At 64.8% G+C, this 56,300-nt stretch carries 53 protein-coding genes and 1 tRNA gene; 37 read left to right on the forward strand and 17 right to left on the reverse strand.

The window, feature by feature from the left end:
• The coding region (locus LPW26_RS18955; protein ID WP_238737125.1) for an IlvD/Edd family dehydratase at window positions 1–1,801 on the reverse strand (1,801 nt) is incomplete at its 3' end.
• Window positions 1,802–2,041: 240 nt separating this feature from the next.
• On the opposite strand from LPW26_RS18955, the gene LPW26_RS18960 reads away from it, so the two are divergent.
• The 12 genes from LPW26_RS18960 to LPW26_RS19015 all read left to right on the forward strand — a co-directional run bounded on the left by LPW26_RS18960 (window position 2,042) and on the right by LPW26_RS19015 (window position 17,594).
• On the forward strand, window positions 2,042–3,106 hold the full coding sequence (locus LPW26_RS18960) for an ABC transporter ATP-binding protein (RefSeq protein ID WP_238737126.1): 1,065 nt from the start codon (window positions 2,042–2,044) through the stop codon (window positions 3,104–3,106).
• Window positions 3,107–3,223: 117 nt separating this feature from the next.
• Window positions 3,224–4,549 carry an ABC transporter substrate-binding protein gene (locus LPW26_RS18965; protein WP_238737127.1) on the forward strand — a complete coding sequence of 442 codons (1,326 nt, stop codon included), beginning with the start codon at window positions 3,224–3,226 and terminating at the stop codon, window positions 4,547–4,549.
• A gap of 264 nt (window positions 4,550–4,813) precedes the next feature.
• Window positions 4,814–5,767 (forward strand): carbohydrate ABC transporter permease, encoded by a 954-nt coding sequence (locus tag LPW26_RS18970; protein WP_238737129.1) that lies wholly within the window; start codon window positions 4,814–4,816, stop codon window positions 5,765–5,767.
• On the forward strand, window positions 5,760–6,683 hold the full coding sequence (locus LPW26_RS18975) for a carbohydrate ABC transporter permease (RefSeq protein WP_238737131.1): 924 nt from the start codon (window positions 5,760–5,762) through the stop codon (window positions 6,681–6,683). Before LPW26_RS18970 ends, LPW26_RS18975 begins: the two co-directional genes overlap by 8 nt.
• Window positions 6,684–6,856: 173 nt before the next feature.
• Complete coding sequence (gene denD / locus LPW26_RS18980) at window positions 6,857–7,843, forward strand: D-erythronate dehydrogenase (protein WP_238737133.1); 987 nt, start codon at window positions 6,857–6,859, stop codon at window positions 7,841–7,843.
• A 212-nt stretch (window positions 7,844–8,055) separates the two neighbouring features.
• Complete coding sequence (locus tag LPW26_RS18985; protein WP_238737134.1) at window positions 8,056–9,225, forward strand: acetyl-CoA acetyltransferase; 1,170 nt, start codon at window positions 8,056–8,058, stop codon at window positions 9,223–9,225.
• Between the two features lie 22 nt (window positions 9,226–9,247).
• Window positions 9,248–10,774 carry an AMP-binding protein gene (locus LPW26_RS18990; RefSeq protein ID WP_238737135.1) on the forward strand — a complete coding sequence of 509 codons (1,527 nt, stop codon included), beginning with the start codon at window positions 9,248–9,250 and terminating at the stop codon, window positions 10,772–10,774.
• Between the two features lie 241 nt (window positions 10,775–11,015).
• On the forward strand, window positions 11,016–12,224 hold the full coding sequence (locus tag LPW26_RS18995) for a CaiB/BaiF CoA transferase family protein (RefSeq protein WP_238737136.1): 1,209 nt from the start codon (window positions 11,016–11,018) through the stop codon (window positions 12,222–12,224).
• Window positions 12,225–12,589: 365 nt separating this feature from the next.
• Window positions 12,590–13,726 carry a thiolase family protein gene (locus LPW26_RS19000; protein WP_238737137.1) on the forward strand — a complete coding sequence of 379 codons (1,137 nt, stop codon included), beginning with the start codon at window positions 12,590–12,592 and terminating at the stop codon, window positions 13,724–13,726.
• Complete coding sequence (locus tag LPW26_RS19005) at window positions 13,723–14,088, forward strand: Zn-ribbon domain-containing OB-fold protein (RefSeq protein ID WP_238737138.1); 366 nt, start codon at window positions 13,723–13,725, stop codon at window positions 14,086–14,088. The genes LPW26_RS19000 and LPW26_RS19005 overlap by 4 nt, the downstream gene beginning before the upstream one ends.
• Window positions 14,085–16,190: an acetate--CoA ligase family protein gene (locus LPW26_RS19010; RefSeq protein WP_238737139.1), complete on the forward strand. Its 2,106-nt coding sequence runs from the start codon at window positions 14,085–14,087 to the stop codon at window positions 16,188–16,190. The genes LPW26_RS19005 and LPW26_RS19010 overlap by 4 nt, the downstream gene beginning before the upstream one ends.
• A gap of 459 nt (window positions 16,191–16,649) precedes the next feature.
• On the forward strand, window positions 16,650–17,594 hold the full coding sequence (locus LPW26_RS19015) for an IclR family transcriptional regulator (RefSeq protein WP_238737140.1): 945 nt from the start codon (window positions 16,650–16,652) through the stop codon (window positions 17,592–17,594).
• A 390-nt stretch (window positions 17,595–17,984) separates the two neighbouring features.
• Here the strand turns inward: LPW26_RS19015 and LPW26_RS19020 are convergent, their stop codons facing one another.
• A complete protein-coding gene (locus LPW26_RS19020) occupies window positions 17,985–19,268 on the reverse strand; it encodes an MFS transporter (protein ID WP_238737142.1) in 1,284 nt (427 codons plus the stop codon).
• A 115-nt stretch (window positions 19,269–19,383) separates the two neighbouring features.
• Complete coding sequence (locus LPW26_RS19025) at window positions 19,384–20,154, reverse strand: enoyl-CoA hydratase (RefSeq protein ID WP_238737143.1); 771 nt, start codon at window positions 20,152–20,154, stop codon at window positions 19,384–19,386.
• 140 nt (window positions 20,155–20,294) lie between these two features.
• On the opposite strand from LPW26_RS19025, the gene LPW26_RS19030 reads away from it, so the two are divergent.
• The 8 genes from LPW26_RS19030 to LPW26_RS19065 all read left to right on the forward strand — a co-directional run bounded on the left by LPW26_RS19030 (window position 20,295) and on the right by LPW26_RS19065 (window position 29,219).
• Window positions 20,295–20,864, forward strand: a complete 570-nt coding sequence (locus tag LPW26_RS19030) for a PaaI family thioesterase (RefSeq protein WP_238737145.1) — start codon at window positions 20,295–20,297, stop codon at window positions 20,862–20,864.
• A 100-nt stretch (window positions 20,865–20,964) separates the two neighbouring features.
• Window positions 20,965–21,648 carry a TetR/AcrR family transcriptional regulator gene (locus LPW26_RS19035; RefSeq protein ID WP_238737147.1) on the forward strand — a complete coding sequence of 228 codons (684 nt, stop codon included), beginning with the start codon at window positions 20,965–20,967 and terminating at the stop codon, window positions 21,646–21,648.
• Window positions 21,649–21,819: 171 nt separating this feature from the next.
• On the forward strand, window positions 21,820–23,316 hold the full coding sequence (locus tag LPW26_RS19040; RefSeq protein ID WP_238737149.1) for a CoA-acylating methylmalonate-semialdehyde dehydrogenase: 1,497 nt from the start codon (window positions 21,820–21,822) through the stop codon (window positions 23,314–23,316).
• Between the two features lie 12 nt (window positions 23,317–23,328).
• Window positions 23,329–24,474 (forward strand): isobutyryl-CoA dehydrogenase, encoded by a 1,146-nt coding sequence (locus LPW26_RS19045; protein WP_238737150.1) that lies wholly within the window; start codon window positions 23,329–23,331, stop codon window positions 24,472–24,474.
• Window positions 24,471–25,544 (forward strand): enoyl-CoA hydratase/isomerase family protein, encoded by a 1,074-nt coding sequence (locus tag LPW26_RS19050; protein ID WP_238737152.1) that lies wholly within the window; start codon window positions 24,471–24,473, stop codon window positions 25,542–25,544. Before LPW26_RS19045 ends, LPW26_RS19050 begins: the two co-directional genes overlap by 4 nt.
• Before the next feature lie 37 nt (window positions 25,545–25,581).
• Window positions 25,582–26,469 (forward strand): 3-hydroxyisobutyrate dehydrogenase, encoded by an 888-nt coding sequence (gene mmsB / locus LPW26_RS19055; RefSeq protein WP_238737153.1) that lies wholly within the window; start codon window positions 25,582–25,584, stop codon window positions 26,467–26,469.
• Between the two features lie 162 nt (window positions 26,470–26,631).
• Complete coding sequence (locus tag LPW26_RS19060) at window positions 26,632–28,353, forward strand: AMP-binding protein (RefSeq protein WP_238737155.1); 1,722 nt, start codon at window positions 26,632–26,634, stop codon at window positions 28,351–28,353.
• An 89-nt stretch (window positions 28,354–28,442) separates the two neighbouring features.
• Window positions 28,443–29,219 carry a cyclase family protein gene (locus LPW26_RS19065; RefSeq protein WP_238737157.1) on the forward strand — a complete coding sequence of 259 codons (777 nt, stop codon included), beginning with the start codon at window positions 28,443–28,445 and terminating at the stop codon, window positions 29,217–29,219.
• A 21-nt stretch (window positions 29,220–29,240) separates the two neighbouring features.
• On the opposite strand, the gene LPW26_RS19070 is transcribed toward LPW26_RS19065, so the two are convergent.
• The 3 genes from LPW26_RS19070 to LPW26_RS19080 form a co-directional block, all read right to left on the reverse strand.
• The gene (locus tag LPW26_RS19070; protein ID WP_238737158.1) at window positions 29,241–30,131 is read right to left on the reverse strand and encodes a crotonase/enoyl-CoA hydratase family protein; all 891 of its coding nucleotides are present in this window, start codon (window positions 30,129–30,131) and stop codon (window positions 29,241–29,243) included.
• Window positions 30,132–30,335: 204 nt separating this feature from the next.
• The gene (locus tag LPW26_RS19075; RefSeq protein WP_238737159.1) at window positions 30,336–31,751 is read right to left on the reverse strand and encodes an amidase; all 1,416 of its coding nucleotides are present in this window, start codon (window positions 31,749–31,751) and stop codon (window positions 30,336–30,338) included.
• Entirely contained in the window at window positions 31,744–32,916 is a 1,173-nt protein-coding gene (locus LPW26_RS19080; protein WP_238737160.1) for a M20 aminoacylase family protein, read from the reverse strand. The genes LPW26_RS19075 and LPW26_RS19080 overlap by 8 nt, the downstream gene beginning before the upstream one ends.
• Window positions 32,917–33,408: 492 nt before the next feature.
• Here LPW26_RS19080 and LPW26_RS19085 point away from each other — a divergent pair, with 492 nt between their 5' ends.
• Window positions 33,409–35,403, forward strand: a complete 1,995-nt coding sequence (locus LPW26_RS19085) for an ATP-binding protein (protein ID WP_238737161.1) — start codon at window positions 33,409–33,411, stop codon at window positions 35,401–35,403.
• Window positions 35,404–35,443: 40 nt separating this feature from the next.
• A tRNA-Leu gene (locus LPW26_RS19090) sits at window positions 35,444–35,530 on the forward strand.
• Between the two features lie 22 nt (window positions 35,531–35,552).
• On the opposite strand, the gene LPW26_RS19095 is transcribed toward LPW26_RS19090, so the two are convergent.
• Window positions 35,553–36,002 (reverse strand): hypothetical protein, encoded by a 450-nt coding sequence (locus LPW26_RS19095; RefSeq protein WP_238737162.1) that lies wholly within the window; start codon window positions 36,000–36,002, stop codon window positions 35,553–35,555.
• Window positions 36,003–36,301: 299 nt separating this feature from the next.
• Between LPW26_RS19095 and LPW26_RS19100 the strand changes: the two genes are divergently transcribed.
• A complete protein-coding gene (locus LPW26_RS19100) occupies window positions 36,302–36,775 on the forward strand; it encodes a hypothetical protein (RefSeq protein ID WP_238737163.1) in 474 nt (157 codons plus the stop codon).
• Here the strand turns inward: LPW26_RS19100 and LPW26_RS19105 are convergent.
• Window positions 36,748–37,557, reverse strand: coding sequence for an RMD1 family protein (locus LPW26_RS19105; RefSeq protein ID WP_238737165.1), 810 nt, complete (start codon window positions 37,555–37,557; stop codon window positions 36,748–36,750). The genes LPW26_RS19100 and LPW26_RS19105 overlap by 28 nt on opposite strands.
• 139 nt (window positions 37,558–37,696) lie before the next feature.
• Between LPW26_RS19105 and LPW26_RS19110 the strand changes: the two genes are divergently transcribed.
• The gene (locus LPW26_RS19110) at window positions 37,697–38,101 is read left to right on the forward strand and encodes a twin-arginine translocation pathway signal (protein ID WP_238737167.1); all 405 of its coding nucleotides are present in this window, start codon (window positions 37,697–37,699) and stop codon (window positions 38,099–38,101) included.
• Between the two features lie 13 nt (window positions 38,102–38,114).
• Here LPW26_RS19110 and LPW26_RS19115 read toward each other — a convergent pair whose 3' ends face one another.
• Window positions 38,115–39,329 (reverse strand): FAD-dependent monooxygenase, encoded by a 1,215-nt coding sequence (locus LPW26_RS19115; protein WP_238737168.1) that lies wholly within the window; start codon window positions 39,327–39,329, stop codon window positions 38,115–38,117.
• Between the two features lie 7 nt (window positions 39,330–39,336).
• Window positions 39,337–39,582, reverse strand: coding sequence for a zinc-finger domain-containing protein (locus LPW26_RS19120; RefSeq protein ID WP_054165255.1), 246 nt, complete (start codon window positions 39,580–39,582; stop codon window positions 39,337–39,339).
• Window positions 39,583–39,790: 208 nt separating this feature from the next.
• Between LPW26_RS19120 and LPW26_RS19125 the strand changes: the two genes are divergently transcribed.
• The 4 genes from LPW26_RS19125 (at window position 39,791) to LPW26_RS19140 (ending at window position 43,371) form a co-directional block, all read left to right on the forward strand.
• Complete coding sequence (locus tag LPW26_RS19125; RefSeq protein ID WP_238737169.1) at window positions 39,791–40,951, forward strand: hypothetical protein; 1,161 nt, start codon at window positions 39,791–39,793, stop codon at window positions 40,949–40,951.
• Between the two features lie 257 nt (window positions 40,952–41,208).
• The gene (locus LPW26_RS19130; protein ID WP_238737170.1) at window positions 41,209–41,964 is read left to right on the forward strand and encodes an alpha/beta fold hydrolase; all 756 of its coding nucleotides are present in this window, start codon (window positions 41,209–41,211) and stop codon (window positions 41,962–41,964) included.
• A 211-nt stretch (window positions 41,965–42,175) separates the two neighbouring features.
• Complete coding sequence (gene cysE / locus LPW26_RS19135) at window positions 42,176–43,003, forward strand: serine O-acetyltransferase (protein ID WP_238737171.1); 828 nt, start codon at window positions 42,176–42,178, stop codon at window positions 43,001–43,003.
• A gap of 152 nt (window positions 43,004–43,155) precedes the next feature.
• Window positions 43,156–43,371 carry a DUF3126 family protein gene (locus tag LPW26_RS19140; protein ID WP_119858697.1) on the forward strand — a complete coding sequence of 72 codons (216 nt, stop codon included), beginning with the start codon at window positions 43,156–43,158 and terminating at the stop codon, window positions 43,369–43,371.
• 231 nt (window positions 43,372–43,602) lie between these two features.
• Here the strand turns inward: LPW26_RS19140 and LPW26_RS19145 are convergent, their stop codons facing one another.
• A complete protein-coding gene (locus LPW26_RS19145) occupies window positions 43,603–44,310 on the reverse strand; it encodes a hypothetical protein (protein ID WP_238737172.1) in 708 nt (235 codons plus the stop codon).
• A 167-nt stretch (window positions 44,311–44,477) separates the two neighbouring features.
• Here LPW26_RS19145 and LPW26_RS19150 point away from each other — a divergent pair, with 167 nt between their 5' ends.
• Together LPW26_RS19150 and LPW26_RS19155 are read left to right on the forward strand one after the other, a co-directional pair.
• Window positions 44,478–44,816: a DUF6949 family protein gene (locus LPW26_RS19150; protein ID WP_238737196.1), complete on the forward strand. Its 339-nt coding sequence runs from the start codon at window positions 44,478–44,480 to the stop codon at window positions 44,814–44,816.
• Window positions 44,817–44,890: 74 nt separating this feature from the next.
• On the forward strand, window positions 44,891–45,421 hold the full coding sequence (locus LPW26_RS19155) for a gamma carbonic anhydrase family protein (RefSeq protein ID WP_238737173.1): 531 nt from the start codon (window positions 44,891–44,893) through the stop codon (window positions 45,419–45,421).
• 47 nt (window positions 45,422–45,468) lie between these two features.
• Here the strand turns inward: LPW26_RS19155 and LPW26_RS19160 are convergent, their stop codons facing one another.
• On the reverse strand, window positions 45,469–45,627 hold the full coding sequence (locus LPW26_RS19160) for a hypothetical protein (protein WP_238737174.1): 159 nt from the start codon (window positions 45,625–45,627) through the stop codon (window positions 45,469–45,471).
• Window positions 45,628–45,638: 11 nt separating this feature from the next.
• Entirely contained in the window at window positions 45,639–45,851 is a 213-nt protein-coding gene (locus LPW26_RS19165) for a hypothetical protein (protein WP_238737175.1), read from the reverse strand.
• A gap of 171 nt (window positions 45,852–46,022) precedes the next feature.
• Between LPW26_RS19165 and LPW26_RS19170 the strand changes: the two genes are divergently transcribed.
• Window positions 46,023–46,475, forward strand: coding sequence for a hypothetical protein (locus LPW26_RS19170; protein WP_238737177.1), 453 nt, complete (start codon window positions 46,023–46,025; stop codon window positions 46,473–46,475).
• 608 nt (window positions 46,476–47,083) lie between these two features.
• Here LPW26_RS19170 and LPW26_RS19175 read toward each other — a convergent pair.
• Window positions 47,084–48,574, reverse strand: a complete 1,491-nt coding sequence (locus LPW26_RS19175; protein ID WP_238737179.1) for a porin — start codon at window positions 48,572–48,574, stop codon at window positions 47,084–47,086.
• 530 nt (window positions 48,575–49,104) lie between these two features.
• Here LPW26_RS19175 and LPW26_RS19180 point away from each other — a divergent pair.
• Window positions 49,105–49,638: a MarR family winged helix-turn-helix transcriptional regulator gene (locus tag LPW26_RS19180; protein WP_238737180.1), complete on the forward strand. Its 534-nt coding sequence runs from the start codon at window positions 49,105–49,107 to the stop codon at window positions 49,636–49,638.
• Window positions 49,639–50,121: 483 nt separating this feature from the next.
• On the opposite strand, the gene LPW26_RS19185 is transcribed toward LPW26_RS19180, so the two are convergent.
• Window positions 50,122–50,745, reverse strand: coding sequence for a transglutaminase-like cysteine peptidase (locus LPW26_RS19185; RefSeq protein ID WP_238737182.1), 624 nt, complete (start codon window positions 50,743–50,745; stop codon window positions 50,122–50,124).
• A gap of 330 nt (window positions 50,746–51,075) precedes the next feature.
• Window positions 51,076–51,681, reverse strand: a complete 606-nt coding sequence (locus LPW26_RS19190; protein ID WP_249785274.1) for a PilZ domain-containing protein — start codon at window positions 51,679–51,681, stop codon at window positions 51,076–51,078.
• A 265-nt stretch (window positions 51,682–51,946) separates the two neighbouring features.
• Here LPW26_RS19190 and LPW26_RS19195 point away from each other — a divergent pair, with 265 nt between their 5' ends.
• From LPW26_RS19195 to LPW26_RS19205, 3 genes are all read left to right on the forward strand, one after another.
• Window positions 51,947–52,255 (forward strand): hypothetical protein, encoded by a 309-nt coding sequence (locus LPW26_RS19195; RefSeq protein ID WP_238737185.1) that lies wholly within the window; start codon window positions 51,947–51,949, stop codon window positions 52,253–52,255.
• Window positions 52,256–52,762: 507 nt separating this feature from the next.
• Window positions 52,763–52,963, forward strand: coding sequence for a hypothetical protein (locus LPW26_RS19200; protein WP_238737187.1), 201 nt, complete (start codon window positions 52,763–52,765; stop codon window positions 52,961–52,963).
• Between the two features lie 162 nt (window positions 52,964–53,125).
• Window positions 53,126–53,884, forward strand: a complete 759-nt coding sequence (locus tag LPW26_RS19205; protein WP_238737189.1) for a Crp/Fnr family transcriptional regulator — start codon at window positions 53,126–53,128, stop codon at window positions 53,882–53,884.
• On the opposite strand, the gene LPW26_RS19210 is transcribed toward LPW26_RS19205, so the two are convergent.
• Window positions 53,866–54,426: a PAS domain-containing protein gene (locus LPW26_RS19210; RefSeq protein WP_238737191.1), complete on the reverse strand. Its 561-nt coding sequence runs from the start codon at window positions 54,424–54,426 to the stop codon at window positions 53,866–53,868. The two genes, LPW26_RS19205 and LPW26_RS19210, sit on opposite strands and share 19 nt — an antisense overlap.
• A 452-nt stretch (window positions 54,427–54,878) precedes the next feature.
• Here LPW26_RS19210 and LPW26_RS19215 point away from each other — a divergent pair, with 452 nt between their 5' ends.
• Window positions 54,879–55,661 (forward strand): rhomboid family intramembrane serine protease, encoded by a 783-nt coding sequence (locus LPW26_RS19215; RefSeq protein ID WP_406677911.1) that lies wholly within the window; start codon window positions 54,879–54,881, stop codon window positions 55,659–55,661.
• A gap of 209 nt (window positions 55,662–55,870) precedes the next feature.
• Window positions 55,871–56,299, forward strand: a complete 429-nt coding sequence (locus tag LPW26_RS19220) for a CBS domain-containing protein (RefSeq protein WP_238737193.1) — start codon at window positions 55,871–55,873, stop codon at window positions 56,297–56,299.
• Window position 56,300: the final 1 nt, after the last annotated feature.

The raw sequence follows: 56,300 nt of genomic DNA on the forward strand, positions 1-56,300 counted from the left end.
TATGCCGCGCCACGCCCACCGTGCCGGCGATATCACGATAGCGGGTCGCGAATTCCATGCACGCGCCGGTGGCCTGCTGGCCGACGGTCGAGCGATACAGCTCCTGCCACGGCGTCTGGTGCTTCGGATAGGCGAAGCCGCCGGCCGCTTCGAGGTCGGCGCGGCGCTGCTTCAACTCCGTGTCCGAGATCAGAATGTCGGCGCTGCCTTTGTTGAGGTCGATGCGGACGCGGTCGCCGGTCTTGAGCAGCGCCAGCCCGCCATTGGCGGCGGCCTCCGGTGTCGCGTTGAGGATCGACGGCGAGCCCGAGGTGCCCGACTGGCGGCCATCGCCGATGCAGGGCAGCGAGTGGATGCCGCGTTTGATCAGCGCAGCCGGCGGCTGCATGTTCACCACCTCGGCGCCGCCCGGATAGCCGATCGGCCCGGTGCCGCGCACGAACAGGATGCAGTGCTCGTCGATGTTCAGGGTCGGATCGTCGATCCGGTGGTGATAATCCTCCGGCCCTTCGAACACGATGGCGCGCCCTTCGAAGGCGTCGAGATCGCCCGGCGTCGAGAGATAGCGCTCGCGAAATTCGAGGCTGATCACGCTGGTCTTCATGATGGCGGAGTCGAACAGGTTGCCGCGCAGCACCAGGAAGCCGGCGTCCTGCACCAGCGGCCCGTCATAGGTCTTGATCACGTCGCCATCCGGCTTGGGCGCGTCGCGGCAATTGTCGCCGATGCTGCGGCCGTTGACGGTGACTGCATCCTCGTGGATCTTGCCGTGCGTCATCAGTTCGCGCACCACCGTCGGTACGCCGCCGGCGCGGTGATACTCCTCGCCGAGATACATCCCCGCCGGCTGCAGATTGACCAGCAGCGGGATGGTGTGGCCGACGCTCTGCCAGTCGTCGATGCTGAGTTCGACGCCGACATGCCGGGCGAGGGCGTTGAGATGGATCGGCGCATTGGTCGAGCCGCCGATCGCCGAGTTCACGACGATGGCGTTCTCGAACGCCTGGCGGGTCAGGATGTCGGACGGCTTGAGATCCTCCCACACCATCTCGACCGCGCGCAGGCCCGTCTCGTAGGCGATCTGGCCGCGCTCGCGATACGGCGCCGGAATCGCGGCGCAGCCCGGCAGCGACATGCCGAGCGCCTCGGCCAGCGAGTTCATCGTCGAGGCGGTGCCCATGGTGTTGCAATGGCCGACCGAGGGTGCCGACGACGCCACGATCTCCATGAATTCCTCGTAGTCGATCTCGCCTGCGGCCATCCGCTCGCGCGATTTCCACACCACCGTGCCCGAGCCGGTGCGCTCGCCATTGTGCCAGCCGTTGAGCATCGGTCCGCCCGACAGCACGATCGCCGGAATGTTGACGGTGGCGGCCGCCATCAGGCAGGCCGGCGTGGTCTTGTCGCAGCCGGTGGTCAGCACCACGCCGTCGAGCGGGTAGCTGAACAGCACTTCGACGAGGCCGAGATAAGCGAGATTGCGATCGAGCGCCGCGGTCGGCCGCTTGCCGGTCTCCTGGATCGGATGCACCGGGAATTCCATCGCGATGCCGCCGGCGGCGCGGATGCCTTCGCGCACGCGCTGCGCCAGTTCCAGATGGTGACGATTGCAGGGCGACAGATCGTTACCGGTCTGCGCGATGCCGATGATCGGCTTGCCGGATTGCAGCTCGCGGCGGGTCAGCCCGTAGTTCAGATAGCGCTCGAGATAGAGCGCGGTCATCGCCGGATTCTGAGGGTCGTTGAACCATTCGCTGGAGCGGAGTTTGCGACGGGCGAGCCCGGATGTGGCCTTGTTCATTGTTTCTCCCGCACTGCACACGCCGTTGAGCAGGCGTCTTGAGCGTCCGTTAAGTCTAAGTCGTCGGCGGGGATGCATGGTGACATGTCGTTCGCAGCTACGCAATTGGCGGTGATGCTGAGAGCCCGAGGAAATTTCACGACGCGACAGATCGGGAAAGTTCTGCTATGAGTAGCACAAATAAGGATCGGGCCGGCGGCAACGACCGCACTATGGAGGCCGATCCCCGGGAGGTGCTGTATGGCGTCGGTGCAGATTCACGACGTACGGAAATCCTTTGGCGGCTTCGAAGTCCTGCACGGCGTGACGGTTCCGATCGAGGATGGCGCGTTCGTCGTGCTGGTCGGTCCATCTGGCTGTGGCAAGTCGACCTTGCTGCGGATGCTGGCGGGCCTGGAAAAAATCACCTCCGGAACGATTTCGATCGGCGACCGCGTCGTCAACGATGTGCAGCCGAAAGAGCGCGACATCGCCATGGTGTTCCAGAACTACGCGCTGTATCCGCACATGACGGTGGCCCAGAATATGGGCTTTTCGCTGAAGCTGCGCGGCGCCGACCAGAAGACCATCGACGACAAGGTAAATCGCGCGGCCGATATCCTTGATCTGTGCAAGCTGCTCGAGCGGTTTCCGCGCCAATTGTCCGGCGGCCAGCGCCAGCGCGTCGCGATGGGACGTGCGATCGTGCGCGATCCGCAGGTGTTTCTGTTCGACGAACCGTTGTCCAATCTCGACGCCAAGCTCCGTGTCGCGATGCGCACCGAGATCAAGGAGCTGCATCAGCGGCTGAAGACGACGACCGTCTACGTCACGCACGACCAGATCGAAGCCATGACAATGGCCGACAAGATCGTGGTGATGCAGGACGGCATTGTCGAGCAGATCGGCGCGCCGCTCGATCTATACGACAATCCCGCCAACAAGTTTGTCGCCGGATTTATCGGCTCGCCGGCGATGAATTTTCTCGACGGCACGCTCGAGGTCAATGGCGGGCAGCCGTGGGTCGAAACGGCGAACGGCGCGCGGCTGCCGATCGCCGTGGCGCCTGCGAACAGCAATGGTCGCCCGATCACTTACGGCATCCGCCCCGAGCATCTCGATTTCGCGGATAGCGGCATCGAGGCCGAGGTGGTGGTGGTCGAACCGACCGGCTCGGAGACGCAGATCGTTGCGCGCGTCGGCACGCAGGAACTGATCGCGGTGTTTCGCGAGCGCCACCAGGTGCAGCCCGGCGATACGATTCATCTGCAGCCGCGGCCGCAGGTCGCGCATCTGTTCGACAAGGAGACAGGCCAGCGGCTCTGATCCGCGCGACCCGTCGCGATACCGCACCGTTCAAGTGAGACGCACCAAGCAAGGGCAAGCAAGAGAGACCAAACAAGCACGACCCAATCAAAGCAAGACAGAGGGAGTTAACGAACGATGACTGATTTTGGATTCGATCGACGCTCGTTGCTGAAGGGGGGCGCGGCGCTGCTGGCCGCGGCGGCCACCATGTCCGCCGATCAATTGCTGGGTTATGCGAAGGCATGGGCGCAGGCCTCGCCGTGGAAGCCGGAGCCGGGCGCCAAGATCAATCTGTTGCGCTGGAAGCGCTTCGTCGAAGCCGAAGACGTCGCCTTCATGAAGATCGTCGACGCGTTCCAGAAGGCCAACAACGTCACCATCAACGTCTCGAACGAATCCTACGACGACATCCAGCCCAAAGCCTCGGTCGCTGCCAACACCGGGCAGGGGCTCGACATGGTGTGGGGGCTGTATTCGCTACCGTTCCTGTTTCCGAGCAAGTGCACCGACGTTACCGACGTCGCCGACTATCTGGCCAAGAAGAACGGCGGCTGGAGCGAGTCCGGCAAGGCCTACGGCATGCACAACGGCAAGTGGATCGGCATCCCGGTCGCGGCCACCGGCGGTCTCGTCAATTATCGCATCAGTGCGGCCGAGAAGGCGGGCCACAAGGAGTTTCCGAAGGATCTCGCCGGCTTCTCCGATCTGATCAAGGCGATGAACAAGAACGGCACGCCGGCCGGCATGGCGCTCGGTCACGCTTCGGGCGACGCCAATGGCTGGCTGCACTGGGCACTGTGGGCGCATGGCGGCAAGCTGATCGACAAGGACAACAAGGTCTCGGTCAATTCGCCGGAGACCGCGAAGGCGCTGGAATACGTCAAGGGGCTGTACGAGAATTTCATTCCCGGCACCGCGTCGTGGAACGATGCCTCCAACAACAAGGCGTTTCTCGCCGGCCAGCTCTATCTCACCACCAACGGCATCTCGATCTACGTCACGGCGAAGAAAGACAACAAGGAGATGGCGGAGGACATCAACCACGCCCATCTGCCCGCCGGCGTCAGCGGCAAGACCCGCGAGCTGCATCTCGGCTTCCCGATCCTGATCTACAACTTCACCAAGTTCCCCAACACCTGCAAATCGTTCACCGCCTTCATGATGGAGCCGGAGCAGTTCAACCCGTGGGTCGAGGCGGCCCAGGGCTATCTGTCGCCGTTCCTGCTCGACTACGAGAAGAACCCGATGTGGACAGCGGACCCGAAGAACACGCCGTATCGCGACGTCGCCCGCACTGCGTCCACGCCCGCCGGCGATGGCCAGATGGGCGAGAACGCCGCGGCCGCGATCGCCGATTTCGTCGTGGTCGACATGTTCGCCAACTACTGCACCGGCCGCGAAGACGTGAAGACCGCGATGAGCAGCGCCGAACGCGCGGCCAAGCGGATCTTCCGGGCGTAGGGGAGACGTCATTGCGAGCGAAGCGAAGCAATCCAGAGCCACGCGTCGTGCGCTGGATTGCTTCGTCGCTGAAGCTTCTCGCAATGACCGCTCCAATCGAGACCATCAAGTTGGTCATTCCGGGGCGCGCCACTTGGCGCGAACCCTGAATCCATAACCACCACCGGGAGTATGGATTCCGGGTTCGCGCTCCGCGCGCCCTGGAATGACAACAGTAAAGATCTTGATTTGCAGTCGGCTCGTGATGGCCGAACGGAGTTGCGAATGACCACCATCCAGACCTCCGGACCGGTGCCATCCCGCGGCGGCTCGACGGCATGGCAGCGGCTCTCGACCAACCGCAACTGGCTGGCGCTGTGGTTCATGATGCCGGCGGCCGCGTTCCTGATCCTGTTCCTGGCCTATCCGCTATTCCTCGGCGTGTGGATGAGCTTCACCGACGCGCGGATCGGGCGCGACGGTGTGTTCGTCGGCGTCGAGAATTACGAATGGCTGTGGGACGACAGCATCTTCTGGCTGTCGGTGTTCAACACCGTGCTCTACACCGCGGTCGCCAGCGCCATCAAATTCGCGGTCGGCCTGTATCTGGCGCTGCTGCTCAACCGGCATATGCCGTTCAAGGCGATCATTCGCGCCGCGGTTCTGGTACCGTTCATCGTGCCGACGGTGCTGTCGGCGATCGCGTTCTGGTGGATCTACGACTCGCAGTTCTCGATCATCTCCTGGTCGCTGATCAAGCTCGGACTGATCGACCACAACATCAATTTTCTCGGCGACACGACGATGGCGCGCGCCTCGGTGATCTTCGCCAACATCTGGCGCGGCGTGCCGTTCGTGGCAATCACGTTGCTCGCGGGGCTGCAGACGGTGTCGCCTTCGCTGTACGAGGCCGCGACACTGGATGGTGCGACCAGTTGGCAGCGCTTCCGCTACATCACCTATCCGCTGCTGACGCCGATCATCGCGGTGGTGATGACGTTCTCGGTGCTGTTCACCTTCACCGACTTCCAACTGATCTGGGCGCTGACCCGCGGCGGCCCGGTCAACGCCACCCATCTAATGGCGACGCTGAGCTACCAGCGCGGCATTCTGTCTGGCCGGCTCGGCGAGGGCGCGGCGATCGCCACCGCAATGATCCCGTTCCTGCTCGCGGCGATCGCGATCTCCTGGTTCGGCATGCAGCGCCGCAAGTGGCAGCAAGGATCGGACAATGACTGAGACCACCGCTTCCGACCCGCGCCTCGCCGTCAAGGCGGCGACCGTCGCCAAGGACGACGACAGCGAGGGCATGAGCTACCTGGAGTCGCTGCCGCGGCGGCTGGTGACGCTGTATCTGCCGCTCGCGATCATCATCGTGATCCTGCTGTTTCCATTTTACTGGATGGCGCTGACGTCGATCAAACCCGACGAGCAATTGATCGATATGGAGACCTACAACCCGTTCTGGGTCGTCAAGCCGACGCTGAAGCACATCTCGAAACTGCTGTTCGAGACGCAGTATCCGCGCTGGCTGTGGAACACGATGTATGTCGCCGCGGCCGCGACGACGCTGTCGATCTTCGCCAGCGTGCTCGCCGCCTATGCGATCGTGCGGCTGCGTTTCCGCGGTGCCGATAGTGTCGGCGGCGCGATCTTCCTCGCCTATCTGGTGCCGCCGTCGATCCTGTTCATTCCGCTGGCCTCGGTGATCCAGGCCTACGGATTGTTCGACTCGCCGCTGTCGCTGATCCTGGTGTATCCGACGCTGCTGATCCCGTTCTCGACCTGGCTGTTGATGGGCTACTTCAAGACCATTCCGTTCGAGCTCGAGGAATGCGCGCTGATCGACGGCGCGTCGCGCTGGCAGATCCTCACCAAGATCATCGTGCCGCTCGCGGTGCCGGGGCTGATCTCGGCCTTCATCTTCTCGTTCACGCTGTGCTGGAACGAGTTCATCTACGCGCTGACCTTCCTGCAATCGACGCCGAACAAGACCGTACCGGTCGCGATCGTCAACGAATTCGTCGACGGCGACATCTACAAATGGGGCTCACTGATGGCCGGCGCCCTGGTCGGCTCACTCCCGCTCGTCATCCTCTACGCGTTCTTCGTCGAGCACTATGTGTCGGCGATGACGGGGGCGGTGAAGGAATAGCTTCGCGGCGTCTTCACATGTAAGAGCACAACAACAGAGATCGTCATTCCGGGGCGCGCGTAGCGCGAACCCGGAATCCATAGCCCCCCGCAGGGAGTATGGATTCCGGGTCTGCCACCAGCCGGCTTCGCCGCCTGATGGCATCCCGGAATGACAAACGATAGGAGATCAGCTTGCACATTCTCATCCTCGGCGCCGCCGGCATGGTCGGGCGCAAATTCACAGACCGGCTGCTGGCCGACGGCCGTCTCGGTGACCGCGACATCACCCGGATGACGCTGCAGGACGTTGTGGCGCCGGAGCGGCCGGCGCAGGCGTCGATCGCGATCCAGACGTTGACCAGCGACCTCGCAGAGCCGGGGCAGGCGGCCGCGCTGGTGGCGCATCGGCCTGACGTCATCTTCCATCTCGCAGCGATCGTCTCCGGCGAGGCCGAGGCGGATTTCGACAAGGGCTACCGGATCAATCTCGACGGCACCAAGCAGTTGATCGACGCGATCCGCGCCGAGGGCGACGGCTACAAGCCGCGGCTGGTGTTCACCTCGTCGATCGCGGTGTTCGGCGCGCCGTTCCCGGACAAGATCGGCGACGAATTCCTGTCGACGCCGCTGACCAGCTACGGCACCCAGAAGGCGATCTGCGAATTGCTGATCGCCGACTACACCCGCAAGGGCTTTCTCGACGGCATCGGCATTCGCCTGCCCACGATCTGCGTCCGCCCCGGCAAGCCCAACAAGGCGGCGTCGGGGTTCTTCTCCAATATCATCCGCGAGCCGCTCAGCGGCCATGAAGCCGTGCTGCCGGTCGGTGACGACGTGATGCATTGGCACGCTTCACCGCGATCGGCCGTTGGCTTCCTGATCCACGCCGGCACCATGGACACCGCGGCGATGGGGCCGCGGCGCAACCTGTCGATGCCCGGCCTCGCCGCCACCGTCGGCGAGCAGATCGCCGCGCTGGAACGAGTCGCCGGAAAGGGCGTGGTCGCCCGGATCAAGCGCGAGCCGGACCCGACCATCATCGGGATCGTCTCCGGCTGGCCACGCAATTTTTCCACCGACCGTGCCCGAGCACTCGGCTTCACCACGGCCGAACAGACCTTCGACGACATCATCCGCATCCACATCGAGGATGAGTTGGGCGGCGAATTCGTCGGCTGACCAATGCACAGTCGTCATCGCCGGGCTTGACCCGGCGATCCATCTCCTTCGCGTGATGGATGCCTGGGCCTTCGCCGCGCCGAAGGGGCTTCGGCCCCGGAGGCGGGTCAAGCCCGGCATCGCGGATCTCCATGTGTGAAACGGGGGTGCTTTTGGCTGACGGGCGTCCTATATTCCGGCCAAATCAGCAACCCGATCGAGGAGAAAACGCCATGACCGCCAGCATCGTCGGATGGGCCCACATGCCCTTCGGCAAGTTCGACGCCGAGACCGTCGAGAGCATGATCGTCCGCGTCGCCAATGAGGCGATCGCCGACGCCGGCATCGCGCCGGGCGACGTCGATGAAATCGTGCTCGGGCATTTCAACGCCGGCTTCTCGCCGCAGGACTTCACCGCCTCGCTGGTGCTGCAGGCCGACCCGGCGCTCCGCTTCAAGCCGGCGACCCGCGTCGAGAACGCGTGCGCCACCGGTTCCGCTGCCGTGCATCAGGGCATCCGCGCCATCGAAGCCGGCGCCGCCAAGGTGGTGCTGGTGGTCGGCGTCGAGCAGATGACCCGCACGCCGGGCCCGGAGATCGGCAAGAACCTGCTGCGCGCCTCGTATCTGCCGGAAGACGGCGAGACCCCGGCGGGCTTCGCCGGCGTGTTCGGCATCATCGCCCAGAAGTACTTCCAGAAATATGGCGACCAGTCCGACGCGCTGGCGATGATCGCCGCCAAGAACCACCACAACGGCGTGTCGAATCCCTACGCGCAGATGCGCAAGGATTTCGGCTTTGAGTTCTGCCGTGCCGAGGGCGACAAGAATCCGTTCGTCGCCGGCCCGCTGAAGCGCACCGACTGCTCGCTGGTGTCGGACGGCGCCGCGGCGCTGGTGCTGACCTCGGCCGAGAACGCCAAGACCATGGGCAAGGCGGTCAACATCCGCGCCCGTGCGCATGCGCAGGACTTCCTGCCGATGTCCAAGCGCGACATCCTGCAGTTCGAAGGCTGCACCGTCGCCTGGCAGCGTGCGCTGGAGCAGGCCGGCGTCACGCTGAACGATCTGTCGTTCGTCGAAACCCACGACTGCTTCACCATCGCCGAACTGATCGAATACGAAGCGATGGGCCTGACGCCGAAGGGGCAGGGCGCCCGCGCCATCAAGGAAGGCTGGACCCAGAAGGACGGCAAGCTGCCGATCAATCCGTCCGGCGGCCTGAAGGCGAAGGGCCATCCGATCGGCGCCACTGGCGTGTCGATGCACGTGCTGACCGCGATGCAGCTGCTCGGCCAGGCGCCGGAGGGCATGCAGATCAAGGATGCCAAGCTCGGCGGCATCTTCAACATGGGCGGCGCCGCCGTCGCCAACTACGTCTCGGTGCTGGAGCCGGCGAAGTAAGCATCGAAACGAGGTCGCGCGGATGAATCTGGCGAATTGGCTCGCCGCGAGCGCTCGGCTGCGGCCGGGCGCTCCCGCGCTGCTGATCGGTGCGCGAATCGATGCGGACTACGCGACCTTCGCGGCGCGCGCGGCGTCGCTCGCCGCGGCGCTCGCGCAGGATTATGGCATCGCGCCGGGCGACCGCGTCGCGCTGTTCGCCCATAATTGTACCGCCTATCTCGAAGCGCTTTACGGAATCTGGTGGGCCGGCGCGGTGGCGATTCCGATCAACGCCAAGCTGCACGGCCGGGAAGCGGCCTGGATCTGCAGCAACGCGCAGGCCAAGCTGACGCTGATCTGCGACGACACCGCCGACACATTCAACGAGGCGTCGTGCGATCTGCCGCGAGCGATGGCGACACTTGCGATCGACAGCGACGGTTATCACCGCGCCCGCAGCCAAATCGGCTTGAAGGTCCCGGTGGCGCGCGAGGACGACGATCTCGCCTGGCTGTTCTACACCTCCGGCACCACCGGTCGGCCGAAAGGCGTGATGCTCAGCCACGGCAATCTGGCGGCGATGTCGCTGTGCTATCTGGCGGACGTCGATGCGGTGACGCCGGACGATGCCGTGCTCTATGCCGCGCCGATCTCGCACGGCGCCGGGCTCTACAACATGATCCACGTCCGGCTCGGCGCGCGGCATGTCGTTCCGGAGTCCGGCGGCTTCGATCCGGCCAAGGTGCTGACGCTCGGCCGGCAACTCGGCAATGTCTCGATGTTCGCAGCGCCCACCATGGTGAAGCGGCTGGTCGAGGCCGCCAAGCGCAGCGGCGAAACCGGCGAGGGCATCCGCACCATCGTCTATGGCGGCGGCCCGATGTACTTGGCCGATATCCGCGAGGCGCTCAGCGTGATGGGCCAGCGCTTCGTGCAGATCTACGGCCAGGGCGAGTCGCCGATGACGATCACCTCGCTGAAGCGCGAGCGCCACGCCGACAGCACGCATCCGCGCTATCTCGAACGATTGGCTTCGGTCGGCACCGCGCAGAGCGCGGTATCAGTCCGGATCACCGGCCCGGATGGCAAGGAACTGCCGGCGGGCGAGCCGGGCGAGATCGAGGTCAAGGGCGCCACCGTGATGCTCGGCTATTGGGACAATCCCGACGCCAATGCCGAGACGCTGAAAGACGGCTGGCTGCGCACCGGCGACGTCGGCCGCCTCGACGACGATGGCTTCCTGACGCTGTCCGACCGCTCCAAAGACGTGATCATCTCCGGTGGCACCAACATCTATCCGCGCGAGGTCGAGGAGGCGTTGCTGACGCATCCGGCCGTGAGCGAAGTCTCGGCGATCGGTGTCGCCGATCCGGAGTGGGGCGAGAACGTCGTCGCCTGTGTGGTGCTGGCCGAAGGCGCGGCGGCCGACGATGCCGCGCTCGACGCCCATTGCCGCGACGCCATCGCCCGCTTCAAACGCCCGAAGCGCTACGTCTATCTCGACGCTCTGCCGAAGAACAATTACGGCAAGGTGCTGAAGACCGAGCTGCGCAAGATGGTGAAGTAATCTCGCTCGTCATTGCGAGCCACCGGGTCGGCGCGAAGCGCCACCCGATGACAGGCTCCGCGCAGCAATCCAGCGCTGGCGTGCTGCTCAATGACGGTGCGCAACGATTCCGCGCCGCGGAACATCGTCGCTGGCCGCGAAGCCTGCAGGGCGCCATGTCCCGGCCGTGCTTGATCTTCGCAATCCCGACACCTACACGAGGGTGATGGCGCCGCCGAGAGCGCCGCGGACGGGAGCGCCGATGGGGCCACTTGCAGGCGTGAAAATCGTCGACATGACGTCGGTGCTGATGGGGCCCTACGCCACCCAGATGCTCGGCGACTACGGCGCCGACGTGATCAAGATCGAGTCGCCCGACGGCGACGTGACGCGGCAGATCGGCCCGGCGCGCCATGCCGGCATGGGCCCGGTGTTCCTCAACGCCAACCGCAACAAGCGCAGCATCTGTCTCGATCTCAAGCATGGCGCCGGCCGCGACGCCGCGCTGCGTCTGATCGCGGCCGCCGACGTGCTGGTCTACAACGTACGCCCGCAGGCGATGGCGCGGCTGCGCCTGGGCTACGACGACGTCGCGGCGATCAATCCGCGGCTGATCTATGCGGGTGTGTTCGGTTTCGGCCAGGATGGACCGTATGCGGCGAAGCCGGCCTATGACGATCTGATCCAGGGCGCCACCGCACTGCCGTCGCTCAACGCACGCGTCGGCGACGGAACCCCGCGCTACGTGCCGAACGCGCTGGTCGACCGCATCGTCGGCCTCACGGCGGTCGGCGCGATCTGCGCCTCGCTGGTTCATCGCGATCGCACCGGCAAGGGCCAGCGGGTCGATATCCCGATGTTCGAAACCATGGCGAGCTTCGTGATGGGCGACCATATGGGCGGCCTCACTTACGAACCGCCGCTCGATCGTGGCGGCTACGCGCGGCATCTGTCGCCGGATCGGCGGCCCTACCAGACCGCCGACGGTTACATTTGCGCGATGGTGTACAACGACAAGCAGTGGCTGAGCTTCTTGCGCGCGGTCGGCCGCGACGATCTGCTCGCCGACGAGCGCTACACCAGCTTTGCGAGGCGCGCGCTGAACATCGACGTCGTCTATGCCGAGCTGGCCCGGATCTTTCTCACCCGCAGCACCGAGGAGTGGACCGAACTGCTCGACGCCGCCGACGTGCCGGCGATGCGGATGCACGACCTCGAGAGTATCCTCGAGGATCCGCATCTGGTCTCGACCGACTTCTTCCCCGTGGTCAATCATCCGACCGAAGGCCCGATCCGCGACATGAAGGTCTCGGCGACCTGGTCGGACACCAAGGTGGAACGCCAGCGCTTTGCGCCGCAGCTCGGCGAGCACGGCTCGGAAGTGCTGCGCGAAGCCGGCTACAGCGCCAGCGAGATCGCAGCGCTGGTGGGATGCGGAGCCCTGAAGATGCCGATCGCAGGGAAAGCGTGAGCGGATACGATGCGCGCTGGTAACAACTCCAATCGCTTCGAGCAATTTGTAGCACGGCGCCTCGTCTCCCTCTCCCGCTTGCGGGAGAGGGCTGGGGTGAGGGATCTTGCCACAGGCTCAGTGCCCGCGGACCCCCAACCCCTCCCCGCAAGGGGGAAGGGAGCGCGCCGTGCTCGGGGCGATGCCCGGTTCGTTGATCACGACTACCCTCTCGTTCGTCATTCCGGGGCGCCGCGCAGCGGCGAGCCCGGAAGCCATAACCATCGTCCGGGAGTATGGATTCCGGGCCCGCGCCAAGAGGCGCGTCCCGGAATGACGTTGATAGTTTGTGCTCTCTCGCGAGCGCCGAAGCGGGAGCTCATCCGATGAGCTACATCACCGGCGTCGGCCTCACGCGGTTCGGCAAGATCGACGGCTCGACCACGCTGTCGCTGATGCGCGATGCGGCGGAGGCGGCGATTGCCGATGCGGAGCTGACGCGCGGCGACATCGACGGGCTGCTGTGCGGTTATTCCACGACGATGCCGCACATCATGCTGGCGACGGTGTTCGCCGAACATTTCGGCATCCGGCCGAGCTATTGCCACGCCGTGCAGGTCGGCGGCGCGACCGGGATGGCGATGGCGATGCTGGCGCACCAGCTCGTCGCCAGCGGCGCGGCGAAAAACATCCTGGTGGTCGGCGGCGAAAACCGGCTGAGCGGACAGAGCCGCGACGCGTCGGTGCAGGCGCTGGCGCAGGTCGGGCACCCGCTCTACGAAGTGCCGCTCGGGCCGACGATCCCGGCCTACTACGGCCTGGTCGCGTCGCGCTATATGCACGACCACGGCGTCACCGAAGAAGATCTCGCCGAATTCGCCGTGCTGATGCGCGCCCATGCGGGGACGCATCCGGGCGCGCAATTTCACGAGCCGATCAGCGTCGCCGATGTGATGGCGTCGAAGATGATCGCGTCGCCGCTGAAGCTTCTCGACTGCTGTCCGGTGTCCGACGGCGGTGCCGCGCTGGTGATCAGCCGCGAGCCGACGACGGCGCATCGCGTCAAGGTGCGCGGCTGCGGCCAGGCCCATACCCATCAGCACGTCACCGCGATGCCGGCCGAGGGGCCCTCCGGCGTCGAACAGTCGATCGCGCGCGCCAAGGCGGCGAGCGGCGTCGAGATGGCCGACGTGAAATATGCCGCTGTCTACGACAGCTTCACCATCACGCTGCTGATGCTGCTGGAGGACCTCGGCCTCGCCGGGCGCGGTGAAGCCGCATCGCTGGCGCGCGGCGGCCATTTCTCGCAGGGCGGCGCGATGCCGCTCAATACCCATGGCGGCCTGCTCAGCTACGGCCATTGCGGCGTCGGCGGCGCAATGGCGCATCTGGTCGAGACCCATCGGCAGATGACAGGCCGCGCCGGCGATCGTCAGGTCCGCGACGCTTCGGTCGCGCTGCTGCATGGCGACGGCGGCGTGTTGTCGTCGCATGTCAGCATGTTTCTGGAGCGCGAGCGATGAGCGAGCCGGCGATGACCGACTGGACGTCGGACGATGAGGCGATCGTGTATCAGCGTTGCACCGCCTGCGGCGCCGTCCAGTACTTCCGCCGCGACTTCTGCGCCGCGTGCGGCAGCAACGATCTCGCCACGCTGCTCGCCAGCGGCGAGGGCACCGTGTACGCTGCGACGCTGGTGCACCGCGCCGCCACTGCCGAGGCGCGCGAGCATGTGCCGTTCAAGATCGTTCTGGTCGACACCGCCGAAGGTTTCCGCATGATGGCGCACGGCGCCAACGACCTCGCCGTCGGCGATCGGGTGAGGGCGCGGTTCACGCGCTTCACCGGACGCCGCGTTCCGTATTTCGAAAGGACTTCCGCATGAGCCGCCTCCGCGCCGCCCTCGATCCGCGTTCGATCGCCGTCATCGGCGCATCGGATAATCCCAATAAGGTCGGCGGCCGGCCGGTGCATTTCCTCGGCAAGTTCGGTTTCAAGGGCAAGATCTATCCGATCAATCCGACCCGGCCGGAGATCCAAGGCCACAAGAGCTACGCGTCGCTTGCCGATCTGCCCGAGGCGCCCGAGATGGTGATCGTTGCGGTCGCCGGCGACAATGCGATTGCGGCGGTCGAGGATTGCGCCACCGCCGGCGTCAAGGTTGCGGTGGTGATGGCGTCCGGCTTTGGCGAGGTCGATCAGAACGCCGGCAAGGCCAAAGAGCGCCGCATGGTCGAGGCCGCCCACAAGGCCGGGATGAGGATTGTCGGGCCGAACTCGCAGGGGCTGGCGAATTTCGGCACCGGCGCGATCGCCTCGTTCTCGACAATGTTCGTCGAGATGGAGCCGGCCGCGGAGAACGCCAAGGGCCATGTCGCGATGCTCAGCCAGTCCGGCGCGCTGTCGACCGTGCCGGTCGGCTTCCTGCGCCAGCGGGGCATCGGCGTGCGCCACACCCACGCCACCGGCAACGATTCCGACATCACCGTCGGCGAACTCGCCTGCGCGGTCGCGGAGGATCCGGAAGTCAAGCTGATGCTGCTCTATCTCGAGAGCATCCCGGACAAGACCTATCTGGAAGAACTCGCCAGCATCGCGCTCGATCGCGACCTGCCGATCATCGCGCTGAAGTCGGGCCGCACCGACGCCGGCAAGGCGGCCGCGCAGTCGCACACCGGCGCGCTCGCGAATGAAGACCGGGTGGTCGACGCGTTCTTCGAACATCACGGGATCTGGCGTGCGCCCGACATGCGCGGCCTGGTCGAGGCCACCGAGCTTTATCTGAAGGGCTGGAAGCCGCGGGGGCGACGGCTGGTGGCGATCAGCAATTCGGGCGCGGTCTGCGTGCTTACGGCGGATGCCGCGACCAGCGTCGGCATGCCGATGGCCAAGCTCGCGCCGCAGACCGACGCGAAGCTCAAGGGCATCCTGCCGAGCTTTGCGACCACCACCAATCCGATCGATCTCACCGCCGCGCTGCTGTCCAACAGCGCGCTGTTCGGCGACATCCTGCCGGTGATCGCCGAAGATCCGGCGGCCGACGCATTTCTGATCGGCGTGCCGGTGGCTGGTCCCGGTTACGACGTGCCGGCGTTTTCGCGCGACACCGCAGCGTTCGGCCAGCGGACCGGCAAGCCGGTGGTGGTGGCCGCTACGCAGCCCAGCGTCGCACAAGCGTTCGCCGCCAATGGGACCTCGGTGTTTCCGACCGAGGTCGAAGCCGTCAGCGCACTGCATCAGTTCCTGGCGCATCACGAACTGATCGCCAAAGCCCGCGCGCGCCGCGAGACCAGCGCGCCGAGCGAGCCGCTGATGGCCTCACAGGCCGACACGCTGATGCTCAACGAGGCCGACAGTCTGCGGCTGCTGTCGTCGCGCGGCATCGCGGTGGTGCCGCATCGCCTGTGCCTGTCGCGCAGCGAGGCGGTGGCAGCGTTCACCCAGATCGACGGTCCGGTCGTCGTCAAGGGCTGTTCCGCCGATATCGCGCACAAATCCGAACTCGGGCTGGTGCGGCTTGGTATTACGTCCGCGGACGCGACCGGTGATATCTACACCGAGATGGAGCAGATCATCGCAAAGGCGGGGGCCCGTTTCGACGGCGTCATCGTCGCGGCGATGGCCGGCGGCCGTCGCGAGATGATGATCGGCGCGCATCGCGACCCGGTGTTCGGGCCGGTGGTGGTGGTCGGGGATGGCGGCAAGTATGTCGAAGTCTTCCGTGATACCAAGCTGCTGCTGCCGCCTTTCACGGCGAACGACGTGCGCGCCGCGCTGCAGACGTTGCGGGTCGCGCCGCTGTTTGCGGGAGTCCGCGGTGAAGCGCCGATGGATATCGATGCGCTGGCCGAGACGGTCGTGCGCGTCGGCGAACTGATGCGCGATCCACAGACGCGTATCGCCAGCGTGGACCTCAACCCGGTGATGTTGGGAAGCGCAGGGCAAGGCTGCGTCGTGGTCGACGCCGTCGTGTTTCACGACGTGTGAGACGATCTTGCGTGCGGACATTGTGCGTGCGGCAATACGTCGCCGTCGCGCAAGCGTACGCAGAGCGACTTTCATTCGCTTTCGCCCGGGCACGCCAGGCGAGCGCGGAGCCTTGCCCGGACGGCTGCATATCTTCGAACGATTTGCGGTTTTGACGAAGGCGCAAGAGATTGTGCAAACTGCTGCAGCTCGATTTGCTCCGCTCACCAATCTTAGATAGCAGTTCCACGTTCCCTACTCGCTTCCGGAGTGTGCATTTGGCAGGGATCGAGGGAAGTCTTGCGCTGAGTAGTCATGTGCAGGGCTGCAATGCCGGCGGGTCGGTGTTGTTAACGCCCGAACCGTGATGTAGCGTTAGTGCAAGTGGAATAATATTCCGCACAGCGAAATAAGAAATGTGCGCCGGACGGGTTTTCCTGCCGGCGCATTGGGCACCAAGAACCAAGCGAGAAGAAAAAAATGGGACGACGCTCGGAGCGACTTTGCAGAAAAAGCCATGGCGACATCGGCGGCGAGAGTGATGTGATACAAGTGGTGTCACGCGCTTTCGACGTGCTGCGATGTTTCGAGAGCGCGGACGCGCGGCTCGGCAACCTCGAGATTTCGAACCGCTGCGGACTTCCGCGCTCCACGGTGTCGCGCCTCACCCACACGCTGACGCGAATGGGCCAGCTCGTCTATCTGCCGCGCGACCAGAAGTATCGGATCGGCCCGAGCGCCGTGGCGATGAGCACCGCGATGATGCGCGGACTTCAGCTCCGCAACCTGATCCGCGCGCGGCTGCAGGACGTGTCCGAGCAGATCCCCGGCACCATCGGCTTTTTGATCCCGGACCGTTTCCACCTCGTGTACTTCGAGTCCGCCCGTGTGCCGCAGACGGTGGGGTTGCACTCCACCACCGGCAGCCGCATCGCGATGGCGCAGAGCGCCGGTGGCCATGCGTATCTGGCCGCGCTGGAGCCCGAGGTCGCCGAGTCGTTTCTCGCCGAGATCGAGCGGGAGGAGCCGGGCCAGGCGCTGCCGCTGCGCCAGCGACTCGAAGCCAGCCGCGCCATGTTGCACGACAAGGGCTACGTGGTCTGCTGCGGCCTGTTCAACCCGCACGTCAACGGCATCGCGGTGCCGATGTGGTCGCCGCAGTATCAGACGCACGTCGTGGTCAATATCGGACTGCTGGCAGCGACGTATGACGAACAGCGGCTGCACGATGAAGTTGCGCCGGTGCTGCTGCGATTGAAGGATGCGATCGAGGCGCTGGTGCAGAATGCCGAAAACGGCCTCGTGGCCGTCGGCGCCAAGCGTGCGCCGCGTCCGGAGGTGGCAAAGGGATTGTCTGCGGTGCGGCGCCCGGCCCACAGCCTCGCGGCGCCCGACCTGCGGCGCCAGGGACAAGCCCCCGCCTGATCGTCACTGACGCACGCGCTCTACGGCGCTCGCCGCAAGTTTGCATCCCGAGCCGCATCGAGCGGCTCGGGATTTTTTTGTGAGCTAGAGCTCTATATCGATTGATTGAAGTCGTGCCGTCATCTCAATTTCAGAGTTGTCATCCTGAGAGTCTGACTCAAAATCTGAACTGATTTGTCAGTGACTTTCTGGATCACTCAATAAGCTCGCAAACTCCGCCATGGCCGAGCTTGTCCCGGCCATCCACGTCTTTGATGCGTTTCCGTCAGCAAGGCGTGGATGCCCGGCACAAGGCCGGGCATGACGAGTGGAAATGAAACTGCCCGATCTCAAAGGGCGTATTTCCGGCCAGACTCTCAGGATGACGGCGGTGTTTTGATCAGAAACACTCTACGCGGCCGCTGGACGCGGGTGCTTCGAGATGGTCAGCACGATTGTCGCGGCGACGATACACAGCGCTCCGGCCACGAAGAACGCGGGCAGATAGCTCAGCAGCACGGTGCGCGATAGGCCGGCGCCGAACGATGCGGTGGCGGCGCCGAGCTGGTGGCCGGCGAAGATCCAGCCGAACACCAGACCGGCGCGCTCGGGCCCGAATTTCTGCGCCGTCAGCCGCACCGTCGGCGGCACGGTGGCGATCCAGTCGAGGCCATAGAACACAGCGAACAGCGACAGCCCGTAAAAGGTGAAGTCGCTGTAGGGCAGGAACAGCAGCGATAGCCCGCGTAGCCCGTAGTACCAGAACAGCAGCCAGCGATTGTCGTAGCGGTCGGACAACCAGCCCGACAGGATGGTGCCGACGAAGTCGAAGATGCCCATTGCGGCGAGCAGGCCGGCGGCTTGCACCTGCGGAATGCCGAAATCGGCGCAGAGCGGGATCAGGTGGACCTGGATCAGTCCATTGGTCGACGCGCCGCAGATGAAGAAGGTCGCGAACAGGATCCAGAATACGCGGGTCTTCGCCGCATCGCGGAGAGCTCCGAGCGCCGCCGCCATGATCGGCGCGTTGGTCGGGGGAGGCGCCGGCAGCGGGTCGGTGCCGGCGTCGCCGAACGGCCGCAGTCCGACGTCGCTCGGCCGGTCGCGCATCAGCAGCAGCACGCCCATCGCGGCGACGCCGAGACCGACGCACAGCAGCATCAGCGCGGCTCGCCAGCCGAACCGTTCGGTGAGCGCGGCCAGCATCGGCAGAAACACGAGCTGCCCGGTGGCGACGCTGGCGGTGAGGATGCCGACCACAAGCCCGCGGCGATGGTTGAACCAGCGCGCCGCCACGGTGGCGCCCAGCACCATTGCGGTGAGCCCGGTGCCGATGCCGACCGCGACGCCCCACAGCACGACGAGTTGCCAGACCTGCGTCATCGCCACCGAGCCGATCAGGCTCAGCGCGATGATCACCTGGCCGGCGAGCGCGACGTTGCGCAGCCCGTAACGGTTCATCAGCGCCGCGGCGAACGGCGCCATCAGGCCGAACAGGATGAAGCGGATCGACAGTGCGGACGAGATCTCCGCGGTGGTCCAGCCGAATTCCTGCTGCAGCGGCACGATGAACACGCCCGGCGCGCCGACCGCGCCGGCGGAGACCAGAGCAGTGAGGAACGTCACTGCGACCATCACCCAGCCGTAATGGACGTCGCGGCGCGCGAGGACGGAGGATAGCCAGGTCGAAATCATGCGATAAGTCCTGATGCAGGTCGCGCCGGAAAGTCACATCGGCTCGAGTATATTATGATGATCATATAATGGGGCGCCCGCATTGCAAGCGTTGCGGCGCAGCGTGGCAGGATCGTCAGCGTTTGCGCTGCAGGAACTCGCCCATCAGCCGCTGCGGCTCGCCGGTGAGGTAAGCCTGCCCGAATACGCCGACCGAATGCGCGACGGCGTCGCCGAGCGGCATGTCGTGCCACGCGGCGAGCAGTGCCTTCTGCGACCGCAGCGCCTGCGGCGCGCAGGCGAGCAGGGATGCGACGAGGCTCTCCACCGCCGCGTCGAGCTCGGCCGGGGCGGCGAGCTTGTCGACCAAGCCCCAGGCGAGCGCGGTCGGCGCGTCGATCGTGTCGGCAGTCATCAGCAGCCAGCGCGTGCGGCTCCAGCCGATCAGCCGCGGCAGCAATGCGGCGTGGATCACCGAGGGGATCCCCACGCGCACTTCCGGCATCGCGAATTTGGCGTCGTCCGCGGCGATGCGGAAATCGCAGGCGGCGGCGAATTCCAGGCCGCCGCCGAGGCACCAGCCGGGGATGCGGGCGATTACCGGGAAGGGCAGGGTGCGCACCGTTTCGCACAGATTGCCGAGGCCGGTAATGAAACGCTCGGCGGAGGCCTGATCGAGCGTTGCCATCTCCTTGATGTCGGCGCCGCCGATCAGGCTGCGGCCGCTCTCGCCGGCGATGATCAGCACGCGCAGTTCGTCATCGGCGGCGAGTTGCGTTAGGCCTTCGCGCACTGCGTCGATCACCGCCGAGTTCAGGATGTTGAGCGGGCCGGCGTTGCAAATCGTCAGCGTGGCCACGCCGCGGGAGTCGCGGTCGATGCCGCAATGGGAGTTCAACATCTGCATGGAGCGTCTCGCAGGCGGTCGGCGGATGCGGCATCATGGCGAGGAACAGGCCGCTTCTGTCAAGCCGTTGCGGGCCGGAACTTGCCGGCGCAGCGACTTCGTCATATGATGATCATCATTTCTTAAATGCGGAGTGCGCGATGAGCCTGATGGATGAGCCTCGGTCTGCGGAATTGTTCGCGCCGTCGCGGCGGCGCAGCCGCATGGTCGACTGGCAGGAACCCGGGCCGGTTGCCCGCGCCAGCATGACCATGCCGGGGATCGAGGTGATGGCCGCCATTCGCGACGGGCGTCTGCCGCCGCCGCCGCTGGCGCGGCTGATCGGCTTCAAGATGGCCGAGGTGCACCCGGGCCGGATCGTGATGCAGCTCGATCCCGAGCAGAGCCTGGAGAACACCATCGGGCTGCTGCACGGCGCGGTCGCTGCGGCGCTGCTCGATACCGCGATGGGATGTGCGATCTCGACCGAGCTGCCGGCCGGACGAGGCTCGGTGACCATGGACCTGAAGCTGACCTATCTGCGACCGCTGTCGGTACGATCTGGTACGATCAGCGCCGAGGGTCGGGTGGTGAAGCTCGGCCGGCAGTCCAGTTATACCGAAGGCTTCATCCATGACGGCGCCGGCGAGCTGGCGGTGCACGCCACCGCCACCTTCGCGATGATCGGCGCCGGAACGCTGCCGGACCAATCGCCTCCGCAAGACTCCTGAGTCCGTCTGAAACTTGCAGCGGAGCGCGGCGTTCGGTGGCATAATATGATCTCGGACATATCTCGGTCCGAGCGACTATCCTGGACACGGCTGGAGCGCCATGCGCTATTCCAAGGAACACAAGCTCGAAACCCACGCCCGCATCGTCAAGAAGGCGTCGGTGCGGCTGCGCGAAAAGGGCGCCCATGGCGTCGGCGTCGCCGACCTGATGAAGGAGGCCGGCCTCACCCATGGCGGCTTCTACGCCCATTTCACTTCACGCGAGCAATTGGTGGTCGAGGCCTTCAGCTTCGCGATGGACCGCTCGATCGAACGCTGGCACAAGCTCGCGGCGGAGACGCCCCCCGCTGAGCGGCTGGCGGTGATCGTCGACAATTATCTGTCCGCAACGCATCGCGATGACCCCGGCCGTGGCTGCGCGGTGCCGGCGCTGGGCGCCGAGATCGCCCGCGAAAGCCCGAAGACCCGCAAGGCGTTCGCCGCCAAGCTCGAACAGATGATCGAGATGATCGCGTCGGAATTCGTCGATGCGCCGCCGAAGACGGCGCGCAAGCAGGCGATGGCGACGCTTGCCACCATGATGGGATCGCTGCTGATGGCGCGGATCGCCGGCAGCGGGGAGATGTCGGACGCCATTCTCGAAGCCGGCCGCAATGCGGTGCTCGTCGGCGCGGGCCGGCCGGCAGCGCCGGCACCAGCACGTTCGGTGCGTAAGCCGGCCAGTTCCAAGGCCTCATCCAAGGCCCCGGCCACCCCCAGAGCCAAGCCAGTTTCCCAGCACTGACCTATCCCGGCTGCACCGGGCGCCTGTTGCACGTCTCGGCTGCGGCGGTGGTGTTATGCCGCCAATCGCAATCTGAGCGATTTGGAAAACGTTCTACGCGTTCAGGCTCTTCCCAAAGGATGAAAAAGGCTGTTCAAGAGGACCCGAAAACAGCCTTTCAGGAGGAAGCGGATGCGAACGATCGGACACTTCATCGGCGGCAAAGAGGTAGAGGGCAAATCGGGACGTTTCGCCGACGTGTTCGAGCCGATGACCGGCGAGGTCAAGGCAAAGGTCGCGCTGGCCACCAAGGCCGAAATGCGCGCCGCCGTCGAGAACGCCGCTGCAGCACAGCCGGCCTGGGGCGCAACCAACCCGCAGCGCCGCGCCCGCGTGCTGATGAAGTTCCTCGAGCTGGTGCAGCGCGACTACGACAAGCTCGCCGAGCTGCTCGCGCGTGAGCACGGCAAGACCATTCCGGACGCCAAGGGCGATATCCAGCGCGGCCTCGAGGTCGCCGAATTCGCCACCGGCATTCCGCATCTGATGAAGGGCGAATACACCGAAGGCGCCGGCCCCGGCATCGACATCTATTCGATGCGCCAGCCGCTCGGCGTCGTTGCCGGCATCACCCCGTTCAACTTCCCGGCGATGATCCCGATGTGGAAGTTCGCCCCGGCGATCGCCTGCGGCAACGCCTTCATCCTGAAGCCCTCGGAGCGCGATCCGGGCGTGCCGATGGCGCTGGCGGCGCTGATGCTCGAAGCCGGCCTGCCGCCGGGCATCCTCAACGTCGTCAATGGCGACAAGGAGGCCGTCGACGCCATTCTCGACGACCCGGATATCCGCGCCGTCGGCTTCGTCGGCTCGTCGCCGATCGCGCAGTACATCTATGAGCGCGCAGCGCAGACCGGCAAGCGGGCGCAGTGCTTCGGCGGCGCCAAGAACCACGCCATCATCATGCCCGACGCCGACATCGACCAGACCGTCGACGCGCTGATCGGCGCCGGCTACGGCTCGGCCGGCGAGCGCTGCATGGCGATCTCGGTCGCGGTGCCGGTCGGCAAGGCCACCGCCGACAAGTTGATGGAAAAGCTAATCCCGCGCGTCGAGTCGCTGAAGATCGGCCCGTCGACCGATCCGTCCGCCGATTTCGGCCCGCTGGTGACCAAGGAAGCGCTGGAGCGCGTCAAGAACTACGTCGAGATCGGCGTCAAGGAAGGCGCGACACTCGCCGTCGACGGCCGCGGCTTCAAGATGCAGGGCTACGAGAACGGCTTCTACATGGGCGGCTGTCTGTTCGACAACGTCACCAAGGATATGCGGATCTACAAGGAAGAGATCTTCGGTCCGGTGCTGAGCGTCGTCCGCGCCCACGACTACGCCGAAGCGCTGGCGCTGCCGTCCGACCATGATTACGGCAACGGCGTCGCGATCTTCACCCGCGACGGCGATGCCGCCCGCGACTTCGCCGCCAAGGTCAATGTCGGCATGGTCGGCATCAACGTGCCGATCCCGGTGCCGATCGCCTACTACACCTTCGGCGGCTGGAAGAAGTCCGGCTTCGGCGACCTCAATCAGCACGGTCCGGACTCGGTGCGGTTCTATACCAAAACCAAGACCGTCACCTCGCGCTGGCCTTCCGGCGTCAAGGAAGGCGCGGAGTTCTCGATCCCGCTGATGAAGTAAGCGTCGGCTGCCATGCAGTTCGACCTGAACGAAGACCAGCGCGCCATCCGTGAGATGGCGCGCGACTTCGCGGACGACAAGATCGCTCCGCACGCGCTGCAATGGGACGAGGACAAGCACCTGCCGCTCGACGTGATTCGGCAGGCGGCCTCGCTCGGCATCGGCGGCATCTACATCCGCGACGACGTCGGCGGCAGCGCGATGACGCGGTTCGACGCCGCGCTGATCTTCGAGGCGCTCGCCACCGGGTGTCCTGCTGTGTCGGCCTTCATCTCCATCCACAACATGGCGGCGTGGATGATCGACAGCTATGGCTCCGAAGCGCAGCGCCAGCAATGGCTGCCGAAGCTGTGCAGCATGGAGCTGATTGCGAGCTACTGCCTGACCGAGCCGGGCTCCGGCTCGGATGCCGCCGCGCTACGAACCCGCGCGGTGCGCGATGGCGATCACTACGTGCTCAACGGCCAGAAGCAGTTCATCTCCGGCGCCGGCGCCAACGATCTCTATGTGGTGATGGTCCGCACCGGCGGCGACGGCCCCGGCGGAATCTCGACGCTGGTGGTCGACAAGGACACGCCGGGCCTCTCCTTCGGCGCCAACGAGCGCAAGATGGGCTGGAACGCGCAGCCGACCCGCGCGGTGATCTTCGAGAATGCCCGGGTGCCGGTCGCCAACCGGCTCGGCGACGAGGGCATCGGCTTCAAGATCGCGATGGCCGGGCTCGACGGCGGTCGCCTCAACATTGCCGCATGCTCGCTCGGCGGCGCGCAGACCGCGCTCGACAAGGCGCTCGACTACACCAGGGAGCGCAAGGCGTTCGGCAAGCGGCTCGACGAATTCCAGGCGCTGCAGTTCAAGCTCGCCGACATGGCGACCGAGCTGGAAGCTGCGCGCACCTTCCTGTGGCGCGCCGCCGCCGCACTCGACCGCAAGGACCCGGACGCTACCAAGCTGTGCGCAATGGCCAAGCGCTTCGGCACCGACACCGGCTTCGAGGTCGCCAACGCGGCGCTGCAACTGCACGGCGGCTACGGCTATCTGGCCGAATACGGCGTCGAGAAGCTGGTGCGCGATCTGCGGGTGCATCAGATCCTCGAAGGCACCAACGAGGTCATGCGACTGATCGTGGCGCGCAAGCTGATCGAGGGCGCGCGATGAACGCGCCGGTCAGCGAGCCCGATCTGATCGTCCGGCGCGAAGGCGCTGCCGGCGTCATCCGTCTCAATCGGCCGAAGGCGATCAATGCGCTGACGCTGGAGATGACCCGCGAGTTCGACCGCGCGCTGATCGCCTTCGCGGCCGATCCGCAGATCGCGGTGGTGCTGGTCGAAGGCGCTGGCGAGCGCGGCTTGTGCGCTGGCGGCGATATCGTCGGGCTGTACAACAGCGCCCGCGAGGGCGGCGATCTCGGCAAGGTGTTCTGGCGCGAAGAATACGTCATGAACGCGCGGATCGCGGCCTATCCGAAGCCCTATGTGGCCTTGATGGACGGGCTGGTGATGGGCGGAGGCGTCGGCATCGCCGGCCACGGCAGCCACCGCATCGTCACCGAGAAGACCAAGATCGCGATGCCGGAAGTCGGCATCGGCTTCTTTCCCGATGTCGGCGGCACCTGGCTGCTGACGCGTGCGCCCGGCGAGATCGGCACGTATTTCGGCATCACCGGCGAGATCATGAACGGCGCGGATGCGATCCACGCCAGGTTCGCCGACAACTTCGTGCCCAGCGTGGTGTGGCCGGATCTCCGCGAGGCGCTGACCGCGGCGCCGGCCGGCGCCAGCGCCGCGCAGGTGCGCGAGATCATCGCGCGTTTCAGCCTCGCGCCCGATCCGGGCCCGGCGCAGCAGCATCAGGCGCAGATCGATGCCGCGTTCGGCCACGACAGCATCGACGAAATCATTGCCGCGCTTGAGCAGGACGGCTCCGAGTTCGCGCAGGCGGCGCTGAAGACGCTGCGCATCAAGTCGCCGACCAGCCTGAAGGTGACGCTGAAGCTGCTGCGGATGGCGCGCAACGCTGCGTCGCTGCAGGAGTGTCTGGTCCACGAATATCGCGCGGCACTCCAAGTGTTCGTCAGCGACGATTTCGTCGAGGGCGTTCGCGCCGCGGTGATCGACAAGGACCGCCAGCCGAAATGGCGGCCCGCGACGATCGCGGAGGTGACGCCGGAGATCGTGGCGCGCTACTTTGTCGATCGCGGCGCTGACGAACTTAAATTCCCGGGCTGAAGAAACCGGGATCATCGAGGGACCAAAGGGGACGAACATGACGGCCATCGCATTCATCGGTCTCGGCAACATGGGCGGCCCGATGGCCGTCAATCTGGCCAAGGCCGGCCAACAGGTCACCGGCTTCGATCTGGCCGCAGCGTCGTGCGACGCCGTCAAGGCGGAGGGAGTCGCGACCGCGAAGAGTGCGATCGATGCGGTGCAAGGTGCCGACGTGATCGTCACCATGCTGCCCGCCGGCAAGCACGTTCTGTCGGTGTGGAACGAGATCCTGCCGCACGTCGAGAAGGGCGCGTTGATCATCGATTGCTCGACGATCGACGTCGAGAGCTCCGTGCAGGCGCATGCGCTGGCGGCGAAGCTCGGTGCGGCTTCGGTCGACGCGCCGGTCTCCGGCGGCACCGGCGGCGCCAAGGCGGCGACGCTGACCTTCATGGCCGGCGGCAGCGAGGCGGCGTTCGCGGCCGCCAAGCCGGTGCTCGAACTGATGGGCAAGAAGATCGTGCATTGCGGCGGCGCCGGCGCGGGGCAGGCGGCGAAGATCTGCAACAACATGATCCTCGGCATTTCGATGATCGCGGTGGGTGAGGCCTTCACGCTCGCTGAAAAACTCGGCCTGTCGCATCAGGCGCTGTTCGACGTCGCTTCGACCTCGTCGGGCCAGTGCTGGTCGCTGACGACCTATTGCCCGGTGCCGGGCCCGGTGCCGACCTCGCCGGCCAACAACGGCTACAAGCCCGGCTTCGCCGCCGCGCTGATGCTGAAGGACCTCAACCTGTCGCAGGAAGCCGCAAAGTCCTCCGGCGCCGCCACCCCGCTCGGGTCGCATGCCGCCGAGCTCTACGCGGCGTTCGAGCAGGCCGGCCACGGCGGCACGGATTTTTCGGGAATCATCAACTACCTGCGCGAGCAGGGACGGAAGTAAGCATTTTGATGTTTCGCACGGTGGCGCCACCATAATGGCCGTCATGCGCGGGCTTGACCCGCGCATCCATCACTCTTCGGAAGTAGATGGATTGCCGGGTCAAGCCCGGCAATGACGGATAAACTGGAGGTGGACGCCGTGCCTCGCAAGCGAGGTGTTGCCATGACCACGTTCCAGCAAGCTCGTTCGTTTCTTCTCGAACATCGCACCAACTACGCGGCCGCCGTCGCCGGCTTCCGCTGGCCCGATCCGGTTCCGTTCAACTGGGCGCTCGACTGGTTCGACGCCGAACTCGCCGCGAATGCTGAGAGCCGCGATCGTGCGGCGCTGTGGATCGTTGACGGCGCCACCGGCAACGAGGTCAAGCCGACCTTCGCGCAGCTCTCCAAGCGCTCCAATCAGGTCGCGAACTATCTCCGTGGCAAGGGTCTGAAGCGCGGCGATCATCTGTTGCTGCTGCTCGGCAATGTCGTTCCGCTGTGGGAGACGATGCTGGCGGCGATCAAGCTCGGTCTCGTCACCATCCCGGCGACCACGTTGCTGTCGCCCGAGGAATTGAGCGACCGGCTCGAGCGCGGCGAGGCCAAAGCTGTGATCGCGGCGCCGGATCAAGTCGCAAAGTTCAAGAACCTCGGTGGCGGCGATCTGCTGCGCATCGTCGTCGGCGATGCGCAGGACGGCTGGCTCGCTTTCGCGGAAACCGAGCAACAGCCCGACAGCTTCACGCCGGACGGGCCGACTCAGGCCGACGATCCGATGCTGCTGTATTTCACCTCCGGCACCACGGCGAAGCCGAAACTGGTGCGGCACAGTCAGCGCAGCTACCCGGTCGGCGCGCTGTCGACGATGTTCTGGCTCGGGCTGCAGCCCGGCGACGTCCATCTCAACATCTCCTCGCCGGGCTGGGCCAAGCACGCCTGGAGCTGCTTCTTTGCGCCGTGGAATGCCGGCGCCACCGTGTTCGTCGTCAACCAGCCGCGGTTCGACGCCAAGAACCTGCTGGCGACGATCGGCCGTTGCGGCGTCACCACGCTGTGCGCGCCGCCGACGGTGTGGCGGATGTTCATCCAGGAGAAGCTTGCGGACTACAAGGTCAGTCTGCGCGAAGTCTGCGGCGCCGGCGAGCCGCTCAATCCGGAAGTGATCGATCAGGTCAAGGCCGCGTGGGGCACGACCATCCGCGACGGCTACGGTCAGACCGAGACCACCGCGATGGTCGGCAATTCGCCGGGGCAGCCGGTGAAGATCGGTTCGATGGGGCGGCCGCTGCCGGGCTACGTCATCAAGATCACCGATGCGGACGGCCATCCGGCGACCGAGGGTGAGATCACGTTGGCGCTCGGCGACGCGCGGCCCGCCGGACTGATGCAGGGCTATCAGGGCGAGGGCGGCAAGCTCTCCGGCACGGGTGGCGAGGCCTATCGCTCGGGCGACGTCGCGTTCGCCGACCAAGACGGCTACCTGACCTTCGTCGGCCGCACCGACGACGTGTTCAAGTCGTCTGACTACCGGATCTCGCCGTTCGAACTTGAAAGCGTCCTGCTTGAGCACGATCTGGTGGCCGAAGCCGCGGTGGTGCCGAGCCCCGATCCGATCAAGCTGGCGATCCCGAAAGCCTATGTGCTGCTGACCGCCGATGCCGAGCGCTCGCGCGACACTGCGCTGTCGATCTTCAAGCATCTGCAGGGCCGGTTGTCGCCGTTCAAGCGCATCCGCAAGCTCGAACTGGTCACCGAATTGCCGAAGACGATCTCGGGAAAAATCCGCCGCGTGCACCTGCGCCGGATCGAGCATGAGCACGATCAGGCCGATGCACTGCGTGGTGTCGAGTTTCGCGAAGAGGATTTCCCGGAACTGAAAGCCGCGCCCGCGAAGGATGCTTAGGAAGGCTTGGCCGCTGCCGCTTGATATTAAGTGACGGCCGGCAGCGGCAGCAACGTCTGCGGCTTCACACATCGAGAGGGAGGAGCGCGATGCCGAGGAAACTGATCGACATCTCCGTGCCGCTGCAGAACGACGTTCCCGCCGATCCGCCGGGCAATCATCCGAGTATTCAATACATCGATCACCAGCAGGGACTGCCGCACATGCTGCAGTTCTTCCCGGGCCTGAAGGCGGAGGATCTGCCGGACGGGCAGGGCTGGGCGGTCGAGAAGGTGTCACTGTCGACGCACAATGGCACGCATCTCGACGCGCCATGGCATTTCCATCCGACGATGAATCGCGGCGAACGTTCGCTGACGATCGACGAGGTACCGCTCGACTGGTGCCTGCAGCCGGGCGTGAAGCTCGACTTCCGGCATCTGCCGGACGGTTACGTTGTCACCGCCAAGGACGTCGAGAACGAGCTGGCGCGCATCGGGCACACGTTGGCGCCGCTCGAAATCGTGGTGGTCAACACTGCTGCCGGCGCGAAATTCGGCCAGCCTGACTACGTCAATTCGGGATGCGGCGTCGGCTACGAGGCGACGATGTATCTGCTCGAACGCGGCGTCCGGCTGACCGGCACCGATGCGTGGAGCTGGGACGCGCCGTTCGTCTTCACCGCGCAGCGCTACGCGCAGACCAAGGACGCCAGCCTGATCTGGGAAGGCCACAAGGCGGGCCGCCATATCGGCTATTGCCATATCGAGAAGCTGCACAATCTGGAGCTGTTGCCCCCGACCGGCTTCATGGTGTCGTGCTTCCCGGTGAAGATCGAGCGCGCGTCCGCAGGCTGGACGCGCGCCGTCGCGATCTTGGACGAATAAGCGTCGGTCGGGCGCCCGCGCTTACTTGTACTCGCGCTCGTCCCACCACGGGTAGTAAGCCGGCATGTCGGCGGTGACCTTGTTCTTGAACTGCGCCGGACGCTTTTCCAGGAACGAGGAGACGCCTTCCTTGACGTCGTCGGAGCGGCCGCGCTCATAGATGCCACGGCTATCGATCTTGTGCGCTTCCATCGGATCGTCGGCGCCGAGCATGCGCCACATCATCTGCCGGATCAGCGCCACCGACACCGGTGCGGTCTTGGCGGCGATTTCCTTCGCCAGCGTGCGCGCGGTTTCCAGCAACTGATCGGCCGGCACGACGCGGCTCACCAGCTTGCCGGCGAGTGCTTCCTGCGCCGGGAAGACGCGGCCGGTGTAGCACCACTCCAGCGCCTGGGCGATGCCGACGATGCGCGGCAGGAACCAGCTCGAGGCAGCTTCCGGCACGATGCCCCGCTGCGAGAACACGAAGCCGAACCGCGCCGCTTCCGAGGCGATACGAATGTCCATCGCCAGTTGCATGGTGACGCCGATGCCGACCGCCGGGCCGTTCACCGCGGCGATCACAGGCTTGAGGCACTTGAAGATCCGCAGCGTCACCTGGCCGCCGCCGTCACGCACCTGGGGATCGGAGTAATCGACCGAGCCGTCGGCATTGCGCCGCACCGGGCCGCGGCGCGCGTCGCGGTCGAACGTGTCGGCGCCGGAGGAGAGGTCGGCGCCGGCGCAGAACGCGCGGCCTTCGCCGGTGACGATGATGGCGCGGATATTGTCGTCCGCATCCGCCTTGTCGAACGCCTCGATCAGCTCATTCTGCATCGTCGCATTGAACGCGTTGAGCTTGTCGGGACGGTTCAGCGTGATGGTGAGGATCTGATCGGCGACCTCGTATTTGATGGTCTCGTAGGACATCTGGTTTCCTCCAGCGTGTTTTTGTTTGTGAGACGTCATGGCCAAGCTTAACCCGCCATCCAACCCTTATGAAGGAATTGGATGCGCGGGTCGAGCCTGAGCAGTTCGTAGGATGGGTTGAGCGGAGCGATACCCATGCGACTGCGCGTGAGTCGATGGGTATCGCTGCGCTCAACCCATCCTACAATGTCAAAACGCGACTATTCAGCGCGGCGTTTGCGGCCACGGCTTCTGCGCGCCGCGCACGCCTTCGAACGCTTTCGCGATCCTCAGTACGCCGAGATCGTCGTAGCGACGCCCGACGATCTGCACGCCGATCGGAAATCCGCTGCTGCTATATCCGCCGTTGATCGAGGCCGCCGGGTTCTCGGCCATATTCCACGGAACGGTATAGAGAATATGATCGAACGGAAGGTCGGGATCGTCGAGCGGCGAAGGCAGGTCGGCGGCGAAGCTCACCACCGGCGCGACCGGCGAAATCAGGTAGTCGATCTTCTCGAACAGCTTTGCGCCCATCGCCCGCACCGCCATGGTCTGGTTGAAGCCGCGCACCACCTCGACGCCGGACAGCGTTGCTCCGCCCTCGGCCCAGCGCACGATGTAGGGCAGGACTTGCGTGCGCTGCGCTTCGCTGAGCTTGAAGACGTCGTCCCACATCCGCGCGCGCCAGAACGCGTCGAGCCCGTTCATCATCTCGCGGGTGAAGCCGAGCTCAACCTCCTCGACGATCGCGCCCTGCGACTCGAGCAGCCGCGCCGCATCGGTGACGACGCGGCGGACGTCGTCCTCCAGCGCCATGCCGAAGCCGAGATCGGTCAGCAGCCCGATTTTCTTGCCGCGCAGATCGACGTCGAGTTCGCTCCACGCGATGTCCTGCGGCGGCAGGCTCATGCCGTCGCGCGGATCGGGTTGCGACAGCACGCTCATCATCAGCGCGGAATCGTCGACCGTGCGGGTCATCGGTCCGGCGCATCGGCCGACATAGGGCGGATCGATCGGCACGCGGCCGAGCGACGGCTTCAGCGCAAAGATCCCGCACCAGTTCGCCGGCAGCCGCACCGAGCCGCCGATATCCGTGCCGAGATGCAACGGCCCGTAGCCGGCCGCGCCCGCCGCGCCGGCACCGGCCGAGGAGCCGCCGGTGTTCTGCGTCACATCCCACGGATTGCGGGTGATGCCGTGAAAGCTCGATAGGCCCGACGACAGCATGCCGAAGTCCGGCATCGTCGTCTTGCTCCAGACGATGCCGCCGGCCTCGCGCAGCCGCGCCGCAGGCGGTGCGTCCACCGCCGCAGGCGTCAGCGCGGTGATCGGCACGCCGAGCGGCACCGGCGTGCCCTTTGTCGCCACGTTCTCCTTGATGGTCACCGGAATGCCGTCGAGCATGCCCTGTGGTTCGCCCTTCTGCCAGCGCTCGGTCGAGGCCCGCGCCGCGATGCGGGCGCCATCGGGATCGAAGGCGTACAGCGCATTGATATGCGGCTCCCAGCGCTCGGCCTGGGCGATCACCGCGTCCATCACGTCGGTGGGCGAGAACTGCTTGGTGTAGTAACCGGCGAGCAGCTCGGTGGCGGAGAGCTCGTGCAGCGCGGTTGCCGTGGTGGAGATGCCGTCAGACATGGGCGGCCACCGGAAGGCGGGTTTCGACGATCCGCGCGAACATGCTGGCGCCGATCGGCAGGATCTTGTCGTCGAGCACGTAGCCGGGATTGTGCACCGGCACGTCGCCATCGTGGCCGACCCAGAAGTAAGCGCCGGGGATCGCCTGCAGCATGTCGGCGAAATCCTCGCTGCCCATTTTCGGCTGCTCGCGCAGCTTGACGTTGGCATCGCCGACCACGCCGCGCGCGACTTCCGCGACCACATCGCTCTGCGCCTGCTGATTCACCAGCACGCTGAAGATGTCGCGGATATCGACGGTGATCTCGACATCGAACGCCGCCGCGATGCCGGCGGCCAGCGCCCGCATCCGCTCGCGCACCAGCTTGCGGACGTCATCGGAGAAGCATCGGACGGTGCCGGCGAGGCGGGCTTCGCCGGGAATGACGTTGTAGGCCGATCCGGCGTGAATCTGCGTGATCGACAACACGGCCGATTGCAGCGGATCGACGTTGCGGCTGACGATGGTCTGCAGCGCCTGGCCGAGCGTCATCGCGATCACCACCGGATCCTTGGAGCGCTCCGGCATCGCGCCGTGCGCGCCGTAGCCCGAGATCGTGATGTCGAAGAAATCGGCGCCGGCCATCGCCGGCCCGGGCAGGATCGCGATCTCGCCATGGGCGAGGTCTGGCGCATTGTGCAGGCCGTAGAGTTCGTCGCACGGGAACTTCTGAAACAGCCCATCCTTCAGCATCGCCCGCGCGCCGCCGAGGCCTTCTTCGGCGGGCTGGAAGATGAAATGCACTGTGCCGTCGAAATTGCGCGTCTCGGCGAGGTAGCGCGCGGTGCCGAGCAGCATGGTGGTGTGCCCGTCATGTCCGCAGCCGTGGAAGCGTCCCGGAATGGTCGAGCGCCATCCGAGGTTGGTGTGCTCCTCCATCGGCAGCGCATCCATGTCGGCGCGCAGGCCGATGCGGCGGCCACTGTCGCCCTTGCCCTTCAGCACGCCGACCACGCCGGTGCCGCCGATCCCGCGGAATACCTCGATGCCCCAGGCATCGAGCTTTTCGGCGACGATATTGGAGGTGCGGACTTCCTCGAAGCCGATCTCCGGGTGCATGTGCAGATCGCGGCGGATCGCGGTCAGCTCGTCGGCGAAAGCGTCGATGCGGTCGATGGTCGGCATGTGAAGGAACACCCTTGCGGTCACAGGTTGAGGCGGAACGTGTCGGCGCTCCGTATGCAAGGACCGGGCAAGGCGAGCGGAGCCTCTGGCGCGGCGAACCCACGCCACACCCGTCCGCCGCACCCGGAGCATGCAGGCACCGTCCGGTATCTCACTCGAAAGTCGGGGGTGATGTCAAAGCGCGCGACCCGCGAAGCCGCCCGGCCACCGCAACCCCGCTTTGCGTTGCGCCGCGCCCTCGACTATGAATGCGGCGCTCTGGCGCGGAAGCAGGCATTGCTGAAGGCAGCTTGCTGACGGGTAGACGGAAGGCATTTAAGACGTCTGGGGCACCGCACGTGTGAGTTCGAGTCACCGCGGCGGCTACCTTCGCTCGAGCTGAATCGCTGACGAGGTTTCCGGATTGCAATTGAGTACGTTCTTCGTTTTTTCAATGATAGGGCCTAGGAATAGTTCGGGGGCAAGATGTCGGATGCGCATTACAGAGTTCGGGTGGAACGAGACCACATAAGGAAGCTGGCCAGCGCGAAGCCCATTCAGGCCGTGGCTGAGCTAATCTGGAATGCCGTTGACGCCGACGCCACGCGGGTAGATTTGGAGATCGACTCCGACGACATCGCTATGCGCTCGGTGACGATCCGGGACAACGGACATGGCATACCGCATTCTGAGGTGGAGGCCGTATTCGGGAAGCTAGGTGGCTCATGGAAGGCGCACGGTTCACGGTCTAAGTCGAAGGGGCGCATCCTGCATGGCAAGGAGGGAAAGGGGCGCTTCAAGGCGCTGGCGCTCGGTCGAGTTGCGGACTGGACTATCCGCTTCCGTGATAGCGGAAAGCTATATGGCTACAAAATCACGGTCATCAGGGATGATTTAGTTGACGTGCGAGTTACTGACCCAGTGGAGGTCGAGCAACGTTTAAAGACGGGTGTCGAGGTCCGGATCACCGAACTCGACAGGGTCTACCGGTCCCTTGATCCTCAGTACGCAGTCCAATCGTTGTCCGAGATCTTCGCCCTCTATCTGACCGACTATGCAGACGTGGGAATATTCATCGAAGGAGAACGCCTCGATCCGTCAAAGGCGATCGCCAGCCGTGAGAAATTCCCGCTGTCGCCGATCACAGATGATGGCAAGGAGTACCCGGCAGAGGTCGAAGTTATACAATGGACGGCCGCGTCGGAGAGGTGGTTTTTTCTATGCGGTCCCGAAGGGTTTCCCTTCCAGCGCCTTACGCCGAAGTTTCACACGCCAGGCTTCCAATTCTCAGCCTATCTGAAGTCCACATTCATCGGAGCACTCCAAGAGCAGGGCCTTCTCGACCTTGCGGAGATGAACTTCCCATTGCAGGCGGCTTACGACGAGGCCTCGGAGGTCATAAAGGCGTTCTTCAAAACCAAGGAGGTCGAGGCCGCGCAGTCGGAGATCGATCAGTGGAAGGCCGAGGAAATCTATCCCTATCGTTTCGAACCTTTGACAACCGTAGAAAAGGCGGAGCGGCAGGTATTCGATATAGTCGCTCTGAACGTGAACAAGCACCTGCAAGATTTTGGGGAGCAGAGCAGGCGTACCAAGGCATTCCAGTTGCGGATGCTGAGGCAGGCGATCGAACGGGGGCCTGATGAACTCCAGCACATCTTAACAGAGGTGCTCGATTTGCCAGAAAGGACGCAGAAGGAGCTATCCAAACTTCTCGAAGAGGCTGATCTCGCAAACGTAATCAGCGCGTCGAAGCTGGTGGCCGACCGTCTCAAATTCGTCTATGGCCTTGAAACATTGCTTTTTGATCCTGACAGCAAGAAATTGCTGAAGGAGCGAAGCCAACTCCATCGCATGATTGCCGAGAACAATACCTGGATCTTCGGCGAAGAATTCAACCTTACTGTTGATGATCAATCTTTGTCTGAGGTCCTACGCAAGCATCGCAAGCTTATTGGTGATGACACGATGATTGATCAGCCTGTCAAGAGGATTGATGGGAAGGTCGGCATAGTCGATCTCATGTTATCCAGATCTGTGCCGCAGAATCACGCGGACGAGCGCGAGCATCTGGTGGTCGAACTCAAGAGGCCGTCAGTGAAAGTCGGTGCCGATGAGATCACGCAGGTTAAGAAGTATGCTTTCACTGTTGCCCACGACGAGAGATTCCGTCACCTGAAAACCCGGTGGAGCTTCTGGGTTCTCTCCAACGACCTCGACGCATTCGCCCGTGTCGAGACGAGGCAGAAGGGAAAAGCACGGGGGCAGGTCTTCCAGTCTGAAGACGGCAGCATAGAGGTCTGGGTAAAAACCTGGGCCGAAGTTCTTGCGGAATGCAAGTCGAGGATGAAGTTTGTTCAAGAGCATCTTCAAGCAAACGTCGATAAAGAGAGCTCTCTCCGGTACCTAAAAAAGACGTATGAGAAATATTTGACCGGGGTTTCCGAGATCGAGCAGGAAGATTCGGTCGCAGACGAAGCGGTTGCCCAACAAGAGGATGCGTCGTAACAGAGGGCCCTTGAACGATTAGGCAGAGAACTATCTTTATGCGGACGTGGCGAAACTGGTAGACGCAAGGGACTTAAAATCCCTCGATGGCAACGTCGTGCGGGTTCGACCCCCGCCGTCCGCACCAAAGCGCTCTCAAAGTCAACGTGTCACGTTGTAGTTTTCTTCCATCTCATTGCAGTCTTGGCAACTGAGCCTACCGGCATCCTGCCTTCTTTGTCATCAGTGAAGCCAAGATGTCTCATAACCGCTGCTTGGACAAACCCTGCATTCAAGGTCCCTCCGTCATGCGGCATGTACCTTTCGCCTAAGGCGGCTACCAGCAGGGGCTCAGTTCCTGCGAGAGCGGGAAGGCCCTTCGCTGTAGCTATCAGTGCGGCCTCCTTGCCTTCTTTAGACCAGATGATTTCCTCCATTTTTGTGAAAGTTGGGTCATCTGATTTCATTTGCCCTGAACTTAGCGAGAGGCCGAGCGAGTCGATCAGTTCGATAATCTCTTTTCCTCCGTTCTCAAATTTTCTTCTCGCATTTTCGTAGAGAATCGCGCGTTTGTTCGGGGACATCGCGATCAAATCTTCAGCAGTTAATCTCTTGGGCATGAAGTAACTCTAGGCTGAAGTGGCGGGTGATTCGCATTCAAGTATATCGATGATATCGTTTCAAACGAAGACGATTAGTATGTCTCGATGGAACACCATTCGAAGGTAGTGAGCGGTGTCCCCCTCTTTATTTCGCTGCGCCCTCGTCTCCCGAACACCGCTCCAACAGCCGCAAGATCGACCTGTCCTCCTCCGCGTTGATGGCGTTCTCGGCGGGGCCAGGTGCTGTCGCGAGGCGCGGGGGGCTCGCGTCCCAGCTGGACCTTGGTTGGCAGATCGGGCGGCGAACGCGAACAGTAATGATCGAGACAGAGCAGGCCGAGCTACCGTGGAAGGGCGGCCGAGCGCGTCATGGTTTCATCGAGCCAGTGTTTGAGATGCACATTGCGCATGGCGTAAATCCAGCGCGAATTGGTGATCGGCAGCGCCTCGCGGAAATTGTCGGTGCTGAAGTTGTTTTAGAGATAGAAATAGCCGGCGCGGACGCCTTCGTGGAAGCGCAGCCATTCTTCGGGAACGGCGCTTTTTCGCGGAAGATCGGGACGACCGCCAGCGCCGGCACGTCGCGGCTCGCGATGGCGCGGTCGATGGCGCGGGCGCGCCGCACGAACGGCCGCGCAGCGGGTCTTTCAAGCCCGACATTTCCGTTGATCCCATGCGATTGCCGATCGGCAGAGGAGATCGATTGCGATGATTGTTGGACCGCACGGCATTGCAAACTTTGCAAAGCCACAGCGCGCCCCGCTCAATGCGGGCGCCCCATCGCGATCTGAACCACGGCGATGACCACTTCGAATGCGATCAGCAGGACCACGATCAGTTCGAGGCGCAGTGCGCGGCGGGTATCGATGATGTCGGCGAGGGTGGAGGCGGTTTCGGCGACGACGGCGAGCTTGCGGTTAAGCGTGTCGACGCGCTCCTTCAGTTCGTATTCGTCCTCGAGGCGCGCGTAGAGTCGCTCGAGGTCGGGGCGCTCCCACAGCGCGTCGGGCTTTTCGGTGATGGCGACCCGGCCGGAGACGCGGTGCTGCACCAGCAGTGCGTGGCCGATCAGCTTCATCATCGCCGGCCGGCTGCGCCTGGTGTGGCCGTGCTCGGCGAGTTCGCGGGCGAACGGCTCGATGACTTCGAACACCTTGGCGACTTCGCGTTCGTCGTGCGCCAGCACGACGCTTTTGGCCAGCACGTCGGCGATGATCAGCAGGCGCTCCAGCGACATCTGCCGCAGCTGGATCGGGCCGCCCGCCGCGACCTGATCGTCACCGTCGAGCTGGAAGGCAGCGGTCTCGTCGTCGATGGCGCCGAACGGGCCGCCGATTCGCGGCTTCAGGCGGTCGAGGAAGGCGGCTTCCTCTGTTGCGCTCAGGCCGATCGACACCACGACGCCGTAGCGGAACAGCACCGCAACGCCGGCGCCGGCGCGCACCGCCAGCGGCACCGACGACAACGCCTGCTCCTCGAAGCCCACGGTGTTGATCCGGTCGCCGACATACATCGCGTGCGCGCTGGCCTTGTCGGCGAAGCTGTCTGCGGAAAACGTCGGTGGGGTCGACATGCGGCGGTCCTGCTGTGGCCTTGCGTGTCCCGAGGGACCCTATCGCCGCGCTTTCGACGCGCCAAGGCAGGGCCGGCCACACTGCGGACATGCGATGCTGATTTTACGAATGCTTGGTTTCTGTCTATAGACGCGGCCCATGACGGTTTCTTTCAGGCTTTGTCGTTTTGCGATGCTCGGCGCCATCTTGCTGGCGGGGGCGGGGGTGTCCGGCTGCGCGGCGATCGGCGACAGCGCGATGTCGCAGGCATTCGTCGATCCGGCGCGCTACGAGCTGTACAGCTGCGAGCAGCTTGCGGCCGAACGCAAAAGCCTCGACGCGCGGCTTACCGAGCTAAATGGGCTGATGCGCAAGGCGGAGACCGGGGTCGCCGGCTCGGTCGTCTCCGAAGTGGCGTATCGCAACGACTACATCAACGTGAAGGCGCAGTCGCGGCTGGCCGAACAGACCTGGCGCGACAACAAATGCACCGAGGCGCCTGCCGCGGCAGCGGCGCCTGCCGTGCCGCCGGCTCCGTCGCCGCGTGGCCGTGCGGCCCGCTGAGCGAACGCGCGCTCTAAAGCTTCCAGTCGTAGATCCAGGCTTGCCGCGCCAGCAGCCGCGCGCCGCCGAGCGCCTGCATGGCGAGGTCGCGTGCCAGCGCCATCGGGCCGGCGAGGTGATAGATCTGGCCGTTCTGGCGGGCGAGCCGCTGGACCCGTGCCACCCGCGCGCGGCGGGCTTCGGCATAGCGCTGCAGCGCGGCGGGCACGGACAGCGCGTCGCCCGTCCCACCACTGCCATGGCTGTCGCCGAGGCACTGCGCCAGCACTGCGGCATCCTCGATCGCCATGCCGGCGCCCTGTGCTGCGAAGGGCAGCATGCCGTGCGCGGCATCGCCGAGCAGGGCAGTGGCGCCGGCGGTCCAGGCGCCGTCCTCGGGCATCGTGAACAGCGCCCATTTTTTCCAGCTATCGACCGCATCGATCAGCCGCCGCGCAGGCGCGGCCCATCCGGCGGCGGCAAAGCGATCGCTGATCTCGCGCGGTTCGCCCGGTGCGCTCCAGCCCTCGCGCTGCCAATCGTCGGGCATGATCGCGACCAGGTTGATCAGCCGCCCGCCGGAGATCGGATACACCACCAGGTGCGCGTGGGGGCCCATCCACAGCTGCACGCCGCGTAGCGGCTCGGTGTACGGCAGCGTCAGCGCGTCGATGGTGCCGCGCCAGGCGATCAGTCCACTGAACCGCGGCTGCGTCTGCGGAAACAGTTGCCCACGCACCGCGGACCAGATGCCGTCGGCGCCGATCAGCGCCAGCGCCTGCGTCTCGCAGCGCTCGCTTTGGTGGCGATATACGACGGTGATGCCGTGGGTCTGGCTGGCGTAGGTCTCGACCGCGCAGCCGAGCCGCAGCTCGATGGCCGGCTCGTCGCGGACGCGCGCGATGAGCGCGCCCTGCAGATCGCCACGGTGGATCACCCAATACGGCGCACCGGCGCGCGCCGCGGCCTGCGCGCCGAGCGGCAGCCGCACCAGCGCGCGGCCGCTGCGGGCGCTCATCACGGTCACCGCATCGGGCATCAGCGCGCGCGGTGCCAGTTGATCGGCAACGCCGAGATCGACCAGCACGCGGCTGGCATTCGGGGAGAGTTGCAGGCCGGCGCCGGCCTCCGCCAACCGTTCGGCCTTTTCGAGCACGATGACGCGAAAGCCTTTCGCCGCAAGCGCGAGCGAAGCCGTCAGTCCGCCGATTCCCGCACCAGCAACGACGATGGTGCGGCCGGTCGTCACCGCTGGATCAGGCGACCTTGTCCTTCAGCACGCATTCCGGCGGCCGGGCCTGACCGGGCGCGAGATCCGGCGCGTAGCGATACAGCGTCGAGCAATACGGGCAGATGATTTCGTTGTCGTTGCCGAGATCGAGGAACACGTGCGGATGGTCGAACGGCGGGTTGGCGCCGACGCACATGAATTCCTTCGAGCCGATCTCGATCATGGCAACGCCGGCATCGTTTTGGAAATGTGGAACCACGTGGTCGGACATTCAGCTCACCTTTGCTCGCGACGGAGAGGGCACATCACGGTGCAGCGCACCATACCGGCGTCGCTGCATGATTCCTAGACCGCCCGGACAGGCTTTGCCCGTCGAAATTCGACACAATCTCATGATGTTGGAGAAGCCCTTCTTTGGTCGGATCGGTTGTGTCCAAGCTGTGACACCCCCACATGCGACAGATGAGGGTCGAAACGTCATGGGTCTGAAGCTGGGAATTGCAAAGGCCGGCATCGCACTCTGCGCGGTTGCGCTGGTGCTGACGTGGCCGCACGCCCATCGTGCTGCGACGTTTCTTGCCGCACAGGACGACCCCGCGCAACTGGCGGAACTGCAGCTCGGGGCGGCATTACAGCGCGACCCCGGACTGATCGAGCGGCATACCCGCGAGGCGCTCGATGCCCATGATCCAGAGCTTGCGGATAGCCTGGTGCAGCTTGCCGCCAGCCGGAACGTCACGCTGCCCGAGGACCTCAAGCAGCAAGTCGCCCAAACCGTCGTAGCCGAGCGCTCGGCGACCGGAGTCGCCACCAGGTTCGCGACCGGCCTGATCACCGGCAAGGCCGAGGACGGCGCCAGCCTGTCCGGCACCATGGCGGGCGACCTGTTCGTGTTCGGCGACATCCGCGACGTCGTGCGCGAGGGCAGCAATCTGGCGACCGGCGCGGAGGCGGACCGGCTGGTGCTCGGCCTGGCCGCCGCGGGCATCGCCATCACCGCCGCCACCTATGTGACGGTCGGCGGCGCCACGCCGGTTCGCGCCGGGCTGACGTTGGTGAAGGACGCCCGCAAGGTCGGTCGGCTGGGCGAGGGGCTGGCCATGTGGGCCAGCCGTTCAGCCCGCGAGGTGGTCGATACCCCGGCGCTGCGCCGCGCGGTGGCAGATGGAACCGCGGTTCGGCCCGACAAGACGGTAACCGCCGTCAAAGCTGCGTTCCGGACCGAGAAGGCGGGCGGGCTGATGCGGCTCGCCAAGGATGTCGGCCGGGTCGGCGAAAAGGCCGGCACCCGCGGCGCGCTCGATACGCTGAAAATTTCCCAGAGCCCCAAGGACGTCGCCCGCGCGGCGCGGCTCGCCGAATCGAAGGGCAGCCAGACCCGTGCCTTCCTCAAGATCCTTGGCCGCGGCGCGCTGCTGCTCACCACCGGCGCGTGGAATTTCGCCTGGTGGATCTTCGGTGCGCTGATGACCTTGTTCGGCCTCGTCGCCTCGCTGAAATCCGGCGTCGAACGCATGACGCAAAGCTGGATCGACCGCGGCAAGGCCCGCCGCGCGCGGCGAATGCTCGCCGAGGCGAAACGCGCCCAAGCCGAGCGGGTCCGTGCCGGCGCGGTGGGTGGCCTCGCGGCCCCGTCCTAGCCAGCGAAAGGCTTGAAGCGGAAAAAATGCGCTGTTTGCCTCACAATCGTCATTGCGGGGAGCGAAGCGACGAAGCAATCCATCTTTCAACACAGGGTGCGCATGGGTCTGGATTGCTTCGCCTTCTGCTCGCAATGACGTAGAAGTCCGTTCAAGTTCGAACGCGAAGCTGTTCGCCTCCTGGGGTCTGACCTGAGTTTTTACTTCGCAGTCTTCCTCGACTAACAACCCTCCCGCTCACAACATCCGGACAATCAATGCCGAGCTTCGATCACGGCGGAATCGATATCGCGTATTTTGACGACGGCGAGGGTGAGCCGATCGTGCTGGTCCACGGCTTCGCGTCGAACAAGAACGTCAACTGGGTGTATCCGTCCTGGCTGTCGGAATTGAAGCGTGCCGGGCGCCGCGTCATCGCGCTCGACAATCGCGGCCATGGCGAGTCGGCCAAGCTGTACGATCCCGCGGAGTACGAGCTTGCCAAGATGGCGGGCGATGTCGCGGCCCTGATGGACCATCTGGAGATTCCGCGCGCCGATCTGATGGGCTATTCGATGGGTGCGCGGATCAGCGCCAATCTGGCGCGCTGGCAGCCGCAGCGCGTGCGCTCGGTCGTGCTCGGCGGCCTCGGCATGGGGCTGCTCAGCAACGAAGGCCGCCCCGGCGAGAACGTCGCGCAAGCGCTGCTGGCGCCGTCGCTCGACGACGTCTCCGACCCGGTCGGGCGGACGTTTCGTGCGTTCGCCGATCAGACCCGGTCCGATCACGCCGCGCTCGCGGCCTGCATGCGCGGGTCGCGCGGATTGATGAGCCAGGAGGATGCGGCGGCGATCACCGTGCCGGTGCTGATCGCGGTGGGCACCGACGACGACGTCGCCGGCTCGGCGCACGAACTCAGCGGCATCATTCCCGGCTCCGAGGTGCTGGACATCCCGCGCCGCGATCACATGCGGGCGGTCGGCGATCGTGTCTACAAGGAAGGCGTGGTCGCGTTCCTGGCGCGGCGGCCGTGATTGACGCGCGGCCCGGCTTGACCTCGTGCCTGCGCTCCCTACCTCAAAGTTCGCGGGCTCGCGAGGCGATATCGTCCGGTTCCGTGAAAGCCGCTCATGATCAATGGGTTAGCATGTTTAGCGATGGCCTCCCGACGGCGTTCCTCAGCCGCGACAGGTTCGCCGTCGGCGTGCTATAGTGAGCGGAACAGATGAGATCGAGAGAGCCGGCATGGCGATGCATCAGGTCAATCCACAGAATGCGACACTGACGACCCTCGATCCGATCTGGGAGCGGGTGCGCACCGAGGCGGAAGATGTGGTCCGGCGCGAGCCAGAGCTCGCCTCGTTCATCTACGCCAGCGTGCTGCATCATGACCGGCTCGAAGACGCGGTGGTGCATCGGGTCGCGTCGCGGCTCGACCACTCGGCGCTGTCGAGCGATCTGATCCGCCAGACTTTCGAAGACGCGCTGCGCGACGAGCCCGACATGGGCAACGCGTTCCGCGCCGACATGGTGGCGGTGTTCGATCGCGACCCGGCGACCTCGCGGTTCATCGATCCGCTGCTGTACTTCAAGGGCTTCCACGCTATTCAGGCGCATCGTCTGGCGCATTGGCTGCATCTCAAGGGCCGCAAGGATTTCGCGCTGTACCTGCAGAGCCGCGCCTCGGCGGTGTTCCAGACCGACATCAATCCGGCAGCAAAGATCGGCCGCGGCATCTTCCTGGACCACGCCACCGGCCTCGTGGTCGGCGAGACCGCGGTGATCGAGGACGACGTTTCGATCCTGCACGGCGTGACCCTCGGCGGCACCGGCAAGGAGCACGAGGATCGGCATCCCAAGATTCGCCGCGGCGTCATGATCGGCGCCGGCGCCAAGATCCTCGGCAATATCGAAGTCGGCCACTGCGCTCGCATCGCCGCCGGCTCGGTGGTGCTGAAGACGGTGCCGCACAACATGACGGTCGCAGGCGTTCCGGCCAAAGTCGTAGGTGAGGCGGGCTGCGCCGAGCCGTCGCGCACCATGGATCAAATGCTCAACGCGATCGGACTGTGATCGCGCCGCGATTGCGGTTTGCAATTGGACACGAGGGGTTGCGGCGAGCGCCCTGACCCCGTACTGACGGCGGCCCTGCTCGCAGCTGTATCTCGGACCCAGGTGTCTGCAGCGCTGCCAGCCTTGGACCTCATTTAGAATTGGAGATCACCGTGGACGTTCAGGAAGTCAGAAAGCTCGATGCCTATCTGAAGAAGGTATTCGGCAATCAGAAGATCCGCGTGGTGCCGCGGCCCAAGAAGGACGATTCGGCCGAAGTGTATATCGGCGAGGAATTCGTCGGCGTGCTGTTCGTCGACGACGAGGACGACGATCGCTCGTTCCAGTTCCAGATGGCGATCCTCGAAGACGATCTCGCCGACGTGTGAGATCGGCCTCGGCCGCTCGTTGCTGAGCTGACAGCCAGGCGGCGCTTCTTGTTTCCCATCGACTAACAACTCGTCATGGCCGGGCTCGTCCCGGGCATCCACGTCTGTGCCGCGTCTGACGCCGTAAGACGTGGATGCCCGGGACGAGCCCGGGCATGACGTGTGGCGATCTCAGTGTGGACTATCTCTCGACGCACGGGCGGTTAGTCAGAGAAGACGGATTGATCGCCGCTACCCGCGCACGGCGTGGAGCTGTGCGGTGAGGCGATCGATCGCGGTTGCGACGTCGCGCCAGTCTTTCAGCCATTGGCGGGGAAACCGGAAGGTGAGGTCGGCGCCGTCGATGCGGCGCTCGCTGATACACATGCCCGGCGTCTGCCGGTCGCGCGTGCAGCGGGCTGCGAGCTGCGGCTGCTCGGCGGTGATCAGATCTTCGGTGCTGTAGGGCGAGGCCTCGACGAACGGCCGAATGCTGAGTCCGTCCTCGACCTGAGCGGGGGATGGCGCCAAATAGCGCGGCAGGATCGTGCGCAGCCGGGTCTCCGGCGCCAGCGCATCGTGATGCGCCGCGATCGACACGAAGATGCGATCGATCGGATGAAACTCCTCGACGTCCTCGGGCGTGGCGCGCTTCGGCTTTTCCGGCGGCGCCAGCGACGGATAAACGAAGTTGAGGTCGACGCGCTCCTGCGGCCCGGAATGGCGCTGGAATTTCACCCGAAACGCCTTGGTCGGCACGTTGAACAGCGTATCGCCGACGCTGACCGGCGTTCGGTCCGGATCGCCGACGGCCTGGGCGCGCCAGGTCGGCCACAGCAGATAGACCACGACGGCAATCGAGAGGAACGCGATTGTGCTGCCCAGGGCAACCGGCACACGATAGCCTCGCCGCACCGCGGGAGCGGGTCGAAGGCGGGACGCTGACGAAACCGAACGCATTGCAGATCAGAACCCGAAGCGATGAGACCGATGTCGCGCCGCAGCACGAACTGCGGAGCGGACGCTATCCCTCGCACGGTCGCGTTAACCCAAACTTAACGATGCGCTGGCGATCGCTCCGACTTTTTGCGACATCAAGGTGGCTGCGGAGTTGCGAGGTCGTGCCGATGTCGCCGGATGCGTTCAACAATCTGTTCTCGCTGCTGATCGGCTTCGCCGTCGCCGGGGCGCTGGCGAGCGGCTATCAGGCGATGGTGCGACGGCCTGCCGGATTTGGCCTGTTGCAGCAGGGCGTCGTGGCGCAGAGCTTTGCTGCGATCCCGTTCCTGATGTTTGCCGCGCCGTTCATCATCATGCGCAACACGCTGCTCGGCCCGCGTCTGCCCGAGAAGCCCCGCCGCCGCACGGAATTCGTGATGCTCGCGACGGTGCTGGCCGGCACCTGGAGCATGATGTCCGGCACCGTGCTGCTGATGGGGCTGCACGCCGTCGGCGTCATCGCCTGAATTCATCCGGCATCAAAAAGAATTGCCTTGGGCACTGGGCGTTGCCATGACTGGCCCCGCAACAGGAGACCGAAATGGCGATCTACGAGCTGGACGGCAACACGCCTGATCTTCCGCAGGATGGAAACTACTTCATCGCCGAGACCGCGTCAGTGATCGGCAAGGTGCGGCTGCATCCCTCCGCCAGCGTCTGGTTCGGCGCCGTGCTACGCGGCGATAACGAGTGGATCGAGATCGGCGAGGGCTCCAACGTGCAGGACGGTTCGACCTGTCACACCGACCCCGGCTTTCCGCTCACCGTCGGCAAGAATTGCACGATCGGCCACAACGTCATCCTGCACGGCTGCAGCATCGCCGACAACGTGCTGGTCGGCATGGGATCGATCGTGATGAACGGCGCCAAGCTTTCGAGCGGATGCGTCGTCGGTGCCGGCGCGGTCATCACCGAGGGCAAGACGTTTCCGGAGAATTCGCTGATTCTCGGCGCCCCCGCCAAGGCGGTGCGGACGCTCACGCCCGAGCAGGCGAAGGGCATGCTGATGGGCGCGTCCTTCTACGTTGCCAACGGCCAGCGCTACGCCAAGGGCTTGAAGAAGATCGGCTGAACAGCCGATCCCCTCGATTTGGCGGCGCTTGACCGCAGCGCCGCCGACTATCCTTCCGACTCGCTGGCTTCCACCGCGGTCGCGACGCGCTCGTGGCCGGCGGCCCATAGGGCAAAATCCTCGGTGCCCTCTGCGAAGGGATTTGCCTCGGCAGGGATATTCTCACGTGCGGCACGCTCGCCGAGTTCGAACGGGTCGTCAGCCATCGGTCGTCCTTTCAGTGTTTGCCGCGCTGCTCGGCTGGCGCCGGGCGCTTCGCGGCCTTGGCGCTCTTCTTGAGCGCATCCTTGAGATCAATCGGCACGCCGTGCTTCTTGAGCAGATCGGCGAACGCTTCGTCGGCAAGCTCCTGCAGCGTCGCCATGCGGTCACGGCCGAGCTGCTTGAGCTTGTCGAACGTGTCTTCGTCAAACCCGAGCAGCTTCCGCATCGATCGATCTCCTGCGAGCACAAGCCGTCGCCCGGCCAAATCGTTCCGCCCCGGGCGACGCCCGCCCAATCGCGCAGATTTGAAAACCGAAAAGCACCTGTTGCCGAACAAACTGCGACAGGAGAGCGCATGTTAGCGCCGGGGCGAGGTCGTTCGGAATGGAGTTGCAAGATGGTTCGTAAGGCAATCATGGCTCTCTCGGTCGCAGCGCTGACGGCGCTGGCCATGCCCAGCGTCGCATCCGCCCGCGGCGGCTTTGGCGGAGGTGGCTTCCACGGCGGGGGCGGCTTCCATGGCGGTGGGTTCGGTGGTGGCTTCCGGGGGGCTGGCTTCCGAGGTGGCGGCTTCCACGGCGGCGGCTGGCACGGCGGTGGTTGGCATGGTGGCGGTTGGCATGGCGGCGGCTGGCGCGGACCGGGTTGGGGTGCAGTCGGTCTCGGCGTCGGCCTCGGCCTCGCGGCACCTTACGCATGGGGCGGCTACGGAGGCTATCCGGGCTACTACAACGGCTATGGCTACGGCTATCCCGCCGCGGTCGGCTACGACGACGGCTGCTACCTGCGCACCCAACGCGTCTGGACGCCCTATGGCTGGCGGCTGCGGCGTGTCGAGGTCTGCTATTAAGGCCGGTAAGGCCGGCTAGCGCGCTTCATCGAGTGATTGAAGCGACGCGTCCGCTCGAGTGCCGAGTCGTCATCCTGAAGTGCGCGCGTAGCGCGCCTCGAAGGATGCGGCCAAGGGATGAACTCAAGACGCTTGCGGCTCATCCTTCGAGGCCCGCAGCGCCGCGCATAGCGCGGCCTGCGGGTGCCTCAGGATCACGGCTCCACGTGTGGCGTCGTGACAGCTCATGCCGCTGAGGCCCGGCGCAAGGGCGAGCATTTGGTTTGGTGGAAGTCGTCGCTGATTGCGTTGGCCGCATAGCCGGCCGACCGTTCGAAGGAGGGCCGCACCATCGGCGGTCCATGGTTCAAGACATACCGTGGCTCGTTACCGTGAGCCGGATTCAGTGCTTCAGAGCACCAGTGCTGAGACCATCAGAAACGAAGAGACGTCGACGCCGATTGTGTGCCCGTCGGCGAAGACGTCAGCTCTATTGAAAAAGTCGTGTCGACTGATTGCGGGGCAGACCCGCAACAAGCCTGACCCATGTCATCTCCCGAATCAGGAAAACCTCCGGCGGGGCATCGCCGGAGGTTCCTGGAGGTCTACATGGGTCCTTTCGTTGTTGTTTAGAAAGTGCGCTGGACGCGGACGGCGCCGCTCCAGGTGTCCTGGTCCTTGAACTGATAACGCGCGGTCGGCTTGGTCGAGCCCGGGCTCACGGCCGGGCCGGTCACGCCTTCGTAGTTCTGATCGAGACGGGTGTAGAGCAGTTCGCCCGAGAACGTCAGGTTCTTGACCGGCGTCCACGAGGTGCGGGTGCCGATCTGCGCGATGTTGAAGTTCGGGTTGCCGGCGAAGTTCGAAGCCGCGCCACCGACCGCAGCGCGCAGGCCAGCGGTGTAGAGCGCGCCACCGGCGCCGCCGAAGTCGACCGACGAGTAGGCGCCGAAGATCGAGGTCGCCCACTGCGGGTTCCAGTTGTGGTTGAACGCGCCGCGGATGCCCCAGGCCTTGGTGGTTTCGATGCCGCCGCCGGTGGTGAACACGCCGTCAACCGCCGAACCGATCGCGATCGACTGATAGGCGCCCGGGATCGCGTTGTTGCCGTACATCGAGAACGCGTTCGGGCTGGTGCCGCCGATCACGTAGCGGATCGCACCATCAGCATAGGTCGCGTCGAGGTTGATGCTGTCGCCGGGGCCGGTCGGCAGGTTCTTGAGCGACAGGCCAGCGAGCACCGCAAAGCCCCACTTGTCTTCGGGGTGGCCGCTGGTCTCGAGCGTCGGATTGTAGTAGCTGGCGCGAATCTGGTGGGCCGCAGCCGACACCTGGAACAGGCCCCAGGCCTGGTCGACGCGAATCTTGCCGACGATGTCGGGGATCTGCGTGCCCGCGACGTAGCTAGTGCCGACGCCGGCGCCCGACAGCCAGGTGGCCGCGGTGTTGGTGCCGCCGAGACCCGACGTGTTGAACACGCTGGAGACACCCTGCGACTGGCGATAGCCGCTCTGGTCTTCGAGCGAGACCGAGCCCGAGATGCCGTTGCCGAATTCCGCCGTATACGAAACCTGGTTGATGCCGGTCGACGTATCGTCGCCGCCGAGCAGGTTCGAGGTGATGTTGCCGGGCGCGCCGTTCCACGGCGTGGAGAACTGCGACACGGCCTTACCGAAGGTGAAGCCGGCGAACTGCACGAAGGCGAAGTACACGCCGACATTGCCGCCTGCGACGGAGTCGCTGCCGGTGGTCCAGGTGAACACCGAGTCGAAATAGGTGCGGACCACGCCGTATTCGGTGGCGGTGCGGGTGTCGATGTTCAGGTCCGCGCGCGTACGATACATCGTGCTGTTCGCGAGACGGTTCTGCTGGCCCGAGTTGCCGTTCCAGGCCGGCGAGTTGGTCATGCTCGAGGTGTTGTGGCCGTACTCGGCGCGAACGTAGCCGCCGAGCTTGATGCAGGTGTCGGTGCCCGGGACGTAGTAGAAGCCCGCGCCGTAGAGCGAGCAGACCTTGACGTATTCGACGGCCTTCGCCTTGAGCGGCAGGTCGGCGGCTTGCGCGCTGGTCGCCATCAGAACGGCCGTGCTGCCCAGCATCAGGCCCTTAACGAAATTCATTTGAAACCTCCAAGTTTGCCGTTTGGGCAAGGCCGTTGGCTTCAAAGATCGCCGCACGGTCTGCCCGCGAACCACCTTCGGAGCGCCGGCATGTCTGCGGGGCGCTCGTCGAGCGGGGACGACTTCGAGGTGCCCCCCTCCGTCGGTCGGAGATTCGATACATAACAAAATTAGCTATTGGAAGGACCTAACAATGTGAGGTTCGTTCATTGGAGGAACTTGTGGCGAGGGTGCAACACTGTGTCACGGATCTGTCACAGGTGATCAGTGTACCAATGCGGCCAAATTCCACTAAGGGCGTTAACAGCCGTGGCATAATTCCCTGAATCACAAGCAGATTTAGGATTTTACCATGTGTGAAGGTGGCGTGACGGTTGAGAACGCGCTACATTGTTATGCAACGAGAGTATACTTTGGTCGCGGCCGAGCGGGCAGAATAGCTTATCAAAAATACATTCCACCCTTCTTTAACAGGGCGAATCGATGCTCGGCGCGGCATTGGGGAAACGGCGCGATCGGAGGTCAACAGAATGCCGACAAGGCACAACGCGCAGAAGATCGAACGAGCCGGGGTCGATCTCGGCGATGCGACCGCGCGTCCGGATCATTGCTTGTCGTATCAGGTGATCTGGGATTTCGTTTCGATCAGCAACAATCTCGAAGACATGCGCCGATCGTGGGCCAAGCTGTTCGGCATCAGCGGCTCGCAATGGCTGATCCTGATGGCGATCAGCGATCTCGACAAGGGCAACGGGGTATCGGTCGGGGAAGTCTCGGACAAGATCCACGCCGTATCCACCTTCGTGACGACGCAAACCAAGATCCTCGAGCGCCTCGGCCTGATTACGCGGGTGACGTCGCCGGTCGACGCGCGCGTGGTGCTGATGTCGCTGTCGGACACAGCGCAGACCAAGATGGCGGAACTGACGCCGCGCTGGGAAGCCCTGCACGCCTACATCTTCAGCGACTTCGACGCCGCTGCGCTGAACGACGTCAAGGCCAAGCTCGAAATGCTCAAGCGCCGCACCAAGATCGCGATGCAGCGCGTGGCGGAAGACAACTAAGCGCGCTGGGCCTCGAACGTTGAGGTTCAGGTGCGTCGCAGCAGGCGCGCGAGACCTGTTCTCGGCGGGCGTGCGTCCGGCAGCGATGCAGCCAGTTCCTACTTTGCACTGGCTCCTCATCCTGAGAGCCCGACTCAAAATTCGAACAGAATTCTCAGCGACTTTCTGGATCGCTCAATAAGCTCACAAAGTCCGTCATGGCCGGGCTTGTCCCGGCCATCCACGCCTTTCATGCGTTTCCGTCAGCAAGACGTGGATGCCCGGCACAAGGCCGGGCATGACGGGTGGAGAGGAAATCGCGCGAAGAAGCTGGCGCATTTCCGACAAAGGTCGGTTTGAGCAGGCTCTGCATGCTGCCCCCAAAAAGTTGCGGCCAGCCTTGGGGGAGGCTGGCCGCGCACGATCCGATCTGGGACGGGGAGGGGTGGGGATTCGACCGGATCGTGAGTCCTGTTTTGCGTGAGCTGTTGCTCGTTGACTGGATCAGCGCTGCTGTGCGCTGGCGGTGGCGACGGCCGGGCGATTGTCTCCGAGAGCAACCCATTCGTTCGCGTCGGTCTGCGACTGCCGCTTGACGAAGCGATAGCCGGTCTCTGTCCAGGCGACGACTTCCTCGTTCTGATTGTCGAGGATGAATTCGCCCTTGTCGGTCTTCACTGTCAGCACCGCGTGACCTTCGTTCTTCTTGTCGCGGACCACGGTGATCAGCAGCGCCTCACGCGGCCATCCGGCATCGATCAGCATCTTGCGCTTCAACAACACGTAGTCCTCGCAATCGCCGTAGCCATCGGCCGGCAGCGACCACTTCTCGACCATGCCCCAATGGTCCATGTCGGTCAGCGGCTTGATCGTGTCGTTGACCCAGCGATTGACCTTCAGCAGGTCGCGCCACGCGGTCTGCGTCAGGACGATGTCGCGCGCTTGCGTGCGGCTGCCGCGGCAGTCGATCGGATTATCTGCGCAGAATTCGATCCAGCCGATCGGCGCGCGCGTCGTATCACCGATGCTGGCGTAGCGAACCTTCTCGGCTGCCTGTGTCGTCGCGGTCATTGCGGTGATGGCTGCGGCGATGAGTAGTCCCGTCCGAAATCCCCTGCTACCAAACATTGTGGCCCCCGTTTCTTGTTGGGACCATGTTTTGCACAAACGATTTGCAGGGCCGCTAAATCAACTAAGTAAAGTCGATGCGAATACTCGTAAAAACTGGCGCGTATTCGATCTATACTTGAATCGAATTTGTATAAAATTTGATGCAATTCGATTTGATTCAAATGCCACCGATTAAGCCGCAACCGATTGCTGCGCAGGGGCTAATCGATCCGGTCGTTGCGTGCGTTAACCATCGCCCGGACCGTCTGGAGGCCGGAAGACAGCCGCAAAGGCGCTGCGGGGCAGGCGGAAGAGGGGGAGATCGAGCGGCCCGGAGGCGTCAGCCGTTCACCGGGCAGTAACGCTATCCTCGAGCGTGTCTTCGAGTTGCTCGTGGATGAACTCCAGCGCGAAGCCGTCGTCGAGGGGGCGGACGACGCGGGACTGGACGCGGCCGAGATACACCAGCGAACCCATCGGTGGGCGGTTTTCGGCTGCGATCGCTGCGCCGGAGCGCGACATGTCGATGATCCGGCAGTTCATCCGGCTGCCGTCTTCCAGGGTGAGCACGGCAATCGGATTGCGCGGCACGATACGATCGTGGCGGCGGTCTTCCGGCAGGTTGAGGATGTCGCGATTGGCCAGCCAGGTGAGCTGCGCAGCCAGCTTGTCGCGCTTGCGCGGCGTCGCGCCCACCGTCATGGCGAAGCCGTTGTCGATGATACGGGTGATTTTGCCTTCGACACGGCCGATATGATCGAGATAGGCGACGACGCGGTCGCCGACATTGCCGATTCCGGGCGCCAGCATCGCCAGGCCGCCGGGTGACATGTTGATCACCTGGCACGGATATTCCCGGCGATCCGGCAGCATGTAGCGGCCCAGCAGGTGCACTTTGACGCGCTGGAATCGGCGGCGCTCGGCCGCTGCCGGCAGATGGATTGGTTTATGCAACGCCACGGATTTCCGCTGTTCGCCGGAGTGCAATATCTACAACCCTAGGGTGCTCAGGGTTAACGCCTCGTTAGCGATCGGTGATGTCGCGCGTTTGTACTCCTGCGCGTGTCCTTGCCACTCCGCGTTGCATGATGGTGGTCGTCCCGAACGTTGTCGAAGCCGGCGCACCGTCCCGTGGATCTTGCGAGGGAGTCGATCGGCATGGCGGCGATTAGTTTGTACTACGCTCGCTTCTCGTCCTACGCGTCAGGGACGCCCGACAATGGCTTCATCCCGGCAGTCGCAGAACGAGTGTCTCAGCGAGTTGCCGCCCGGTTTGTTCGAGTTGCTGTGCCCGCATCCGACCACTGTCGATCTCGCCACCGGCTTAGTGATGGTCATAGCCGGTGCGCCTCACTGGCGGATCTGGTTTCCGCATGGCTGCGTCATGTCTTTGCTGCGCTGCCTCGAGGCCGACGAAGCCATCGGCGCCGGCATGGAGGGCAGGGATGCGGCGATCAGAATCTCAGCCGTGCAGGCTGACGTGCGCATGCGGCGACGATCGTGCGCTATCCGGGGGCAGCTTCGGTGATCGAGCGCGATATTCTCCGCAGCGCGTGGCGGCAGAACGAGGCGCTCCGACGCGGCGCTGACGCGCTGGACTTGGCGGCAATTCGGCGCCGCCGAACTGAACGCGGCTTATGATGCAGCGCACCCGATCGTAGCGCGGCCGAGCCGTCGGCTCCTATGCTGCGCGATCTGGCCGGCAGCGCCCAACTTCCACTCAAGCAGGAGGCTCTCTCTCGGATCTTTTTGGTGCGGCGCAACAGCGTTTCGCTGGCCGCGATCGCGCTACGCCGGGCATGGCCCGTGCGATACCCCCGCGTAAGTCTACAAACCCTTGATAGCGATGGCCTATTTCAGGGTTCGTGCGGATGCTACACAGTCTGCGATGCGGCCTACGGCGGCGTTGCAGGCCGAGCGGTCAGCCGCGCCAGTTTGACGACGGCGATCAAACACGTTCTTTTTTCAAACTTGCGCAAGATCAATCCTCCCATTGCGGCGTGCTTTACTGCACACTCTATCCAGGAGAACCACGATGGCCACCATCACCAACCGCCTTGCCACTTTGCGCGACGGCCGGGAGACGCTCCCCGACGCCGAAGAGGAACTGCGCGTGCTCACGGCTCTGATAGGCTGCATCATGGTTGCCGAGGATGCTAACGGCCCACATGACCATCCCAGGCTGCTGCAACATCTTGCGCCGCCGGCCGGGGACGGACTGGCTAAAGCGAGCTGACGGAGTCGGCTTCATATTGCGAGTAGTTGTACGAAGTGGACTTGTCGGGCCACGGCACGAATAGTTGCCGGCGCCGCGGTCCCGAACTGACAGCCCGCGGCAGTCGAAATCCCTGCGGGAGCGCGTCGTCGCACCGCATTCGGCTTTGCCGGGGTGGGTGTCATGCTGACAAGCCGTCGATCGCTGAACGACCTGTTGGCCGAGCTGCCGTCGCATGATTTTGATACCCTGCGGCCGCATCTTCGCACGATCGAGTTGAACTTCGGTCAGGCGCTGATCGAAGCCGGCGCGCCAGTGAAACAGGTCGTGTTTCCGCATGGTGGCATCGTCTCGACACTGGAAATTCTGCGGCGCGGCGAGTTGATCGAAACCGGCGTGATCGGCCGCGGCGGCGTGGTCGGCAGCGGCGCTGCGGTGTACGATGTGGTGTCGCCATCGGCCGCCATCGTGCGCTTCCCCGGGACCGCGTCGGTGATCGAAGCCGGCCAGTTCCGCAACCTGATGGACATCAGCACCGCGCTGCGGGCCGCGGTGATGCGCGATCTATGGATGCGATCGGTCAGGGCCGAACAAACCGCCGCCTGCAACGCGGCGCATTCGGCGGAGCAGCGGCTGTGCCGCCGCCTGCTGCAGTCGCGCGCCCTGAGCGGCAGCGACACCATGCTGCTGAGCCAGGATCTGATGGCGCAGATGCTCGGCGTAAAGCGCAACACCATCTCGCTGATCGCCCACGCGTTGCAGCAGAAGGGGGCGATCCGTTACAGCCGTGGTCGGATGGCGATCATCGATCCCGACGCGCTGGCCCGCCGCTCGTGCGAATGTCACGTCGCCGATGGATTGGCGCGCCCGCTGGCGTCCCCGTGGATCGGGGTGCCACCGCGGAGGGCGCCGGAATTCAGCGTTCAGCGCAGCCCCTCATAGACCACCAGGCCGCGGGCGACTTCCCATTTGCGCAGGATCCGCGGCCGCAGCCGTCGCGACGGGCGGCCCAACGTTCGCCAGGCGGTCAGTCGCAATTCCCCGAGCGGACTGTCGATCCGAGGGCCGACCACGGCCAGCGATCCGGTCATGCTGAGGGGCGTGTGCAGCCGCGGAGCGAACGGCAACAGCAGCATCTCCAGATGCGCCGGTGGTCCGCCGCGCAACGTCCCGGTGACGCCGGCAACCAGCGGCAGCGCTTCCTCGGCGACGACGCCGAGAATGTCCTGACACTCACTCCGGCTCTCGGTGGCGAACAGGGCAGGCAGGCTGACGCTCTTCATGTCTCGGCCGAACAGCGCACACAGCCGGGTTCCGGCCACGCGGAACGGGTAGCCGGCCGCCGCGTCGCACGACAGGACGAAGATGTCGCCGAGCAGTTCGCGCACCTCGCTCGGTTCGATAGCACCGCGCTCGGGCGCGAGCGCGGTGCCGCGCTGGCGATCCCAATACGCAAAATAGGCGCGACTCGACGGATGCTTCATACCGGTCCCTGGCCCACACCGAACGCGCTGCGGGACAAGTCTGTCCCGTATCCGCGCGGCGGCGGCCCCTGAATTGTTTTGCAGGAGAGGCTCTGCAGCGTCCATGCCGGAAGCCGGGGCAGGCCCGGTTAACCCCTGTTTTGTAGCGTTAACCTTAAGTTAACTATGAGCTTTCCTGCGGTGCCGGGGGTGCTATTGTGAGCTCGTTCTTCGGCACGGATGAGCTCCAGGCATCCGGGCAGGCGGGCAGGGTGGCTGAAAAACAAAACCGGCGGCGCGCGGACATCCGCAGCGGATCGCACGGCAGGATCGGAGGGGGTGCTTTCTCAGAGCATCCCCTTTGCCGTTTCGGCGGGCCACCGGCCGATTGCATTTCACTCCATCGGGAAATGCTCTAAGGGATCACATCCCGTCCGGGCCGCGCTGCGGCCGGGCCTTCCGCAGCAGGTCGCATCTCGTTGGAATCCCAGCCCGCCCAGCAGCCGCTGCCGCCTCCACTGGAGCCGCCGCGCGAGCCGATCCTGAACCTGCCGGGCGCGCTGACGGCCTATGTGGCGCTGCTTGCGGTCATCCATCTGCGGGTGCTGCTGCCGCCGGATCTGGAATACTGGACCATCGAGGTGTTCGGCTTCATCCCGAAGCGCTACGACGCCACGCTGCTGGCGGCGCCGTTCCCCGGCGGCACCGGCGCCAAAATCTGGACCTTCGTCAGCTATTCGCTGCTGCACGCCAATCTCAGCCACATCATTTTCAACGTGCTGTGGCTGCTGCCGTTCGGCAGCGCGGTGGCGCGGCGGTTCGGCGCGGCGCGCTTCTTCCTGTTCATGGCGGTCACTGCGATCGGCGGCGCGCTCGCCCATCTCGTCACTCACGAGCATGAGATCGCCCCGATGATCGGCGCCTCAGCCTCGGTATCCGGCGCGATGGCGGCGGCGATCCGCTTCGCCTTTGCGCGCGGTGGTTTTCTGTCGCTGCGCCGCGGTGACGCCGAGGCAGCCGCGCGGGTGCCGGCGCAGCCGCTGCTTCGGGCGCTGCGCGATCCGCGGGTGCTGGCATTTCTCGGCATCTGGTTCGGCATCAACATCATCTTCGGCATCGGCTCGATCGCGGTCGGGAACGAAGGCGCCAGCGTCGCCTGGCAGGCGCATATCGGCGGCTTCTTCGCCGGCCTGCTGCTGTTCTCGCTGTTCGATCCGGTGCCGCGCCGCCCGGCCGTCACGGCCGATCCGAACTAATCGGTGAGTCGTCGCCGATTGCTGCGCTGCGCTGCGGGCGTTGCTGCGGCGCCCGCGCGCCAACGCGGATTCGCCGCATTCCTGCATATCCTTTGCTGATCAGTTCGTGCGTCCCGGGCCCGCTGGAACCACGCTGCGGCCCTGTGCTTGACCCTACGAACTAACAACGTGCCGCGCCCCCGAGAGCGTGGCCGAACAGGGAGGCGACAATGACGGTGCAGGCTATTCTGGAGTCCAAGGGTCGCTACATCTACAGCGTCGAGCCGGACGAGCGGCTGTCGGCCGCGGTGAAGACGCTGTCGGAGCGCCGCGTCGGCGCCGTGATGGTGATGCGCGGCGCGCGGCTCGACGGCATCCTGTCGGAGCGCGATATCGTGCGCGTCATCGCCGACCGCGGCCCCGCAGCGCTGGATCAGCCGGTGCATACGGTGATGACCCGGGACGTCGTCAGCTGCAGTCAGACCGACACGGTGGGCGGCATCATGGAAGTGATGACCAACTCGAAATTCCGCCACCTGCCGGTGCTCGACGGCGACCGCGTCGTCGGGCTGATCTCGATCGGCGACATCGTAAAGTGGCGGCTCAACGAATACGAACACGAGCAAAAGGCGCTGCACGACTACATCAAGTCGGCCTGAT

Source organism: Rhodopseudomonas infernalis, from assembly GCF_022271405.1.
Lineage (GTDB): Bacteria > Pseudomonadota > Alphaproteobacteria > Rhizobiales > Xanthobacteraceae > Rhodopseudomonas > Rhodopseudomonas infernalis.

Bases quoted from the DNA above. Each gene is read 5' to 3' on its own strand.
- LPW26_RS18960 (WP_238737126.1), top strand. From the start codon at position 2,042: ATGGCGTCGGTGCAGATTCACGACGTACGGAAATCCTTTGGCGGCTTC.
- LPW26_RS18965 (WP_238737127.1), top strand. From the start codon at position 3,224: ATGACTGATTTTGGATTCGATCGACGCTCGTTGCTGAAGGGGGGCGCG.
- LPW26_RS18970 (WP_238737129.1), top strand. From the start codon at position 4,814: ATGACCACCATCCAGACCTCCGGACCGGTGCCATCCCGCGGCGGCTCG.
- LPW26_RS18975 (WP_238737131.1), top strand. From the start codon at position 5,760: ATGACTGAGACCACCGCTTCCGACCCGCGCCTCGCCGTCAAGGCGGCG.
- LPW26_RS18985 (WP_238737134.1), top strand. From the start codon at position 8,056: ATGACCGCCAGCATCGTCGGATGGGCCCACATGCCCTTCGGCAAGTTC.
- LPW26_RS18990 (WP_238737135.1), top strand. From the start codon at position 9,248: ATGAATCTGGCGAATTGGCTCGCCGCGAGCGCTCGGCTGCGGCCGGGC.
- LPW26_RS18995 (WP_238737136.1), top strand. From the start codon at position 11,016: ATGGGGCCACTTGCAGGCGTGAAAATCGTCGACATGACGTCGGTGCTG.
- LPW26_RS19000 (WP_238737137.1), top strand. From the start codon at position 12,590: ATGAGCTACATCACCGGCGTCGGCCTCACGCGGTTCGGCAAGATCGAC.
- LPW26_RS19005 (WP_238737138.1), top strand. From the start codon at position 13,723: ATGAGCGAGCCGGCGATGACCGACTGGACGTCGGACGATGAGGCGATC.
- LPW26_RS19010 (WP_238737139.1), top strand. From the start codon at position 14,085: ATGAGCCGCCTCCGCGCCGCCCTCGATCCGCGTTCGATCGCCGTCATC.
- LPW26_RS19015 (WP_238737140.1), top strand. From the start codon at position 16,650: ATGGGACGACGCTCGGAGCGACTTTGCAGAAAAAGCCATGGCGACATC.
- LPW26_RS19020 (WP_238737142.1), bottom strand. From the start codon at position 19,268: ATGATTTCGACCTGGCTATCCTCCGTCCTCGCGCGCCGCGACGTCCAT.
- LPW26_RS19025 (WP_238737143.1), bottom strand. From the start codon at position 20,154: ATGCAGATGTTGAACTCCCATTGCGGCATCGACCGCGACTCCCGCGGC.
- LPW26_RS19030 (WP_238737145.1), top strand. From the start codon at position 20,295: ATGAGCCTGATGGATGAGCCTCGGTCTGCGGAATTGTTCGCGCCGTCG.
- LPW26_RS19035 (WP_238737147.1), top strand. From the start codon at position 20,965: ATGCGCTATTCCAAGGAACACAAGCTCGAAACCCACGCCCGCATCGTC.
- LPW26_RS19040 (WP_238737149.1), top strand. From the start codon at position 21,820: ATGCGAACGATCGGACACTTCATCGGCGGCAAAGAGGTAGAGGGCAAA.
- LPW26_RS19045 (WP_238737150.1), top strand. From the start codon at position 23,329: ATGCAGTTCGACCTGAACGAAGACCAGCGCGCCATCCGTGAGATGGCG.
- LPW26_RS19050 (WP_238737152.1), top strand. From the start codon at position 24,471: ATGAACGCGCCGGTCAGCGAGCCCGATCTGATCGTCCGGCGCGAAGGC.
- mmsB (WP_238737153.1), top strand. From the start codon at position 25,582: ATGACGGCCATCGCATTCATCGGTCTCGGCAACATGGGCGGCCCGATG.
- LPW26_RS19060 (WP_238737155.1), top strand. From the start codon at position 26,632: ATGACCACGTTCCAGCAAGCTCGTTCGTTTCTTCTCGAACATCGCACC.
- LPW26_RS19065 (WP_238737157.1), top strand. From the start codon at position 28,443: ATGCCGAGGAAACTGATCGACATCTCCGTGCCGCTGCAGAACGACGTT.
- LPW26_RS19070 (WP_238737158.1), bottom strand. From the start codon at position 30,131: ATGTCCTACGAGACCATCAAATACGAGGTCGCCGATCAGATCCTCACC.
- LPW26_RS19075 (WP_238737159.1), bottom strand. From the start codon at position 31,751: ATGTCTGACGGCATCTCCACCACGGCAACCGCGCTGCACGAGCTCTCC.
- LPW26_RS19080 (WP_238737160.1), bottom strand. From the start codon at position 32,916: ATGCCGACCATCGACCGCATCGACGCTTTCGCCGACGAGCTGACCGCG.
- LPW26_RS19095 (WP_238737162.1), bottom strand. From the start codon at position 36,002: ATGCCCAAGAGATTAACTGCTGAAGATTTGATCGCGATGTCCCCGAAC.
- LPW26_RS19100 (WP_238737163.1), top strand. From the start codon at position 36,302: ATGATCGAGACAGAGCAGGCCGAGCTACCGTGGAAGGGCGGCCGAGCG.
- LPW26_RS19105 (WP_238737165.1), bottom strand. From the start codon at position 37,557: ATGTCGACCCCACCGACGTTTTCCGCAGACAGCTTCGCCGACAAGGCC.
- LPW26_RS19110 (WP_238737167.1), top strand. From the start codon at position 37,697: ATGACGGTTTCTTTCAGGCTTTGTCGTTTTGCGATGCTCGGCGCCATC.
- LPW26_RS19120 (WP_054165255.1), bottom strand. From the start codon at position 39,582: ATGTCCGACCACGTGGTTCCACATTTCCAAAACGATGCCGGCGTTGCC.
- LPW26_RS19125 (WP_238737169.1), top strand. From the start codon at position 39,791: ATGGGTCTGAAGCTGGGAATTGCAAAGGCCGGCATCGCACTCTGCGCG.
- LPW26_RS19130 (WP_238737170.1), top strand. From the start codon at position 41,209: ATGCCGAGCTTCGATCACGGCGGAATCGATATCGCGTATTTTGACGAC.
- cysE (WP_238737171.1), top strand. From the start codon at position 42,176: ATGGCGATGCATCAGGTCAATCCACAGAATGCGACACTGACGACCCTC.
- LPW26_RS19145 (WP_238737172.1), bottom strand. From the start codon at position 44,310: ATGCGTTCGGTTTCGTCAGCGTCCCGCCTTCGACCCGCTCCCGCGGTG.
- LPW26_RS19150 (WP_238737196.1), top strand. From the start codon at position 44,478: ATGTCGCCGGATGCGTTCAACAATCTGTTCTCGCTGCTGATCGGCTTC.
- LPW26_RS19155 (WP_238737173.1), top strand. From the start codon at position 44,891: ATGGCGATCTACGAGCTGGACGGCAACACGCCTGATCTTCCGCAGGAT.
- LPW26_RS19160 (WP_238737174.1), bottom strand. From the start codon at position 45,627: ATGGCTGACGACCCGTTCGAACTCGGCGAGCGTGCCGCACGTGAGAAT.
- LPW26_RS19165 (WP_238737175.1), bottom strand. From the start codon at position 45,851: ATGCGGAAGCTGCTCGGGTTTGACGAAGACACGTTCGACAAGCTCAAG.
- LPW26_RS19170 (WP_238737177.1), top strand. From the start codon at position 46,023: ATGGTTCGTAAGGCAATCATGGCTCTCTCGGTCGCAGCGCTGACGGCG.
- LPW26_RS19175 (WP_238737179.1), bottom strand. From the start codon at position 48,574: ATGAATTTCGTTAAGGGCCTGATGCTGGGCAGCACGGCCGTTCTGATG.
- LPW26_RS19180 (WP_238737180.1), top strand. From the start codon at position 49,105: ATGCCGACAAGGCACAACGCGCAGAAGATCGAACGAGCCGGGGTCGAT.
- LPW26_RS19185 (WP_238737182.1), bottom strand. From the start codon at position 50,745: ATGTTTGGTAGCAGGGGATTTCGGACGGGACTACTCATCGCCGCAGCC.
- LPW26_RS19195 (WP_238737185.1), top strand. From the start codon at position 51,947: ATGGCTTCATCCCGGCAGTCGCAGAACGAGTGTCTCAGCGAGTTGCCG.
- LPW26_RS19200 (WP_238737187.1), top strand. From the start codon at position 52,763: ATGGCCACCATCACCAACCGCCTTGCCACTTTGCGCGACGGCCGGGAG.
- LPW26_RS19205 (WP_238737189.1), top strand. From the start codon at position 53,126: ATGCTGACAAGCCGTCGATCGCTGAACGACCTGTTGGCCGAGCTGCCG.
- LPW26_RS19210 (WP_238737191.1), bottom strand. From the start codon at position 54,426: ATGAAGCATCCGTCGAGTCGCGCCTATTTTGCGTATTGGGATCGCCAG.
- LPW26_RS19220 (WP_238737193.1), top strand. From the start codon at position 55,871: ATGACGGTGCAGGCTATTCTGGAGTCCAAGGGTCGCTACATCTACAGC.